General features: G+C 54.1%; 47 protein-coding genes, 1 tRNA gene and 1 pseudogene (1 of these 49 running past the window's edge). 23 read left to right on the forward strand and 26 right to left on the reverse strand.

The window, feature by feature from the left end; translation table 11 throughout:
- Nucleotides 1-174: 174 nt before the first annotated feature.
- The 3 genes from JUK32_RS06460 to psb30 all read right to left on the reverse strand — a co-directional run bounded on the left by JUK32_RS06460 (nucleotide 175) and on the right by psb30 (nucleotide 3828).
- Entirely contained in the window at nucleotides 175-2037 is a 1863-nt protein-coding gene (locus tag JUK32_RS06460; protein ID WP_204138030.1) for a tetratricopeptide repeat protein, read from the reverse strand.
- Between the two features lie 190 nt (nucleotides 2038-2227).
- Nucleotides 2228-3457: a M20 family metallopeptidase gene (locus tag JUK32_RS06465; protein ID WP_204138031.1), complete on the reverse strand. Its 1230-nt coding sequence runs from the start codon at nucleotides 3455-3457 to the stop codon at nucleotides 2228-2230.
- 239 nt (nucleotides 3458-3696) lie between these two features.
- Nucleotides 3697-3828: a photosystem II reaction center protein Ycf12/Psb30 gene (psb30, locus tag JUK32_RS06470; RefSeq protein WP_204138032.1), complete on the reverse strand. Its 132-nt coding sequence runs from the start codon at nucleotides 3826-3828 to the stop codon at nucleotides 3697-3699.
- Nucleotides 3829-3947: 119 nt separating this feature from the next.
- Between psb30 and JUK32_RS06475 the strand changes: the two genes are divergently transcribed.
- The 5 genes from JUK32_RS06475 to JUK32_RS28435 all read left to right on the forward strand — a co-directional run bounded on the left by JUK32_RS06475 (nucleotide 3948) and on the right by JUK32_RS28435 (nucleotide 8860).
- On the forward strand, nucleotides 3948-4310 hold the full coding sequence (locus tag JUK32_RS06475) for a YkgJ family cysteine cluster protein (RefSeq protein WP_204138033.1): 363 nt from the start codon (nucleotides 3948-3950) through the stop codon (nucleotides 4308-4310).
- Nucleotides 4311-4610: 300 nt separating this feature from the next.
- Nucleotides 4611-5387, forward strand: a complete 777-nt coding sequence (locus tag JUK32_RS06480) for a proteasome-type protease (RefSeq protein ID WP_204138034.1) — start codon at nucleotides 4611-4613, stop codon at nucleotides 5385-5387.
- A gap of 200 nt (nucleotides 5388-5587) precedes the next feature.
- A complete protein-coding gene (locus JUK32_RS06485) occupies nucleotides 5588-7033 on the forward strand; it encodes a circularly permuted type 2 ATP-grasp protein (RefSeq protein WP_204138035.1) in 1446 nt (481 codons plus the stop codon).
- Nucleotides 7027-7983, forward strand: a complete 957-nt coding sequence (locus JUK32_RS06490) for an alpha-E domain-containing protein (protein ID WP_204138036.1) — start codon at nucleotides 7027-7029, stop codon at nucleotides 7981-7983. Before JUK32_RS06485 ends, JUK32_RS06490 begins: the two co-directional genes overlap by 7 nt.
- A 13-nt stretch (nucleotides 7984-7996) precedes the next feature.
- Complete coding sequence (locus JUK32_RS28435) at nucleotides 7997-8860, forward strand: transglutaminase family protein (protein ID WP_204138037.1); 864 nt, start codon at nucleotides 7997-7999, stop codon at nucleotides 8858-8860.
- Between the two features lie 49 nt (nucleotides 8861-8909).
- Here JUK32_RS28435 and JUK32_RS06500 read toward each other — a convergent pair whose 3' ends face one another.
- Entirely contained in the window at nucleotides 8910-10022 is a 1113-nt protein-coding gene (locus JUK32_RS06500; RefSeq protein WP_204138038.1) for a metallophosphoesterase, read from the reverse strand.
- Nucleotides 10023-10143: 121 nt separating this feature from the next.
- Here JUK32_RS06500 and JUK32_RS06505 point away from each other — a divergent pair, with 121 nt between their 5' ends.
- The 5 genes from JUK32_RS06505 to JUK32_RS06525 all read left to right on the forward strand — a co-directional run bounded on the left by JUK32_RS06505 (nucleotide 10144) and on the right by JUK32_RS06525 (nucleotide 16438).
- Entirely contained in the window at nucleotides 10144-10554 is a 411-nt protein-coding gene (locus JUK32_RS06505) for a gamma-glutamylcyclotransferase (RefSeq protein ID WP_204138039.1), read from the forward strand.
- Nucleotides 10555-10688: 134 nt separating this feature from the next.
- Nucleotides 10689-12137 (forward strand): cation:proton antiporter, encoded by a 1449-nt coding sequence (locus JUK32_RS06510; RefSeq protein WP_204138040.1) that lies wholly within the window; start codon nucleotides 10689-10691, stop codon nucleotides 12135-12137.
- A 112-nt stretch (nucleotides 12138-12249) separates the two neighbouring features.
- Entirely contained in the window at nucleotides 12250-12390 is a 141-nt protein-coding gene (locus tag JUK32_RS06515) for a hypothetical protein (protein ID WP_204138041.1), read from the forward strand.
- 761 nt (nucleotides 12391-13151) lie between these two features.
- Nucleotides 13152-14612: a hypothetical protein gene (locus JUK32_RS06520; RefSeq protein WP_204138042.1), complete on the forward strand. Its 1461-nt coding sequence runs from the start codon at nucleotides 13152-13154 to the stop codon at nucleotides 14610-14612.
- 758 nt (nucleotides 14613-15370) lie between these two features.
- A complete protein-coding gene (locus tag JUK32_RS06525; RefSeq protein ID WP_204138043.1) occupies nucleotides 15371-16438 on the forward strand; it encodes a PEP-CTERM sorting domain-containing protein in 1068 nt (355 codons plus the stop codon).
- A gap of 146 nt (nucleotides 16439-16584) precedes the next feature.
- On the opposite strand, the gene JUK32_RS06530 is transcribed toward JUK32_RS06525, so the two are convergent.
- Nucleotides 16585-17811, reverse strand: coding sequence for a hypothetical protein (locus JUK32_RS06530; protein WP_204138044.1), 1227 nt, complete (start codon nucleotides 17809-17811; stop codon nucleotides 16585-16587).
- Nucleotides 17812-18433: 622 nt separating this feature from the next.
- Nucleotides 18434-19003 (reverse strand): SRPBCC family protein, encoded by a 570-nt coding sequence (locus JUK32_RS06535; protein WP_204138045.1) that lies wholly within the window; start codon nucleotides 19001-19003, stop codon nucleotides 18434-18436.
- A gap of 292 nt (nucleotides 19004-19295) precedes the next feature.
- On the opposite strand from JUK32_RS06535, the gene JUK32_RS06540 reads away from it, so the two are divergent.
- Together JUK32_RS06540 and JUK32_RS06545 are read left to right on the forward strand one after the other, a co-directional pair.
- Nucleotides 19296-20966, forward strand: coding sequence for an ATP-binding protein (locus JUK32_RS06540; protein ID WP_204138046.1), 1671 nt, complete (start codon nucleotides 19296-19298; stop codon nucleotides 20964-20966).
- Nucleotides 20967-21257: 291 nt separating this feature from the next.
- A tRNA-Ser gene (locus JUK32_RS06545) sits at nucleotides 21258-21346 on the forward strand.
- 16 nt (nucleotides 21347-21362) lie between these two features.
- Here JUK32_RS06545 and JUK32_RS06550 read toward each other — a convergent pair.
- Together JUK32_RS06550 and JUK32_RS06555 are read right to left on the reverse strand one after the other, a co-directional pair.
- On the reverse strand, nucleotides 21363-22922 hold the full coding sequence (locus tag JUK32_RS06550; protein WP_204138047.1) for an HlyD family efflux transporter periplasmic adaptor subunit: 1560 nt from the start codon (nucleotides 22920-22922) through the stop codon (nucleotides 21363-21365).
- Between the two features lie 76 nt (nucleotides 22923-22998).
- The gene (locus tag JUK32_RS06555) at nucleotides 22999-25971 is read right to left on the reverse strand and encodes a peptidase domain-containing ABC transporter (RefSeq protein WP_204138048.1); all 2973 of its coding nucleotides are present in this window, start codon (nucleotides 25969-25971) and stop codon (nucleotides 22999-23001) included.
- A gap of 549 nt (nucleotides 25972-26520) precedes the next feature.
- On the opposite strand from JUK32_RS06555, the gene JUK32_RS28440 reads away from it, so the two are divergent.
- The 3 genes from JUK32_RS28440 to JUK32_RS06570 all read left to right on the forward strand — a co-directional run bounded on the left by JUK32_RS28440 (nucleotide 26521) and on the right by JUK32_RS06570 (nucleotide 28988).
- On the forward strand, nucleotides 26521-27990 hold the full coding sequence (locus tag JUK32_RS28440; protein WP_204138049.1) for a GUN4 domain-containing protein: 1470 nt from the start codon (nucleotides 26521-26523) through the stop codon (nucleotides 27988-27990).
- Nucleotides 27987-28508 (forward strand): GUN4 domain-containing protein, encoded by a 522-nt coding sequence (locus tag JUK32_RS06565; RefSeq protein ID WP_204138050.1) that lies wholly within the window; start codon nucleotides 27987-27989, stop codon nucleotides 28506-28508. The genes JUK32_RS28440 and JUK32_RS06565 overlap by 4 nt, the downstream gene beginning before the upstream one ends.
- Before the next feature lie 75 nt (nucleotides 28509-28583).
- Nucleotides 28584-28988 (forward strand): hypothetical protein, encoded by a 405-nt coding sequence (locus tag JUK32_RS06570; protein ID WP_204138051.1) that lies wholly within the window; start codon nucleotides 28584-28586, stop codon nucleotides 28986-28988.
- Here JUK32_RS06570 and JUK32_RS06575 read toward each other — a convergent pair.
- The 6 genes and pseudogenes from JUK32_RS06575 to JUK32_RS06600 form a co-directional block, all read right to left on the reverse strand.
- On the reverse strand, nucleotides 28985-29650 hold the full coding sequence (locus JUK32_RS06575; protein WP_204138052.1) for a hypothetical protein: 666 nt from the start codon (nucleotides 29648-29650) through the stop codon (nucleotides 28985-28987). The two genes, JUK32_RS06570 and JUK32_RS06575, sit on opposite strands and share 4 nt — an antisense overlap.
- Nucleotides 29647-30783, reverse strand: coding sequence for a GTPase domain-containing protein (locus JUK32_RS06580; protein ID WP_204138053.1), 1137 nt, complete (start codon nucleotides 30781-30783; stop codon nucleotides 29647-29649). The genes JUK32_RS06575 and JUK32_RS06580 overlap by 4 nt, the downstream gene beginning before the upstream one ends.
- A gap of 154 nt (nucleotides 30784-30937) precedes the next feature.
- Nucleotides 30938-31132: pseudogene (locus tag JUK32_RS06585) on the reverse strand (DUF5615 family PIN-like protein); the annotation flags it as partial.
- A gap of 121 nt (nucleotides 31133-31253) precedes the next feature.
- Nucleotides 31254-33071, reverse strand: coding sequence for an ABC transporter ATP-binding protein (locus tag JUK32_RS06590; protein ID WP_204138055.1), 1818 nt, complete (start codon nucleotides 33069-33071; stop codon nucleotides 31254-31256).
- Between the two features lie 242 nt (nucleotides 33072-33313).
- Nucleotides 33314-33664, reverse strand: coding sequence for a hypothetical protein (locus JUK32_RS06595; RefSeq protein WP_204138056.1), 351 nt, complete (start codon nucleotides 33662-33664; stop codon nucleotides 33314-33316).
- Between the two features lie 230 nt (nucleotides 33665-33894).
- Nucleotides 33895-35241, reverse strand: a complete 1347-nt coding sequence (locus JUK32_RS06600; RefSeq protein WP_239112385.1) for a mechanosensitive ion channel family protein — start codon at nucleotides 35239-35241, stop codon at nucleotides 33895-33897.
- A gap of 270 nt (nucleotides 35242-35511) precedes the next feature.
- Here JUK32_RS06600 and JUK32_RS06605 point away from each other — a divergent pair, with 270 nt between their 5' ends.
- The gene (locus JUK32_RS06605) at nucleotides 35512-36015 is read left to right on the forward strand and encodes a hypothetical protein (protein ID WP_204138057.1); all 504 of its coding nucleotides are present in this window, start codon (nucleotides 35512-35514) and stop codon (nucleotides 36013-36015) included.
- A gap of 561 nt (nucleotides 36016-36576) precedes the next feature.
- Here the strand turns inward: JUK32_RS06605 and JUK32_RS06610 are convergent.
- A complete protein-coding gene (locus tag JUK32_RS06610; RefSeq protein ID WP_204138058.1) occupies nucleotides 36577-37518 on the reverse strand; it encodes an alpha/beta fold hydrolase in 942 nt (313 codons plus the stop codon).
- 150 nt (nucleotides 37519-37668) lie between these two features.
- Nucleotides 37669-39153: a signal recognition particle protein gene (ffh, locus tag JUK32_RS06615; RefSeq protein WP_204138059.1), complete on the reverse strand. Its 1485-nt coding sequence runs from the start codon at nucleotides 39151-39153 to the stop codon at nucleotides 37669-37671.
- Between the two features lie 328 nt (nucleotides 39154-39481).
- On the opposite strand from ffh, the gene JUK32_RS06620 reads away from it, so the two are divergent.
- Nucleotides 39482-41707 (forward strand): GAF domain-containing protein, encoded by a 2226-nt coding sequence (locus JUK32_RS06620; RefSeq protein ID WP_204138060.1) that lies wholly within the window; start codon nucleotides 39482-39484, stop codon nucleotides 41705-41707.
- A gap of 289 nt (nucleotides 41708-41996) precedes the next feature.
- Here JUK32_RS06620 and JUK32_RS06625 read toward each other — a convergent pair whose 3' ends face one another.
- The 4 genes from JUK32_RS06625 to JUK32_RS06640 form a co-directional block, all read right to left on the reverse strand.
- The gene (locus tag JUK32_RS06625) at nucleotides 41997-42554 is read right to left on the reverse strand and encodes a phycobiliprotein lyase (protein ID WP_204138061.1); all 558 of its coding nucleotides are present in this window, start codon (nucleotides 42552-42554) and stop codon (nucleotides 41997-41999) included.
- 236 nt (nucleotides 42555-42790) lie between these two features.
- Nucleotides 42791-43414: a glycosyltransferase family 61 protein gene (locus JUK32_RS06630; protein ID WP_309224501.1), complete on the reverse strand. Its 624-nt coding sequence runs from the start codon at nucleotides 43412-43414 to the stop codon at nucleotides 42791-42793.
- A 17-nt stretch (nucleotides 43415-43431) separates the two neighbouring features.
- A complete protein-coding gene (locus tag JUK32_RS06635; RefSeq protein WP_204138063.1) occupies nucleotides 43432-43821 on the reverse strand; it encodes a hypothetical protein in 390 nt (129 codons plus the stop codon).
- Nucleotides 43822-44460: 639 nt separating this feature from the next.
- Complete coding sequence (locus JUK32_RS06640) at nucleotides 44461-45042, reverse strand: DUF3611 family protein (RefSeq protein WP_204138064.1); 582 nt, start codon at nucleotides 45040-45042, stop codon at nucleotides 44461-44463.
- 162 nt (nucleotides 45043-45204) lie between these two features.
- Here JUK32_RS06640 and JUK32_RS06645 point away from each other — a divergent pair, with 162 nt between their 5' ends.
- The 4 genes from JUK32_RS06645 to JUK32_RS06660 all read left to right on the forward strand — a co-directional run bounded on the left by JUK32_RS06645 (nucleotide 45205) and on the right by JUK32_RS06660 (nucleotide 48846).
- The gene (locus tag JUK32_RS06645; RefSeq protein ID WP_204138065.1) at nucleotides 45205-46599 is read left to right on the forward strand and encodes a TldD/PmbA family protein; all 1395 of its coding nucleotides are present in this window, start codon (nucleotides 45205-45207) and stop codon (nucleotides 46597-46599) included.
- 5 nt (nucleotides 46600-46604) lie between these two features.
- Nucleotides 46605-47384, forward strand: a complete 780-nt coding sequence (locus JUK32_RS06650) for a PD-(D/E)XK nuclease family protein (RefSeq protein WP_204138066.1) — start codon at nucleotides 46605-46607, stop codon at nucleotides 47382-47384.
- Between the two features lie 176 nt (nucleotides 47385-47560).
- Nucleotides 47561-48121, forward strand: a complete 561-nt coding sequence (locus JUK32_RS06655) for a DUF3124 domain-containing protein (RefSeq protein WP_204138067.1) — start codon at nucleotides 47561-47563, stop codon at nucleotides 48119-48121.
- 44 nt (nucleotides 48122-48165) lie between these two features.
- The gene (locus JUK32_RS06660) at nucleotides 48166-48846 is read left to right on the forward strand and encodes a TrkA family potassium uptake protein (RefSeq protein WP_204138068.1); all 681 of its coding nucleotides are present in this window, start codon (nucleotides 48166-48168) and stop codon (nucleotides 48844-48846) included.
- Here the strand turns inward: JUK32_RS06660 and JUK32_RS06665 are convergent.
- From JUK32_RS06665 to JUK32_RS06680, 4 genes are all read right to left on the reverse strand, one after another.
- On the reverse strand, nucleotides 48843-50465 hold the full coding sequence (locus JUK32_RS06665) for a sodium:proton antiporter (RefSeq protein ID WP_204138069.1): 1623 nt from the start codon (nucleotides 50463-50465) through the stop codon (nucleotides 48843-48845). The two genes, JUK32_RS06660 and JUK32_RS06665, sit on opposite strands and share 4 nt — an antisense overlap.
- Nucleotides 50466-50701: 236 nt before the next feature.
- Nucleotides 50702-51904 (reverse strand): 8-amino-7-oxononanoate synthase, encoded by a 1203-nt coding sequence (bioF, locus tag JUK32_RS06670; protein ID WP_204138070.1) that lies wholly within the window; start codon nucleotides 51902-51904, stop codon nucleotides 50702-50704.
- Nucleotides 51905-51906: 2 nt separating this feature from the next.
- Nucleotides 51907-52536, reverse strand: coding sequence for a trimeric intracellular cation channel family protein (locus JUK32_RS06675; RefSeq protein ID WP_204138071.1), 630 nt, complete (start codon nucleotides 52534-52536; stop codon nucleotides 51907-51909).
- 27 nt (nucleotides 52537-52563) lie between these two features.
- Nucleotides 52564-56172: a CAAX protease gene (locus JUK32_RS06680; RefSeq protein ID WP_204138072.1), complete on the reverse strand. Its 3609-nt coding sequence runs from the start codon at nucleotides 56170-56172 to the stop codon at nucleotides 52564-52566.
- 285 nt (nucleotides 56173-56457) lie between these two features.
- On the opposite strand from JUK32_RS06680, the gene JUK32_RS06685 reads away from it, so the two are divergent.
- On the forward strand, nucleotides 56458-56793 hold the full coding sequence (locus tag JUK32_RS06685; RefSeq protein ID WP_204138073.1) for a hypothetical protein: 336 nt from the start codon (nucleotides 56458-56460) through the stop codon (nucleotides 56791-56793).
- 30 nt (nucleotides 56794-56823) lie between these two features.
- Here JUK32_RS06685 and JUK32_RS06690 read toward each other — a convergent pair whose 3' ends face one another.
- A complete protein-coding gene (locus JUK32_RS06690; protein ID WP_204138087.1) occupies nucleotides 56824-57117 on the reverse strand; it encodes a hypothetical protein in 294 nt (97 codons plus the stop codon).
- A 68-nt stretch (nucleotides 57118-57185) separates the two neighbouring features.
- Here JUK32_RS06690 and JUK32_RS06695 point away from each other — a divergent pair, with 68 nt between their 5' ends.
- Nucleotides 57186-57323, forward strand: a complete 138-nt coding sequence (locus JUK32_RS06695; RefSeq protein ID WP_204138074.1) for a hypothetical protein — start codon at nucleotides 57186-57188, stop codon at nucleotides 57321-57323.
- A gap of 63 nt (nucleotides 57324-57386) precedes the next feature.
- Here JUK32_RS06695 and hisF read toward each other — a convergent pair whose 3' ends face one another.
- Nucleotides 57387-57671: the end of an imidazole glycerol phosphate synthase subunit HisF gene (gene hisF, locus JUK32_RS06700; RefSeq protein WP_204138075.1), read on the reverse strand. 489 nt of this gene lie beyond the right edge of the window; 285 of the gene's 774 nt are visible here — the last part of the coding sequence; the start codon falls outside the window, past its right edge; the stop codon is at nucleotides 57387-57389.

Here is a 57671-nt window from a genome sequence, read left to right on the forward strand (position 1 = left end):
AGTTCTCGAAAGTGACGACTTTCTCACGATGAGACTACCGATACTTTGCTCCCAAAACTTTTCTGCACCAGTGAGGAGAACCTACATCCAGACGCTCCTTGATACCCGATAAAGAGAACAGAGTTTCATAATGTCTATGGCACTTTAGTCTTTATTCAAGTAGCTTCAACCCGCCTAGCCCAACGACTCGCGGTATTCGGCCAGCAGTTTGGGCAAGTAGTCGTAGCCATCGACGCCAATTTGCTTCAGGAAGGCCGGACGATAGGCTTCCAGCGCAGATTGAAAGGCCTCTGGCCCCAGTTGACCGTAGAGGATGCTCAGCGTACCGGCGGGCTGATGCCACTGCTCAGAGTTGATTTGCCACAGCAGATACATACTCAGCGCCGCGCAGAACACCGACATTTTGGTGTTTTCGAGGTTTTGGTAGGCGATCGCCAGATAGCTGTAGTTCACTCCCTGCAAAAAGACATCGCCGATCGCTTGGGAAATGTGCAGCCCCTTTTCTAACGCGCCCACCGCCTGGTCATAATGTCGCAGCATCACTTGGGCCACGCCGAGACTATTGGCACAAAGCGCTTCGCTGGGGCGGTCTTGCACTTGCTCGCTAAGCTGTAACCCCTGTTCTAAATACGTCAGCACTGACTCGATCTGCTCCGGCTCGACGGCTTGTTCTTGAGCGCGGGAGATTTCGCTGTAGCCAAAGTTAGCCAGGGCATTCGCTTCACCGACACGATCGCCCGCCTGCCGCGCCAAGATCAACGCTCGCTGACTGTGGGCGATCGCCCCCGCAAAATCCTGCTGCATCACACAGGTGCGGCTGAGATGGTTGAGGTTGGCAATTTCGCAGCGCTGATCTTTCACTTCACGCGCACTCTCAATCGCCCGTTCGTGGAACTGTTGCGCCAGGTCATAGCGGCCCAAGGCCCGTTGAGAGTAGCCCAGCAGCGTCAAGATGCGGGCCTTAGTGGCGGTATTGGGCACTTCCCGCAGCGGTTGATCGAGATAGTCCAGCAGCGTCCGCAGCGGTTCGCCAGAGAGAGCAGTGAAGAGACCGCCATATAAGGGAAAGTAGTCTTGTTGAGAAAACTGTCGCAAGACTTGCAGCGCCATCTGAAAGCAGCCTTCAGCGAGTAACGGTTGCCGCAACTCGCTCAGCCGCCGCGAGAGCTGACTCCACACCACGGCAAAGGTGAGGAAGGTGGCGATCGACAAGCGTTTACCCGCTTTAGGGTCGTAGGGCTGCTGGTCAAACCAGGTCACGAGGGAGAGCTGGAGCCGTTGGAGGGCGATCGCCATTTCCACCCAAGTTCTGACTTCGAGGGGAATGGGCAACCCCTGCGCCGTCACCGCCTGATGTTCCGCCAGGTCAGTCAAGATGCGCTGAATGCTGGTGGTTTCCACCTGCTTCGCCCAGTAGGGCCAGGGGCCTTGGGGAGTGTCATTGCCAAAGCCGATCGACTGCTGGCTCTGGTCATAAATCCAACTAACGGTGTGGCCTTCGAGCTGTTGCCAGGTGTTGAGTCCCTGGAGTAATCCGGTGGACAACTCTTGGAGCGTCGGTTCGGCCGTCGGTTCGGTTTCCAGTTGTCGGAGCTGCTGGGCCAGGGTTTTGATTTCGTCACGGCTGAGGTGATGGGGCTGATTGGGATCGATCGCTTGCAGCAGAGCATTGAGTCGATCTTGGTCGGTGGTGCGGATCAGGGTGGCGATCGCACTAGACAAGGCTGCCGTGCTTTGATTGTCCTTTTGCCAATGCTCAAACTCACTTTGCAAGGTGGTGAGAGCCCGCTGGCGACGGGTGGCTTTCGCCTGTTTCAGCTCATCGGTTTCGCTCTCTAAAATCGCGGCCACGGCAGCCACTTCCGCCGTCAAAACTTGCTCAAACACCTCGCCTTCCCCCGGCTCAATATCTGTTTGCAGCAGCTTTAAAACCTGTGCCTTAGAGCGAATTTGCCCTTTCATCGTCATCTTGACAATACGCTCAAGCAATTCCTGAGACCGCGTCTCTGGGCTTGGGGAGAGATTGGCATCAGCCATAACGAATCCTCGAATGAAAGCAGCAATCAGTCGTCAACTAATAATCAGCAACCAGGGGTACCCTTCGCCTTATAGAAATGAACTGGTATGCGCTTCATTGTAATGATCTGTTCTCCCGAACAACTTTTACCTGGGGAGAGTCGTGCGCGGGGGGGCCAGCCGAAGCTCGCCATTGCCAGTCTTAGGATAATTAGGCCGCTTTCGAGTCATGGGCCGTCTGCCCCTGCTCGGGCAAGGAAACTTGGAACGTTTCCCAATATCGCACGATCGCATAAGCCAGAGTGGTCACCCCGGTCGCGATCGCCACCTCGTTGGCCTCAAACTTGGGGTGATGTAAAGGATGGTTCGGCGTGCCTGGCGTACCGATGCCCAAACGAAACATCGTGCCGGGGGCATGTTCCAGATAAACCGAAAAGTCTTCGGCCCCTAACGAGGGTTCACCAATTACCTGCACATGGTCATCACCACAAACGCCTCGGGCGCACTGTTCCAGCAGCTGCGTCAAGGCCGGGTCATTCATGACACCAGGCACGCCGGGCCGATAGCTGACCTCATATTTCGCCCCAAAGGGTTGACAGACCCCAGCGACCACATCGTCAATCCAACCGGGCAGCTCGCGGCGCGTATCGGGATGCAGCGATCGCACCGTGCCCGTCATCCGCACATGATCCGCAATGACATTCGGTGCCCGCCCCCCTTGAATCTGGCCAATGGTCAGCACAACTGGACGCAAAGGATTGTGGGTGCGGCTGATGGCCTGCTGTAACGTCGTGATCACCTGGGCGGCAATCCAAATGGCGTCGATCGCCTCGTGGGGCCGCGCGCCATGCCCCGACTCCCCGACAATATTGATTTCCAGGTCGTCGGCAGCGGCGGTAAGCGCCCCATACCGAATGCCAATGTCTCCCCCCATGACGGAGGGATAAACATGGACGCCAAAAATCGCCGCGACCCCCGCCATCACATCATCCGCCACCATCCAGCGAGCGCCCTGGGCTGTTTCTTCCGCTGGTTGAAAAATGAATCGCAGTGGCCCTGGCAGCGGGACTCCCAGTTCGGCCAACACCATGGCCACCCCCAAACCGACCGTGGTGTGAATATCGTGACCGCAAGCGTGCATAACGCCGGGCTTTTGCGAGGCAAACTCTAGGGGTGCCTTTTCTAAAATGGGCAGGGCATCCATATCGATGCGCAAGGCTAAAAAATCGGCCCGTTCGCCCGTCCCAGGCAGCTCGGCAATGACGCCCGTTTTTCCCACTAATTCTTGCGCTTTCAACCCGCAGGAAGACAGCACCCCAGCCACATAGGCGGCGGTTTGATATTCTTGACCGCTCAGCTCAGGATGGCTGTGGAGGTGACGGCGGATTTCAATCAAACGGGGGGTCAGATGGTCGGCGATCGCGCGAATTCGGTCAAGCATGAACGGCTCACAGTAGCGTATTCACATCTTAGAGCGGCTAGCGGTGGTCCAGTTGCTCAGAGCGCAAATCCTCGGGATGAGGGGAGGCAATTGCCGGGCGCGATCGCAGACAATGTCACAATAAAAACGTGACCGTGCCCAAGGCTGCGATCACGTTTCCTGATCTTGTGAAGCCAGTCGAACCTCGAAGCGACCAAAGGAGTTCCACTGACAAATGGTCACCAAAAAGTTGTCGTCGCCTACAGGTCGCCGCCCCGTGCCGCTAGTAGGAAAACAATGACTGGCCCAGCAATCACAATCATGGCTAGCATAGTGAGCTGTGCAATCAGCTCAAAGTTAATGCCACCGAACAAATTTGAAATGAACTCCATGGATCCTCCCAGACAACAAATTGGCCCTTCCACAGGCCCGACTGCGCTATTTTATCCGGTGTTGGGAACAGACATTTAACTAACTTTACAAAATTCTAAGGGAAGGAACCTGCGCACCGATGGCACATTGGCAATGTATTCAAGGCTGTGGCGCTTGCTGTCAGCTCAACCCGAGCGATCGCCCCGACCTCGACAGCTATCTCAGCCCGGATGAACTCGCTCACTATCTCAGTCTGGTGGGGGAGGACGGCTGGTGCATCAACTACGACCACGACCAGCGGCGCTGCAAAATTTATGAGACCCGCCCCGACTTTTGCCGCGTGCAGCCCGACACCTTCAGTCGCATGTTTGGCATCGACCCCGCCGAACTCGATGAGTTTGCCATTGACTGCTGCGAGCAACAAATTGCCGGGGTCTATGGCAACCAAAGTGAAGAACTGGGTCGGTTTGTCGCGGCGGTAGACCCCGACCCTGAGACGTGAATGGCGACCTCGAAGTGAAGAATACTGCGAAAATTCGCTCACGCGGCAAAAAAATTGCTCTAATACGAATAGAGAACTGCTTTAAGTAGTCGTTATTACAGGCATCTGTGTTTAGCCCGACGCTTCTACCGATCCCCCTGAGCTCTCTCTTTTAAAACGAGACTTCGAGCCGAAATGTTGATCGCCTCCTCGATCAGGGGGCGACCGCCAGGGATCGCATCGACCCGCGAAACAGACCCTGACTGTTGGTCAAAGCGACCGTTACCTGGCCCACCCACTATTTTTAATTCCCCGTTTTCAATGACTTATTGTTTAGGCATTCACGTTCGGCAAGGGGTGTTGCTTGCCGCCGACTCACGCACCAATGCCGGGGTTGATTACATTTCCCGCTATCGCAAGCTATTCGACTTTTCGGTGCCGGGCGATCGCGCCCTCATGCTCTGCACTTCCGGCAATCTTTCCATTACCCAAGCGGTGATGCACACCCTCGATCGCGACCTGGTTACCGACTCCGAGGTGAATCTGTACGCCCTGCCCACGATGTACGACATCGCCCGGTATATCGGCACCTGCATTCGCAACCTGCAAGAAATCGATCGCCCCTGGCTGCAAAAAGACAAAATCGACTTTCAGTGCAGCTTTCTATTGGGCGGACAAGTCAAAGGCGAGGCCCCCCAGCTGTATCAGATTTACAGCCAGGGCAACTGTATTCGTAGCACGCCGGAAACGCCGTTTCTGCAAATTGGCGAAACCAAATACGGCAAGCCGATTCTCGATCGCACCCTCACCTACGAATCAAGCATCGAAGATGTAGCCAAATATGCCTTACTCTCAATCGACTCCACCATGCGCTCAAATCTGTCGGTGGGGCCACCCATCAACCTGATCATGTACCACACCGACAGCTTCCAGATTGGGCATAAGGCACGGTTCATTGCGGGCGACCCTTACCTGTTGAAGATGCGCAAACATTGGGAAGTGGCCCTGCGGGAGGCCGCCGCCAGTATGCCCGAAATTGAATGGAATTCTTCCGCTTTGCCCGATGGCCCCGACCTGAGTGATATCTCAGAACCGTAGGAGATCGCGTGCCCCCATTCCCCCAGGGGACGGTCCCCTCAACAGGGGACCGTCCCCTATTCTGCCTCTATGGCAAAGTGCGTTAAACCGGCTTGTGTCATGCTTGTGTTGGCATTAAGCTTTGCCCGACCGTATCTGCTGTTACGGTACATCGGTCAGGTAACCCAGTATGAGTGATTTGACGGCCTTGGAGGGAATGCATGACCAGCTTGGAGACTTATGATCCCGGCGATTTTTACGATGAGCTGTTTGCGTCACCAGGAACGCCTCGTCCGGCTGCTGCTGAACTGGTAAGGCGCATCCAATCCTTGCCGTTTGCAGAGCTACAGCGTCGGCAAGACGCCGCCCAAAAAATGCTCTTTAAGTTGGGGGTCACGTTCAACGTTTATAACGATAACCAAGGCACCGAGCGGATTTTTCCCTTTGACGTCATTCCCCGGTTTGTGCCCTATAGCGAATGGGAAGGTCTCGAAAAAGGGCTTAAGCAGCGGATTGCCGCGTTGAACTGCTTCATTCATGACATCTACAACGACCAAAAAATCATTCACGATGGCGTGATCTCGCGAGAAGCGATCGAAACCGCTCCTGGTTTTTTGCCCGCTTGCAAGGGGCTGCAGCCCCCCAAAGGCATTTGGTGCCACATCACCGGCACCGACCTCGTCAAAGATCGAGACGGCAGTTGGTATGTGTTGGAAGACAATCTGCGCTGTCCCTCCGGCGTTTCCTATGTGTTAGAAAATCGCCGGGTGATGAAAAGCTCGTTTCCCAGATTTTTTGATGCGCTCGACATTCAACCCGTGGATGACTATGCGAGCCAACTGCTGGAAGCCTTGCTGAATCTCGCGCCGTCAAATGTATCCGACCCCTGTGTGGTCTTGCTGACACCCGGCATCTACAACTCCGCCTATTTTGAACATTCCTTTCTCGCGCAGCAGATGGGCATTGAATTGGTAGAAGGTCGCGATTTAGTCGTGGCTGATGGCTATCTGCAAATGCGCACCACTAAAGGCTTGCGACGGGTGGATGTGATTTATCGACGCATTGACGATGATTTTCTCGATCCGCAAGCTTTCCGAGCCGATTCCATGTTGGGGGTGTCGGGCTTGATGGAGGTCTATCGTCAGGGCCGGGTGGCGATCGCCAACGCCCCCGGTACGGGCATCGCGGACGACAAGATGATTTACGCCTACGTGCCGCAAATGATTCGCTACTACCTGGACGAAGACCAGATTTTGCAAAACGTGCCCACCTATCTCTGTGAAGATGCCAAACAACGCGAGTACGTCCTCACTCACCTCGACGAACTGGTGGTGAAAGCGACGAATGCGTCTGGTGGCTACGGCATGCTGATGGGGCCACACTCCACTGACGAAGAACGCGCTGCCTTTGCGGAAAAAATCAAAGCCGATCCGCGCAACTACATCGCCCAGCCGACCCTTAGCCTGTCTCGCGTGCCCACCTTGATAGACGGCCAGTTTGAGGGGTGCCACGTCGATTTGCGCCCCTTCATTTTGTATGGCAAAGAGGTTTACGTGAATCCGGGCGGGTTGACCCGCGTGGCGCTGCGGCGGGGGTCGCTGGTCGTGAATTCGTCCCAAGGGGGCGGCAGCAAAGATACCTGGGTGGTCAAGGAGAGCACATGTTAAGCCGAGTAGCGGATTCAATTTACTGGCTCAATCGTTATGTCGAGCGGGCGGAAAATGTCGCGCGATTCGTGGAGGTAAATCTCAACTTACTGTTAGATACCTCCGTTGCGGGGATGCCCCAGCAATGGCAACCCCTGGTGACGACGACGGGCGATCGCCAACTGTTTGAAGAGCGGTATGGCGACGCCAGCGCCGAAAACGTCTTAAAGTTTTTGACCTTTGATAGCGCTTATTCCAACTCGATTTTGTCTTGTGTGCAGTCGGCGCGGGAAAATGCGCGGGCCGTGCGCGAAATTATTTCGTCCGAAATGTGGGAGCAGGTCAATACGTTTTATTTGTGGATGAAAGAAGCCGCAGAGAACGACTACTCGCTGGAACAGCTCTACAGCTTTTATCCCGAAGTCAAAATGTCGAGCCATCTCTTTGCCGGGGTGACCGATGCGACGATGGCCCATAACGAAGGGTGGAATTTTGGCCGACTGGGGCGGTTACTCGAACGGGCTGACAAGACGGCGCGCATTTTGGATGTGAAATACTACATCCTGCTGCCCTCCGTTAAGCATGTGGGGACGCCCCTGGATGAGCTGCAATGGATTTCGCTGCTGAAATCGGCCAGTGCTTATGAGATGTATCGCAAGCGGCAGCGGCGGGTGTCGCCTGAGGGCATTACCAAGTTCTTGACTTTAAATTCAGAGTTTCCCCGGTCGATCCTCTTTTGTCTATTGCAGGCCGAGCGATCGCTGCACCAAATCACGGGCACGACCATGGGCAGTTGGTGCAACAACAGCGAGCGCACCCTGGGCCGACTCCGCTCAGAACTGGAATACATGACCCTAGAAGAGGTCTTTGACATCGGGCTGCACGAGTTTCTTGATAAGCTGCAAACGCGGCTCAATACCGTGGGTGAGCACGTCTATGAAGATTTTATGGCGGTGCCGCTGACCTCTTAGTTGAGTATTCTCTGTGCGCTATCACGTTTCTCACACGACCCACTATCTCTATCCCCACCCGGTCAAACTGGGTGCCCACACCGTGAGATTGCGACCGCGCAGCGATGGCAGTCAGCACTTGCAGCGGTTTGCGATCGTGGTTTCTCCCGAGCCGGATAAAAAGTCGGAACTGTTAGATATCGAAGGCAACACTTGTCTGCGGCTGTGGTTTCCCGATGAGGAAATCAAAGAATTACGCATCTACACCCAAGCCGAAGTGGAAACCGTGCGCGATAACCCCTTCGACTATCTCAGCGAACCCTGGGCCATCACGGCTCCGATTGACTATCCGCAGGCGATCGCGGCCCACCTTGCCCCTTACCTACAACCGTCACTATCCACCCGGTTCAGCCCGCCCGTGGTGGACTGGGCCCAAACCTTGCTCCAGGACGTGCAGGGCAATGTCGGTCAGTTTCTCTCGCAGTTAACCCAAGCGATTTACGAAGAGTTCCAATACTTTCATCGGCCCGAGGGCGATGCGCAGCCAGCGGGGGTCACGATGAGCCAAAAAGCTGGTTCCTGCCGGGATTTTGCAGTGCTATTTGTCGAGGCTTGTCAGGCGGTCGGGTTGGCAGCGCGCTTTGTCAGCGGCTACCAAGAAGGCGATGAAGCGCAGCAAAGTCGGGAGCTGCACGCCTGGCCCGAGGTGTACCTGCCCGGTGGCGGTTGGCGCGGTTTTGACCCCACCCATGGGCTGGCGGTGAGCGATCGCCACATTGCCCTAGCGGCGGCAGTCCACCCCCAAAATGCGGCCCCGGTGACGGGTACCCTGCAACCTGGCTATTTCGGACAGTCGACCCTCAAATATCAGATCCAGATTCAGCGATCGTTCCGCTGAGATTCCCCAGCGGCTAGCCCCGCTGATGCGAACCCATGATGATCGCAGCCTATGGCTGGCTCAACTCCAAAATCGCGTGATTATCGATCGGGCGATATCGTCCGGCGTCATCGACGGCCCCAAAGGCTTGGAATAACGGCTGCATTTCAGCCGGAAAATGAGCGTAATCAAAGCGACCATCACCGCTAGAGATATCAGCCCAAAAGTCCTCTAAGTCTGGAGCATAAAACTCAGCCTTGGCTGTCGACAAATTAAACGGTGGACTCATGAGAAAGCGCACCATGAAATTTTGGGAGCGATCGCGCATCCACTGACGCGACGTGACTTGTAAATCGGGCCAGTCGGGCACCGCTTGCACCCGATGACTCTCGACGGCCAACTGCCACTGACTAGACAGTTGCGGCGTTAGCGTCAGCAACCGATAGGGGTGGGGATAGCTGACCAACGACCCCGTGGTAATTTCCCACAAGTCGCCCTCCTGGGCGATGTCTTGCACATGTAGGTGCCCGGTAAACAAGAGGTTGACTTGGCCCTCGCGTAAACGCCGGATCAACTCATTTCGATTTTTCGTGATGTAGCGCCGCCCCATGGGATGCCGGGCCTGACCGGGCAAATGTTCCAACACATTATGGTGAATGGCGACCATCACCCAATCGCCGCGTAACTGTTCCAGCGTGGCCGACAGCCAATCTAGTTGCTCCGCATCGACAAACCCAGAGAATAGCTGTTGCCCTGTCTCGTCAAAGGCAATCGAGTTCAGGCCAATTAAATGTACATTGGGCAGAATTTCTTGATGATAATAGGGGCGATCGCTGCGGTAGCCAAAATCGCGATAAAGCTGGGGAAAGTCCGTCAGCCCAATCGTGTGCTCGTCCCCATCGCGGGTAATAATGTCGTGGTTGCCCGGCACCACATAGGCCGGAAAGGGCAGCTGTTTGAGACGGTTAATCAACCATTCGTGGTTTTCGCGCTCGCCATGCTGAGTGAGATCCCCCGGCAGCAGCAAAAAGTCGAGAGCCTGCGTTTCGAGCGATCGCAAAATCTGCTCAATGGCGGGAATGCTGACTTCCACCAAATGAAATCGCTGAGGCGTGTGGGCGATGGTGTGCGGTAACGCGATGTGAGGGTCGCTGATGATGGCAAAACGCAAAGGACGAACCATAGTGTGTGTATCGCTGGCAAAACACAAAAACTGGCTCCAGCCTAGCCCAAAGCTCTCTGCAACAGCTTCACCAACGCTGGTTCTACCGTACATTTCTGACCAGATCTAGCGCCGTATTTCCATGTGCAAACTCTTCGTCTATGGCACGCTGAAGCCGGATGAGTCCGCTTATGCCAACTATTGTGCGCCCCACGTGATGCGGGCCGAGGTCGCTCTTATGCAGGGGCAGCTATTTCACTTGCCGCAGGGCTATCCGGCCATGACTGTGGGCGATCGCTGGGTGACCGGGGCCTTACTCACCTTGCGAGACGAAGCGGCGATCGCCCACATCGATCAGTTCGAAGACTACGATCCCACCCTTCCCGCCACGAGCAATCTATATCAACGACTCCAGCGTCCAGTTTTCGCCACAACCCAAGCCCCCTTGGGCACCGCTTGGGCTTACCTGATGGCCGCCGAGAGAGTGATCGCCCTCGGCGGTATACCAATTGACGAGGGCATTTGGTCAAGACGCACCTTCCCCTCGATTTGAACCGCCCCTGTCGTGGCGGGCAGCCTTGGGCAAATACCCCCCATGCGCAAATAAGTCCCCAGATCTGATTGGTTTGAACATTGGCTAATTCCTGAACTCATGTAAGGTGGGTAAGATGTGTTTTTTCGAGCCGTATGGTGGATGCACTTTCCTGCTTTAATTTCTTCGGCAGTTTCCTGGGGATCCCCCCCTTCTCAGTAACTTGGCCGCCCTTTTTGGCCGAAGTCAATGAAGCGGAAATTGAACCTTTAGTATTGGCCGGCGTGTTGCTGAGCCTGATCACTGTTTATCTTGCTGCCAAGATCGGTGGCGAATTGTGTGCCCGGGTCAATCTCCCCCCGGTGCTGGGTGAGTTGCTCGGGGGCGTCGTTGTCGGCGTGTCAGCCTTGCATCTCATCGTCTTTCCAGAAGGGGCGGGCGAGTCCGGCTCAGTACTCATGCAGCTGGTCGAAAGCACCAGCAGCGTCGGGCCAGAAGGGTTGCTTTCCGTCTTTCGAGGAGAAAGCGAAGTGGTCTCGGTGCTCGCTGAGTTGGGAGTGATTATCCTGCTATTTGAGATTGGCCTCGAATCGGATTTGAAAGAGTTGATCCGGGTGGGGCCACAAGCCGCAATCGTCGCTGTCATTGGCGTGGTCGTACCGTTCGCGCTAGGTACCGCTGGCCTCATTGCGCTGTTCAATATTGCTACGGTGCCAGCGGTGTTTGCCGGAGCTGCTCTCACGGCAACGAGTATTGGTATTACTGCCAAAGTGCTCGCAGAGATTCAAAAACTGAGCTCTAAAGAAGGGCAAATTATCATTGGTGCTGCCGTCTTGGATGACGTGCTCGGCATCATTGTGCTGGCAGTGGTCGCCAGCCTTGCCAAAACCGGCGAAATTGAAATCAAAAATGTGGCGATTTTGATTGTCAGTGCAGCTGTTTTCTTGGTTGGAGCCATCTTGGTCGGTCGTTTGCTCAGCCCCCTCTTTGTCGGGCTAGTGGACAAAATGGAGACCCGGGGTGAGCTGATTATTAGCTCGCTGGTTTTTGCCTTTGCACTGTCTTATATTGCTGCGACCATTCAGCTAGAGGCGATTCTCGGAGCCTTTGCAGCGGGGCTGATTTTGGCCGAGACGCCTAAACATAAGCAATTGGAAGAGCAGATTATTCCTATTGCGGATATGTTGGTGCCCGTCTTTTTTGTGACGGTGGGGGCTCGCACCGATGTGAGTGTGCTGAATCCACTCGATCCGGCCAACCGCGAAGGGCTCATCATTGCCTCTTTCTTGGTGATAGTCGCCATCGTCGGCAAAGTCGTCACCGGGTTTGCCGTATTTGGTCAACCAGGCGTCAATCGATTGGCGATCGGGGTCGGAATGATCCCCCGAGGCGAGGTGGGCTTGGTCTTTGCGGGTGTCGGCTCGGCGAGTGGTGCCCTCTCAGAATCCTTGGAAGCGGCCATTATTGTGATGGTTATTTTGACCACCTTTGTGGCACCGCCCTTACTGCGCGTGGTCTTTAAAGATTCCGACAGCATTCCTCCAGACGAAGAAGTCCAGGTGGCGGCGAGTACTTCCTCGGAAGAACAGCCTTCAGCCTCCTGAATAGGATCTGAGGTGGGCGATCGCCCCCACCTCATGCCCACATTTCCTCAAGGCATGTGCCATAGTTCGGTGTTGTGCCCTAGTTGTTACCAGCTAGGGCACGTTGATAGCTATGAGCGACTCCATTCAGCACTCACAACTAGACCAAATTCGTCGGTCTGTGTGGTTTCACCTCACCAGCCCCGTGCAGCAATTGGTGGTTAGGCTAGCGCGCGATCGCAACTATCCTTTAGCCATCATTCTCTTTTTTTAACCGCGACCAATAATTTACTCGCTCCTTCATAACGCTTGTGGGGGAGTCCAGTCAGTAGTGTCGAAAAGAATCTTAGGTAAGCCAAAGTAATCAGCATGTCAATCACGGTTCAGAAAAACTTCCAGTGAATCAGAACTAAGTTGACTTCGGCTCATCGCCTTATTCAGCATTGATACTTCCTTGATTGCATGTTTTTACGGAAGCCATTAGTCCGTAAGATATGTAAAGTTTATACAAAGAAAACCGCTGCGTTCAGGTCTTAATGACTAAGAAATTATACGGAAACCGCTTTAGTTTCCTTTAGTAGAATTTCATGATCGCGCAGCGAGTTTTTCGAGGCTCTGATGGTGCAAATCTACCAAATACGGTGATGTCAGGGTCGGAAAAGACAATACTAGCCCGTGAAGATCTATAGGATTTCTAGAATTCCTCGGCGCAACTTAAGGAGCGTACGACTTTCTAGAAGAGAACGAGTTGGCGAGAGTTCAGGGCAAAAAAATTGATTTTAGCTTGATTAAAAACTTAAACTGTCAAGCTTGAGTTTTTAATCCGCATTAGCATTTCTTTCTTCGCTCCCCAAGACCGCAGCAAGATTTTTTCCCTGAGCAAAAAGCCTATTCGGGGTCCTTCAGCGTGCACTTTTGGGACTCTAAATTTCTTGCCAAATTCTCACATCCCAACCATTATCGGTTACTGTTTCAGCGTCTTTTTCGCCCTGGTTTCACCGGTTCATTATCTGAAAACACCTTCAGGGAAAAACCATGAAACTCATTAGTCTGAATGAAAACACGGTCAAGTTTGGGCCAAGTACCTCAGAGGCAAGCTTAAAAGCCAGCGGTGCCGCTAGCATTACGTTTGGCAGCACCACAATTTACATCGGTACCTTCCAAGCATCGAGTAATAATCAAGACCCCATTGTGACCAGTTTCACCAATGGCAGTCGCAACTGGACGCAATACTACGACACCTCTGGGATTGATGGTCGGGGTGTGGGCTTGCTGTGGGACGGGGTATCTCAAAACTTGTACGGGGTATTCACGGCTGATGGCGGCTCCCAGGGCGGCAATACTTTTGGGCAAGCCACTCAAGGCGGTTGGCTGTCGGGCTATGGCTCGGGTGGCGGGCCGAAGGTGAGTGTATTGCTCAAGCTCAACCCCACGACAGGGGCATCGGAGGCGGGAACGTTCATCCGCGCCCAACTTTCCAACGGTAATACCAATACCCTGACGCCTGTCGATTTAGATTTCGTTGACAATCAAGTCGTCTTTTTCGGTGACTCTTTCTTCACCCCTCTGGATGTGAATGGCCAGCGGTTCAACAACCAAAATCCAGCTTTCACCAGTCCATTTGACTATCGGGTGGTTTTTAGCACGGATCTGTCGCGAGCGACCAGCGCTGCAGCCATTGGTTGGAATGGCGTCACGACCTTGGGCGCGGCTGGAGGACATTCGGCAAATCGTTATAGTGGCAGCGGTCTCTTTCTCGCATTGAGCCTGTCTGCCCAAATCGGCGCAGCCGGATTTGGGCAACCCGTTAACACCTTCGGTAACGTGGTGAATGGTATTAACATTGAGCACATTTTTGACGAGGGGTATTATTTAGCCACTAATCCTGATGTTGCTGCTGCTGTCAAAGCCGGATGGGTCAAGTCGGGCTATCGACATTTTCTCGTTGCAGGCTTGGCAGAAGGTCGTGAGCCATTCCAGTTTTATGACGAAGCGTTCTACCTTGCCCAAAATGCCGATGTTGCCGCAGTGGTAGGGTCTGGAGCCTTAACGAGTGGGTTACAGCACTTTCTCTCGTTTGGTCATGAAGAAGAGCGGGATCCTGCCGCTACGTTTGATAGCAGTGACTATTTGCTGAGCAACCCAGATGTCAAGAATGCTGTTGCTCAAGGTGCGATCGCTAGCGCATTTACACACTTCGCAAATTTTGGTCTAGCTGAAGGACGTTTTTCAGATGTCCTCTTATTTGATGAAAAGTACTACCTGGCAAATAATTCTGATGTCGCGCAAGTCGTAAATGCTGGCCTGGTTAGCTCCGGATGGGAGCATTTCCTCGCTTTTGGCCAAACCGAAAAACGTGATCCCAGTGCTGGCTTTAGCCAAGATACCTACTTATCACTTCATCAAGATGTGGCGGTGGCGGTAGCCAACGGGGGTATGCCGAGTGCTTTTTATCACTATGCAGCCTTTGGTATTGCTGAAGGTCGAGTGATTTAGCGCTTGAGCCGAAGAGGCAAGGCTCACTGCTCATAAGGCAGTAAATGCGCATTGCCGCTGCTGAATTGAGCGAAGTTTGAGGCTGTATCCAGGCTGCTGGCTTCATGAAGTCTTGAACAAAGTTGGGACAGTTGTGTAGAAAATACTGAGGCACTAATACCTGTATCATTCAATATTTTCACGGAAGTCAGTAGTCCTCGGTATGTGTGAAGGTCTCATAAAGAAAACCACTGCGTCAGCTTCTCATGATTAGGAAATTATACGGAAACTGCTTTAATTTCCTTTAGGAGAATTTCATGATGACGTAACTGGATTGTCTGTGCTCTGATGGTGCATGTCTACCAGGAACAAAGTGATGTCAGAGTCGGAAAAGACGATAACTTGCCCGCGAATGTCGACAGGATGTCTAGGATTCTTCAGCGTTGTTCTTATGAGTGCATAGTTCTAATGAGCACCCAGTTTCCTAGTGGAAGATGAGTTAGTAACCGTTCGGGTTCAACAAGTTGGTTTTAGGTTTGTCCACAATTTGAGCTCCCAAGCCTGACTTTAAGGTCGGTATCACTGGCGACTACTCGTGTCCCCAGCGGCGGCAGTATTATCTAGCCGTTTTGGCCGGCACTCGACAGATTCATCGTGAGTCTGCTGGCCGTGTTACCGATCTCCGAACGCTTACTGCACCGCGTCTTCGTCCCTTTGAAAGTCTTTTTTGCTCTGGTTTCACTGGTTCATCATCTGAAAACACCTTCAGGGAAAAACCCATGAAATCCATTTTTGCGGCTGCGATCGCGGCTACCTTGGGCTGTTTGAGTGCTCTACCGGCTCACGCTGCGGCGTTGAGTAGCCTGAATAATGGGGTCGTCAAATTTGCCCCTAGTACCTCAGAAGCCGATCTGCTTGACCTTAATGCTGCCAGCATTTCATTTGGCGACACCACAATTTACATCGGCACCTTCCAAAAAGGGAGAAATAACCAAGATCCCATTGTGACCAGTTTCACAAATGGGGTGCGCGACTGGATTCAGTACTACGACACCTCCGGTATTGATGGTCGGGGCGCTGGCTTACTATGGGATGAAACCTCTCAAAACTTGTACGGAGTATTCACAGCTGATGGCGGTTCCCAAGGGACAGAAACCTTTGGGCAGGCGACTCAGGGCGGTTGGCTCTCGGGCTATGGTGCCGGGGGAGGCGCTGCAGTGAGCGTATTACTCAAGCTCAATCCGAACACTGGTGACTCTGAAGCGGGAACCTTTATCCGCTCTGCCCTCTCCAGTGGCAACACCAATACCGTTAGACCAACCGGGCTAGATTTCGTTGACAACCAGGTGGTCTTTTTTGGGGATTCTTTCTTCGCGCCTGTGGATATCAACGGGCAGCGGTTTGATGATCTAGCTCCTGGCTTTAATACTCCATTTGAGTATCGGGTCGTGCTAACAACCGATCTGTCACAGGCGACTCGCGCTGAATCTATCGGGTGGAATGGCGTGACTGAGTTTAGTCCACTAACGACCGCAACAGGTAGCGAGAATTCTGGCTCGGATGACTCTGAGAACCCGACAGATAGCGGGACGACGGGCGCTGAAGGAGGAGGAGCCGGGACGCCAGAGGATAGCGGCGGTGCAACGGCTGGCGACGCCACAGGTCAAGACGATACGCCTGCTACTGGTGGTACGGGTGATAGTGGTAGCGAGATTGTCGATGATATCGAGCCTGGCAAAGAGGCCGAATCAGTTCCAGAACCAGGGGTTTTAGTTGGGTTATTAGCAATTATGGCCGTTGGGGTGTGGCGACAGCGATCGCACACATCCGCTTCCAAGGCCGCCTGATCACCCAGAAGCTATAACTATGCGGACTGCGTACCTTAAATGCGAAGCAGTCCGCTTTTCCATCATCGAAAACAACAGTACGGCTTTGGATTACTCAACCATCTAAGGTCATGCCCATGCTGACGACAGTTACTGTAAAGCCTAGCTTAGGGCAACTTCGCGCCACAGGCTCGGCAGTGCGGCAACAAGCGATAGGTCGAGACGTGACAAGTGGGACATTCCCGCAACTGACCATACCCGCAGTGAGGACAATGGGTTTCGGCATGATGCAGCTTTTTGGCACAGCGAATGCAGCGACCTTTTTGCACTCGCCCCGCTGCCTGCACCTTGGGATTGAAGACAACTTTTTGGAAAAATTTGATCAGGCCAAAGCCCAACAGCGGAATCAGTAAGATATACAGATAGCTCACCAGGAACTGTAGGCCGCCGAGCAAGACGATCGCCAGATCCGTTAGCACCGAAAAGAGTGCCCCCACCTGCAAAATCTGGAAGACTTTCACAATCAGCGGCACAGTGAAAATCACCAACAGATGCCAACTCAGGAGCGCGACTAGGCCGTAGTTGCGGCGTTGAGCAAGTTGATGCACCGCCCAGGCGATCGTCAGCAACGGTATCAAAAACAGTCCCTGAAAGAAGATTTGAATCGTGGGGTGCCAAAAGTTGGCGCGATTATATTGCTGTTCAAGTTGGGCAAATTGTCCGTCATTCATCAGCAGCGAGAGGATAGGTTGACTGCTGGCGTCAGCCACCACCTCCGCCTTGAGTGCATCAATCTCATCCGTCAAGCTTTCGATCTGAGCGGTGTTGCGATCGAGTTCCTGCTTGGCGTTAGCCGCTTCAACCTCGTTGATCGAGAGTTCTTCAGACTGTCCGGCTAATGCTTCTAACAGCGTAGAATCGTATTGCTCACGAATTTGGCGGTTAGCCGCTTCGAGGCTAGCGATTTCACCCTCCCGCTGATTGATGGCGGCCAGGCGCTGCTGATTCGCCGCTGTCTGCACTTGATCGTAGCGGCTGGCATAGGTTTGGCAGATTTCAGAGACTTGTCCTAGGTGTTCGCTGGTAGTGGTTTGGTAGCGCTCTTGAAGGGACTCCTCTGCTGGCGATCGCACCAGTGCTGCTTGCAGAAACTCGAACGACTTATTCTCGTTCGTTTGCTGTCGGTAAGCCACCCACTCGCTGTAGCAAGGATGTTCTTGTTGAGGGCTGATCGGCCAATTGCCAACATCATGCAAGCCCCAGAACACATTTGACAAGATAAACAGGTCAATCAAAATGATGACGACCAAGCTGACTTTGTTGATGGGCTCGTTGTTGACCTGATTGCTTTTGCGAAAGAAACGGCGCAGACTGCGCTTGAGTGGATTCGCCATCTCGTTACCTCAGCTGAGACTCCTGCCCCAAAATAACCTGGAGCAACTGCCCTGAGTATGGCGAGGAACGCGGCAATTACTGAGACCAGACTGACAGATTTTGAGGCGGCGGCACTAGTGCTCTGTCAGTGCTTGATTTTAGGGTGATACACACTCGCCAACATCCTATTGCCTGCGGCAAGGCAAGGCCTACGACAAACTCAGGATGAGCGGGATCTGTGCATTCGGGCTGAGCTGGTCGTTCGCCCAGTGGCTCCCTCCAAGAGCATGCCCTAAGTTTTAGGCTTGACGCTGCATTAGCCTGTTTTCAACTTCTTGACTACAGCAACATGCTCTTAACCTGACACGAATCCCCACTGTGAAAACTCTGTCCTTGCCAAGACGCTCAGAAATTGGCTTAATCATCCATTTCCAGAGACTCAACGCCTGTGTTCTCAGCGCTGGCACCATGCTATCTGTCCAAAGTCAAAGACTACTTAAGCGCAAGAAAGCCGTCAGCATTACGACGCCGATGAGCATACTCCAGGTGAGACTGTTGCAGAAGCGAGATTGCAGTTAACCCATTAACGCAAAAACCCTACTCAGAGGCGTAGGGTACATCATCCGCTAACCGAAGCAACAACTACGCACTGCCGTTAGCCACGATCGCATAATTACGAATCGCCTGTAAATTTTGGGTTAAATCATTTCGTAAATGCCGTTCAATCAGCATGGCGGGAATAGCCCGAGGCGGACAAACCGTAATTTCGTAATTTAAGCGAGTGACTTGATCCGACTCATTGGCTTGCTCCAACTTCCAGACCCCTTCAAAAGATTTGAAGTCGCCCTCAACCATAGAGAAGCCAATACGGTGGGGAAACTGCTCGGCCATATCAAGCACCACCCGGGCGCAAAACTGGATATTGAGGAAGCATTGAGAACCCACTTGCTCCAGCAAAGTACGCGAGTCACCCGTCTCTAGGCGGCGGCTCACCGTCAGGTTAGGAATAAAATTGGACAAATTTTCGTAATCCGTCAAAATACCCCACACTTGCTCAACCGGACAAGGAATGGAAATCGAAGCGAGAATCCGGCGGTGGCGTTGTGGTAATTTTTCTGTCTCAATGCACAAGTTGCCTGCACTAAATAAGTCGTCCAGTGCAGGTTCAACTGGCATATCTTCTAAGGCTTCGAGCGGAGTCGCGTCAGTCATTGTGATGCTTGCCGATACCTACTGCATATTAGACCTAAATTGCCACGATTGATCAAGTCCACCGCATGAATGGATGCCTCAATGGTGACTAATATTGAGTCGTTAATTTATAGAATACTGCGGGGCTTTGCTGTCATATCACCGTGGAATCGCGGCAGTTTTTGCACGGACGGTGTCCGGCTCCGTAAAACCCGTATTTTTGCTGAGCGCCAGAAAATATCGATCTTGCCAGTTGCTGCTGCATCCGAAACATTTGCACTATAGTTTTTCTTAGGAGAATCCGGAATCCGCTATGACCGCAGACATGCTTCAAGTTGTCGGCACTGTTAAAGGCCCCGGCGAAAACGGGAATGAATATTTGTTCATCACCGCCGATAACCGCGAGGTCAAGATTGGCGAATTTGTGGCGTATCAAGTGCAGCAGGGGCATGAAACGCTAAGCATTCTCGGCAAGATTGCCGATCGCCGCTTAATTGATCATCTGCCCGATCGCATTTTTGCGGATACGGGCATCAGTCCTGATGCGATCGCGGCCCTTGTCGGCTTCGCGTACCCGGATCCAGAAATTTACGAAGTCACCGTTGCGGTCATTGGTTATTTCCATCCTGCTTTGGGATTCATCAATCCCCGACTGACACCGGATCCCGGCTCCAAAGTCTATCGGGTTGACGATGCCACGCTGGTCAAGGTGGTTAATAAAAAGCAGCCGGGAGAAATCGGGGGGGCGCATGTTGGTTCCCTACTGCTGAGACCGGGAGAAACGGTGCCCGTCGCGCTGGACGTGAAGGAACTGGTGAGTACCCACATGGCGATTTTGGCGGGGACGGGCTCCGGCAAATCGTACACCGCTGGTGTGCTGATTGAAGAATTGCTACGGCCTAACAATCGCGCCGCCGTTCTCGTCTTTGACCCCCATGGGGAATACGGCACGCTGGGCGATATGCGGGGACATCCTGCTTTTCAAGGCGACGACGGCTACGCCCCTCAAGTCAAAGTGCTGACGCCAGAAGACATTCGCATTCGCATGTCATCGCTTGATTATTACGACGTGATGACCCTGCTGCCGAATATGAGCGATCGCCAGCAGGCGATTCTCAGCAAGGCTTTCAAGATTCTCAAGCGCCATCGCCACGGCGATTATCGGTGGGATGTAGAAGACCTGATCCGTGCCGTGAATGAAGCGGACACTAGCGAAGACGATGACGGCAATCCCAAGATCGGGTCGTCGGCTCCCGCGATCGAATGGAAGCTTGAAAAGCTCGCGAGTTCTGACTACTTCCACCGAGCGGAGCATCTCGCACCGAAGGATCTCTTTGAGCCGGGTCAGGTCACGGTGCTGCAAATGAACGAAATTAGCCAGGAAGAGCAGCAAGTGATTTGTGCTGCCGTGCTACGTCAGACTTACCAGGCGCGCATGGGGACAGAGAAAGAAAATATTTCCGAGGCAGATGAGAATTATCTGCCCTATCCAGTCTTCATTTTGTTGGAAGAGTCGCACCGGTTTGCGCCGGCTCACGAGCCGGCCCGCTGCAAGCAAGTGCTGCGTACCATTCTCAGTGAGGGACGTAAGTTTGGCATGGGGGTAGGGCTGATTACCCAACGCCCTGGCAAACTGGACTCGGATGTGCTGTCGCAATGCATGAGCCAATTTCTGATGCGCATTGTGAATCCGGTGGATCAGGAAAGTTTGAAATACGGCGTGGAAGCGGCGGGTCGGGATCTGCTTAAAGAACTCCCCTCTCTCACCAAGGGACAGGTCATTATTTCCGGGGCCTGTGTGAACACCCCGGTGCTGTGCCAAGTCCGCCAACGCCTAACCCAGCACGGCGGCGAGACGATGGATGCGCCGCAAGACTGGCAAAAGTATTTTCAACAGCACCACGCGCGCAAACGCAAAATTGAGCAGGCCACCGTGGCTCGCCCGAAACCGGCCGAAACCGTCGGCGGAATCAGCATTGAGTAGCGCGATCGCCCCCACGCCCCCTGGCAGAACGTTGCCAAATGTTATGGACATTGCCAGCGATCTACAACAGTTGACGCGTCGATACGGAAAACTGGCGTCAATCACTGGGCATCAATCGACGCAGCTATTCGATAGATTATCTAACAACCGGGTTCATGCATGGGTTTGGATACTCCCCGCCACTCTCCCACGCTTATTTCACCTGGGTTGTCTGCAGTCCTAAAAATCAGGGGTTACGTTGCAGACAATCCAGGGCTATAATATCCAAGCTAGTGTGAATAAACACTCCTTGGAAGCGTGGCTGAGCGGTTGAAAGCGCCTCCCTGCTAAGGAGGTAGGGGGGGTAACCTCCCTCGAGGGTTCGAATCCCTCCGCTTCCGTTCTTGATGTCATCCCCTATCCGCCTGACCGCAGGCTGTCAATTTTCCGTACGAACAGATCACTGAGAATGGTGATGACGCGGCGTTTGCGCAGCTTGATATTGGCTGTTACCGACATCCCTGATTGCAGCGGCAGCGCTTCGCCCAATAGTTGATCTTGTAGTTCAATCTCTGCGGGGAATCGATAGTAGGGATTCACGTCGTCTGGGGGCAAAGCATCGGAACCGATGTGGACGACTTCCCCTTCAACATCACCAAATTCGCTAAAAGGGAATGAATCGATGCGGACATCAACCATTAGCGGCTCTTCGGAATCTTGAAACCGCTGGGTCACAAAACCGATGTCGCGATTCGTGATAAAAACTCGCGCTACTAACGTGTCATTGGGCACGATTTCCAGAATCGGCTCGGTGGCATTCGCCACATAACCCGGCTGGTTAGCCCTGAGGTTAAAGACCTGCCCATCTAGGGGAGCCCGCAGTTCCTGATTCTCTAGGGCAAACTCAAGCTGGCTAATTTGCCCGCCAATTTCCTCTAACTGTTTTTCGTTGTCCACCACGACTTTCGTGATCTGACTATCCAGGTTGGCGATTTGGTTATCATTGGCCGCAATTCGCTCCAGCAGTTCTTCGTCCGACACCACTTGGGTGCGCAGCAACTCTTCTTGGGCCTGGTCGATCGCCAGCAATAGTCGCTGCTGCTCTTCTTGCAGACTATTCACCTCCGTTTGGCGATTGCTCACCTCTTGCTGCTGCCGCAATCCTTGCAGTTCAGAGATGCCGCCCTGCTCAACCAGCGGGGCGATGCGGTCATAAATCTCCTGTTCCACCGATAACGACTGCACCGCGTTAGCCAGTTGGGTGGTGGCTTGGTCAAGCTGTTTATCCAGCTGCTCGACTTCGAGCTGATTGATGGCAATCTGGGAATCCAGTCCCCCGAGAGTGGTGGCGACTCGTTCCCGCTGGCGAGGGGATAAGTTGGCCGCATTCAGGTCGCCGCGCAAAATCGCCCGATACAGTTCGTTCTCTTCCACGAGGGCCACGCGATTGCTGGTCAACCGGGCGATCTCAGGCGAAACCGTGACCGGAGCACCTGCCACTTCCGGCTGCGCACTGAGCTGCGAGCGGTAATACTGGTTTTCTTCGCGCAGACGCGCCCGAATATCCTGCAACGCCCCCAATTGAGCGCGGGTCGCTTTCGGGTCCAGGGTGACCAGCACCGTCCCCCGCTCCACCGTTTCGCCCTCGCTCACATGAATTTCGGCGACGACCCCTCCGACCGGTGCCTGCACGGGCTGGACCACCCCTTCTGGTTCCAGCTTGCCCTGGGCCGGGATCGCCTCCTCAATTTTGGCTAGGCACGCCCAGGCCACCGTCGCCACCGTGACGCCCACAATACCCCAGACCACATACCGCGCCCAGCGGGGCGACTGTCGCAAAATGACTGATCGCTCAAAGCCGGAAGTCGGTGGCGTGGGGGGAACTTGAGGCGGCGTTGGCGGCACCGCGCCGTTGCCGTTGCCATTGTGCCCATTCTGGATAGTGCCGTTTGGAGTCACGTGCGATCCGGAAGTCATGATTCATCCTCGTAGGAATCTGAGCGAAAACAAGAACTGAGGCAGGTGCCGCTAATCAGGCTAGCGCTTTAACCGCCTATTCAGGGGTATGAATCTGTTGTTGATACAAGGTGTAATACCGCCCCCGCAGCGCCATCAGCTCTTCGTGGGTGCCCTGTTCCACCGCCGCCCCGCGATCCATCACCAAAATGGTGTCGGAGTCTTGAATGGTGCTCAGTCGGTGGGTGATGAAAAACACCGTGCGGTCTTGAGCCCAAGTTTTGAGGTTATTACACACTTGCTTTTCGGTGTCATAGTCGAGGGCGCTGGTGGCCTCATCCAAAATCAACAGGCGGGGATTGTGGAGAATGGTGCGGGCGATCGCAATCCGCTGGCGCTGCCCCCCGGACAGTGACGCTCCCCGTTCACCGACGCGGGTGTTGTAGCCCAACGGCAAATCCATCACGAATTCGTGGGCTCCGGCAATCCGGGCGGCCATAATAATGGCGTTATCATCGGCCTCCGGGCGCGTCAGCGAAATATTTTCTTGAATGCTGCCCTCAAACAAGAGGCTGTCTTGCGGCACGATGCCCACCTGCTGCCGCAGGGAATACAACTCCACCTTGCCGATGTCGTACTTGTCGATCAGGATGCGGCCCGATTCGACTTCATACAAGCGCGGCAGCAGCTTCATCAGCGTACTCTTGCCGGAACCGCTCTGGCCCACAATGCCGACAAACTGGCCCGCCGGAAACTCCAAGTTAACGTTGACTAACTGCAATGGGCCAGAAGGGGCAAACCGAAACGCCACATTTTCATAAGTCACTTGGCCCTGAATATCGGGCATCTGAATTTGATTACGGCCCTGCTCTTCGGCCTCGCAAGGATGATCCAAAATGTCGCTCAAGCGTTCCAACGACAGCGCTGTCTCTTGGAAGTTTTGCCAGAGCTGGGCTAAACGCAAAATCGGCGCGGTCACGTAGCCCGAAATAATGCGGAAGGCGATCAGCTGACCCAGGCTCAGTTCCCCTTGCAGCACCAGATAAGCGCCCACCCAGAGCACCAACAGCGCCGACAGCTTATTCAAAAAGTTGCTGGCGGCCCCTGCCGTGGTGGAGGTCAGCACGGTGTTGAAGCCAGCGCTGACGTAGCTGGCGTAGCGCTCTTGCCATTGCCAGCGGGTGCGCAACTCAATGTTTTGGGCCTTCACCGTTTGAATGCCTGACAGCGCTTCCACCAAGAAGGACTGGGTCGAGGCGTTGCGCTCGGCCTTCACCCGCAGTTGCTTGCGCACAATGGGCGCGACCAACACCGTCAAAAAGACAAACAGGGGAATCGTCGCCAGCGCCACCAGGGTCAGCAGCCAGCTGTAAATGAACATGACGACGATGTACAGCACCGAGAACACGGCGTCGAGCACCACGGTGAGGGCAGTGCCGGTCAGAAACTTACGGATATTCTCCAACTCGTTGACCCGGCTCGAGAGTTCTCCCACGGGGCGGTTGTCAAAGTAGCGCAGCGGCAACCGCAACAAGTGATCGATAATCTCGGAGCCCAGTGCCATGTCAATGCGGTTCGTTGTATCCACAAACAGATACGTTCGCAGGGCGGTGAGTATAGCCTCAAAGACGGCAATGACCAGCAGAAAAACGCCGAGCACTTGCAGGGTGTCGGTGCTGTTTTGCACGATCACTTTGTCGATGATGACCTGCACCATCAACGGATTGGCCAGGCCAAACAGCTGCACAAAGAACGACGCAATGAGCACTTCCACAAGTACCCAGCGGTACTTTTTGAGCGAGGGAATAAACCAGCTCAGGCCAAAGCGTTCTTGGGGGGTTTCGCGGGTCTTTTCTAAAAGAACGACTTCGCCTTCATCGCCCCAGGTTTCTTCGAACTCGATGGGCGATCGCTGAATCAGCCCCACGTCGGGCACCGCTAGCACCCGCGCCTTCGCGTTCGTTTCATACAGAATGGCGTAGCCTTCTTCCCAGCTAATCAACGCGGGGGTGGGCAGGCGGCTGATGGCGCTCGCAGGCACCTGCGTCATTTGGGTGCGCAGGCCCATGAATTCGGCCACTTTGCCCGCCAGGGGAAGGGAGAGTTGCCCTAAGCGATCGCGCTGGTTAGTCAAAATCCGACGAATAATGTCGCGGCGAAAGGGCATGCCAAAGTACTGGCTGACCATTTCCATGCAGGCCAACATGCCTTCGATGTCGCCTCGTCCCCGCACAAATGGATAATCCGCTGCGGTGGCCGACGGCTCGGGTTCCGGCTCCGGCAAATGTTCCGGTGCGTAGGGAATCGCCCCTGGTTCGGCCGCCGCCATTGCCCCTGCTGCTGCGGTACCGGGCGGCGGCAAGGCAGGCGACAACGCAGGGATATCGGGCAGTCCCACCAGGCGGGCTCCCTGGGGACTAATCACGTCTAACTCATTGCCCGCCCACTCCAAATTGAGCCGACTGCCCATGGGTTGGTTGATGATCGTGCCGCTGCTCACGAACCAGGTGTAATCATTCTGACTGGGCAGGTGCAAAGGCCGCTTGCCATAGGGTAAATAGTGTACCCGGCCAGCCTGCTGGGCCTGTTTAGCCAACTGCGCCAAATCGCCCGCATCGGCGGCTTGGTCGTTCACCTGCCGCGCCAATAGGTCAAAGACTTCGGCCAGATACAGCTGATCTCGCACTGCCGTCGCAAAGTCGGGATATTGGTCCAATGTTTGCTGAAAGATCGCCATGGAGAACTGGCAGCCCACCACCTCAGAGGAGGCGATCGCGGTTTCACAGGGTTGCCCCCGCAGCAGCCCCACAATGCCCAGCAGCGCCCCCTTATCCAGCAGTTGTAGCGTGATGGGCTTGTCGGTGCGGGGGTCTTCGCCCAAGAGTCGGGCCTGTCCTTCGGTAATCAGCACCAGCTGCGGCAACGCCTCTGGACGCACAATCGGTTGACCAATGCGGTACCGCAATAGTTGACCGCTCTGGGCCAAGTTCGCGATCGCTGTCCCAGGCAATTGGTCAAAGGGCGCAACCCCAGAAAGAATTCGTTGCAGGGATTGAGAAGTTACCGTCATACCCTTGCTATCAATAAATTAAGTTTGCTATCGAACTAAAAGGTCGTCCGCAGTCCAGGCTACCCAGACTACAGCAGATTAATACCGGGCCGAAAAAATTAGGCCTCGATGTCTAATCTCAGAGCAACCTAGCTGCAGAACACTCCCAGCCAGAGAACTCCGTAGCTCAAAAATGAGGCAAAAAGACGTCATACGTCGCTTAGTGTAGGCAAAATTTTCCTCAGTCTAGTGCAAGCTTTTTAATTTCTTCGGTTGAGCCCGCAGAATTTCTCCAAACGTAAACTTTTGCCGCTCAGAGGCGATCGCGCTGCCGCCGCCATCGATAACGACTCATTTGCCGCCCGGTGCCCGGCTCGGGCACCGGTCAAACTAGCCTGACAGAATTAACGGTTGAGATGCGATCGCAAGCATTATCCTTAGTGCAGTCCTGCCATCGGCAAGCATGATCACATAGAGAGGAGTAGCCCCAAGGTGGAGAGCGTCCGACCAGCTCGCATACTTTTACGAGTCATTGACAGCTCACTGAATATCGTTGAGCGCGATCTGGCCGTGCAGGAGTTTTGGCGCGCGTTGCCGCAATATGACATGAGCCCCGGCGAGCGCATCAAACCGTTAAGAACTCCCCCTGAAGGGGACACCCTGTATGGCCTCGATATCCGCTTGCCCGAGCCCGAACGAGTCGCCACCTGGCTAGAGTGCATCAGCGCTTGTCTGGAGGACTTGGGCGTCAGCGACCTACTGCCAGTCGATCACGTTACCATTCGCCTCACTTGCACCATTGAGCACGTCACGACCCAAGTTGAGACCGCCTCCGGTGAGGTCGTCCTGAGCCTGTTACCCGCCGTCAACATTCTGTTGCCGGAGCAGCAACTGTTCCAAGCCCGAGCAGCCCTCTATGCCCAGCATGAGGGGGAGTTTTCGCCCATCGAAGAAGAAAATTTGGAACTTTTGCGGAATCAATTGCAACTTGATGAGGAAACCGCCGAGCAAATCAAAATTCGCGCCCTGGGCCCCTATCAGGATCGGCAAACCAAGCTGGAACGCTATCGCACCTTGCTCAGCCATGAGCTTGACCGCCAAATGCCCTTGAGCGCGCACACGCAGACCGAACTCGCCCGCTTTTGCGAAGCGATCGGCCTGGCCGCCAACGACGAAGAAATTGCCACCATCAGCATCGAAGAAATTGCCCAGCGCCAATCCTCGGAAAACACCCCGGACTCTGAATCAGAAGAGTCTGACGATCGCCCCCCTAAACAACCCGAATCACCGTCGCCCCAACAACTGTTGGCCATGCAGCAACAGCGGGCAGAAGCGTATCGCCAGGAGTTTGCCGGGGCGATCACCCGGTCGCCTTACCCCAGCGAATTTGACCGGGGCCGCCTCGAACAAGCCCGCCGGAACTGGCAGTTGGATCGGGAAATTGTGCGCGCGATCGAACGTGAAGCCACCGATGAGCGGTACGGCCACATTGATTCAGCCTTGGGCCTGGACTACACGCGTCTCCGGCAATTGCTGTGGCTCAACCATTGGGAAGCCGCTGATCAAGAAACTGAGCGCCTGCTCTTATCCGCTCTGAGCCACGACATGCGTCCCCTCGCCACCGATACCTTATTGAGCTTGAGTCAGTACTGTGCCGACGTGCAAACTATCGATCAGCTGTGGGCGCGCTACAGTCAAAACAAGTTTGGGTTTGCCGCGCAGCAGCAGATCTATGCGGAGTGCGATCGCCAGCCCGGCGAGTTTTTGACCGCTGTCGAGTGGATCGAAAACGTCGGCATCGGCAACGTCAGCCTCCTCGTCCGCCGCAAAGCCTATCGCCATCTCCAGTTTCATTTGCAGGCCCCCCCGGGACATTTGCCCACCTGGCGCTGGGCCGCCAATAGCCTTGAAGGCGACTATGTGGTGAGCGAAGACATCATTCCCCAACTATTCCACGATGTCATTGAACACTGCTTGCCCCACCTGAAAAAATCCAGCAGTCCCCCGCCCCCCTCGGCAGGAGATGACGAGCCATCATGATGACCACCGACATCCAAGACGGCCTGCAAGAGCTCGACAGCCTCTTAAGCCACGCCGACTGGCAACTGGCCGATGAGGTCACCCTCCAGATCATGCTGGCCGTCAGCGATCGCCGGGAAGCGGGCTGGCTCGATCAGGCGGCGATCGCCAACTTTCCCTGCGCTACCCTGCATGAACTCGACCAGCGTTGGCTGTTCTACAGCAGCGGCCGATTTGGTTTCAGCACGCAACTCCACATTTATCGTGAAGCCGCTGAGCGCTCCAGTTTTGAGTTTAGCCGTCAGGCTGGGTGGGTGATGAATCTTTGGCAGCCCATCGGGTTTTTCAACTTTTACCACTGGTTAAATTTTTCTCTAGACGCCCCTCAGGGACATTTACCAGCCCTCTGGTTTTGGGAAATGCCCTGGTATCGCTCTTGGCTCATCGGCGGCTTTGGCACCGGGCGGGGCGGGGGCTTTGGCGACCCGAGCCTGTTCGATGCGCTCATGCTGCGATTAGAACGATGCCAATCCATTTAAAGAGCCTCAGCGGCTTCTCCATCATTTTAAGTTCGATACAAAGCCCATCATTCGACCCGTCGGCCGCAGAAACGGATGGAGCAACGAACTCTGCCGGAGGATCGCTCTACTCCCTCAGAGAACGGCATGGGAGAGGCGATCGCCCTCTCACCCAAAACGAGCGATCGCTCACGGTGGCTCGGATGCGATTGGGGCGATCGCTCTCAAATCACTTCGGCAGCGACACGAGAAATGCGATCGCTCCCTTACCCAAAACCAGCGATCGCTCAAAGTGACCCGGATGCGATGGGGCGATCTCACTCAAATCACTTCTGCGTCGGCACGGGAAAGAAGATCGCGGTCTCACCCAAAACCAGAAATCGCTCAAAGTTGCTCGGATGTGATGGGGCGATCGTTCTCAAAATACTTCAGCGATCGGCTCAGAAAAAGCATCTTAGAAAACAAAAACCTCATAAATTTTGTCACTCTAAAAGTCCTTAAGGCTGCAAATCCCCTCCACCCAAATAACTGTATGATTCAGTTTCAATATCACTATTTTGTTCAATTAAAATTTGTGAAGATTCGACTTCCGGCTGTGACGTAAAATACTTGAAGGCAAACACAACTGTAGTCACCAGGACAATAATAACCAGTATCACAGAAATTTTTATTGGTACAGAAATCCGCCTTTTATCATTGCTTTCAGAAAATAAAAAATCAGAATCGACCTGAATGATGAGAGGCGCTTCTCCATCAACCACCACTTTTTTTGAATTCATTTCATTGGCAGGAAGCGGATACAATGTACTGTAAGTATCAGACACCATATTCCAGATTCTATTTTTTAAATTAAAATCGTCAAATTCAACTTCTAAATATTCAGCATCAAAATAAACTAACTCGTGCGGAATAACTCTACCTGAGCGATCTTTTCTGCGTTCAGGATCCGTGAAAATAAAAGCAACATAAAAAAAACTTCGATTTTCGAGCAAGTTAATTTTGCCACGGCAGGTATAATCTGATACCGAAACTTGTTTGTACTTGAAAACTTCCTCATAGATTTCCAGCCAGTTTCTAGAAGCAACATTTATATTAGGGTGAAGTAGAAATCGAAAACCCCAGTCTTCACCACGAGTTGACCAAAGCACATTTTGTAAATTCATTGCTTATCCGAAAAGTAAATCTTTTGAGTATCGTCGGTTCTCAATTTTCCAGCAAAAGCTGCAACTACTGCTGAGGCTGAATCGCCCTTTTTTCTGGCTGAGATTTTTATATCCTTCAACTTGTCCGTAGCTGATTTAGCAGTATCATCTAACAGCATGAAAACATTTCCAACAAGAGGCAAGTACTTCATCCAGTTGGTTGTGAGATTACGGAAAATTTCTAATATCTTATAGATCCCTGCATTGCCTTGCTCACCTACTCTTGCCCAAAGTAAGGCTCTTTTAATTGGCAGAATTATTGATATAGGAGGGATAAGATCAATCCCAATATTTTGCTTTAGGTCAACTATCTTGCCTGTTTCTGGGTTGAATTTTGCAGAAGATAGCAGCAAGAAGTCTTCACCAATTGATTGGTATTGATCACCATTCAAAATTTCTCCCAATACTGACTTTAACTCTATTATCTCGTCGGCAGCAGCTCTATGTACTTCATCTTTAAACCAATAGACGTCCTTGTCAGGAAAAAGATCCGACTTCGAAAGACATATGACCCATATTCGAGGAAACGTTGTTAACTTTTTTTGGTCAGATAGAACCGCATTTTTCTGACGTTCTAATTCATCCCTAAAGCTACCAAATAAACGTCTGATATACTTGCCGCCTTCGTTTTTCAAGGATTGACCATCACATAAGAAAAAAGCAATATCTGATTCTAAGAGCGAACGGAAAGCTTCCAGCTTTCTTCTGGCCTCAACTTCTTTCTTATTCTCTGTCCACCATTCTCCAGGATAATCGTGCCATACAATTGAACCAGCCGGTCTTTCCAGGTCTTTAACGGTGATTGTAAACTTAAACGAATGATATTGATATCTTGTAGTTTCGGGCAGTAAGCTTTCCTTCATTTTGAGATATCCATTGGAAAGTCTTAACCCTTGATTAGCATCTTCTGCGAGTAAACTATAGCCAACATTTTGCTTAAAGGCAGGCTCTTTATGCCATCCATAGAAGGTATTTAGGAGTGTTGTCTTGCCACTGCCAGATTCACCGAATACGGCAATATGTTGCTCAATTTTTTTGCGTGGACGGAATATATTGTCCTTCAGCTTTTGTAACTTTTTTGTTGCTTGGCTCATTATTAGTTCCTTGTGGCGGCTTGCTTGCTCTTATGTATAGTTCCCTGTTGTTAGAGAATTTACCCCTTCCTTATATGAAAACTTTAATGATGGTACAGGTGCTGGTGAAACGCTTGCCGAATGAGGTATTGCCCCATCTGTCATAGGGGGCTTAGAGTCGATCAACCAGATCGACGAAATCCTTGCCTTTAGTTATCACAATCGCCTTTTGAGCTTTTGCCGTTGCGAAAATCTCAGGATATTCGGTATCTCGTAGGCCAAGATCGCGCAATGCGATTGCTGTCACCTCAAAGTCATCGGTTATCCAAGCCGCGATCGCGGGTAAAAGTTGGGCATCAACCCAGATCATTTTCAGAGGGTTGTGATGCCTCTCATCTAGGCTTTTGCGGTTCCGGCTGTTTGCGCCTAAAAAAGGGATGGCCGCTCAGAGCAACCATCTCCTTAAATTAAAAGCATCTAGCGTCCGTTATCTACCCCAACAAGTCTCCGGTTTCTTGGAGCATGTGAAGGCGGTGGTAGAGACCGCCGTGGTTGAGCAGGTCTTCGTGGCTGCCCATCTCCAGAATGCGACCCTGATCGAGCACCACGATCGCATCCGCATCCCGTACCGTGCTCAAGCGGTGAGCGATGATCAACGTCGTGCGGGTGCCAAGGATGCTGCGCATCGCCAGTTGGATGGCCCGCTCCGATTCGTAGTCGAGGCTGGAGGTCGCTTCGTCAAAGATCAGCACATCGGGGTTCATCAGCAGGGCGCGGGCGATGCCGAGCCGCTGACGCTGTCCCCCCGAGAGGCGCACGCCCCGTTCGCCCACCACCGTCGAATAGCCGCCGGGCATCTGGTGAATGAACTCGTCCACGCGAGCGATCGCGCAGGCTTCATCCACTTCCTCCCGCGTGACGCGGGGATTCCCGTAGGTCAGGTTATCCATCAGCGTGCCGTTGAAGACGTCTACTTCCTGGTGCACGATCGCCAATTGTTTGCGATAGCCCGTAATATCCAGCTTGCGAATGTCTTCCCCATCGATCAGGATGCGGCCCTGCTGCGGCTCAAAATAGCGGAACAGCAGCTTCACCAGGGTGGACTTGCCGGAACCGGAACGACCTACCAGCGCGACAGTCTGCTTCGGCTGAATCAGCAAATCGATGTCTTGGAGAACGGGGCGATCGCTGTCATAACCAAAGCTCAGATGCTCGAAATGCACCTTCCCCGTGAACTGGTAGTGGGTGACCGCTTCCGGGGATCCTGCCACGCTCGCCGCTTCGATGCCCGTGGGCTGCTGCAAAAATTCGTGAAAGCGCAGCATCGAGGCATAGCGCCGGGCAAACATTTCCGCCAGGTTGCTGATGGGTTCCAACTCGGAGTAGGCCATGCTGGACACCGTCAGCGTGGTGACGAAGTGCCCCAGGGAGATGGTGCCCCGCAGGGTCGCCACCAGCGTGAGCACGAGGATGCCAAACACACAGGTCTGAATGAACAGTTCCTGCCAGGTCAGCAGCACCACGTAGCCTCGGTGAATAATCTGCTCCACTACCGTCAGCTCTCGCTGCAACCGCTGCCGCTGCCGCGCCAGTTCGTCATGCTCCGTGGCAAAGGCTTTGACGGTTTTGATGTTGGTGATGATTTCGGAAGTGCGGCTCTCGGTCGTTTCCATGTACTTGTCGAGGGTTTGCTCCTTCTTCGTCAGGCGAATCAGGTCGCGGAGACTGAAGGCCAAAATCGCGATGAAGGACAGGGCAAAGAGTCCCGCAATGCGCCAGTCAATGACGGCGATGATACAAAAGATGCCCGCCACCCGAATCAGCTTCGGGAAGAGCTGTCCCGCAATTTCGGGATAAGTCCACGTGTGGTTCGACAAGCCGCGAGCGACCCGTCCGGCAATGCGTCCGGGGTTGTGCTCGTCGTAAAAACCGAGGGGCAGGCTGAGCAGCTTCTTCACCACTTCGCCCGCGTGATCGCGACGGGCTCGGAGGGCCACATCCCAGTGGAACCAAACGCCCAGCCACGGTTCAATCGGTGCCCGGACAACGGTGACGAGAAAAATCATCCCCAGCAGCAGGCCCAGAATGAGGGACTGGGTGACCGCCAATCCGGTAAATCCCGCCAGTCTGCTTGCCAATCCTTGAGCCAGTTTGTCTACGGGCTGGTCAGACAGGACATTCAGCAGTTGACCGATCGCGTAGGGCACCACCAAATCCAGCAGCTCAAACAGACCGCTGGCAAGGATGCTGAAGACCGCGATCGCTTTGTAGTTTTTGTAGTATTTAATGACGTCTGCGAACTTCGCCATAACAAAACCATGAGTTCGATATGAATTGATCCAATATATACTACAAATACTACATAGACTACAGAAGCGATGAAATTTCTCGCAATGTTATTGGCAAATGGGCGATCGCGAGTGCCCCGCCAATGTGCAGTGGCTAAGTTTGCTAGCACGGCTCAATGATGAAGCAGCGCTGTGTTTTGGCTCCAAAAAAAGTCCCAGGAATTTCCTGGGACTCAAAATGATATTCAGTTTTGACGCCCGGTTTACCACCAGGTGCGATCGCCATTTTCATCCGTGCGCGCTTGGCGAATGACATCAGAGATTTCTTCTGCATCATGAACGTGGTGTAGCGCTTTTTGACCTTCCTCCGGATCATTCACGACGAAATAGGTCGGCACAACGACCGGATGTCCGGTGATGTCCGCCACATTCACCGCAACTTTTTTCGCCTTTTCTTCTAAGGTCAATTCACGGTTCACGATGTCACCAGGATTCAAGGTCGGATTCCCTTCCTGCATGGCGGCGGCGTTTGCTTTGGCCTGTTCGGGAGACACCTGTTCCGGCGTCAGCGGTTGGCGAATAGGTTGATTATTGGTTTGAGTTTGAGTATCCATATTTGGGATATCGCCCTCCTTTTCTTACATCTGTTACCAGCATAAGTGGTGAAGACCCGGTGCGACATCACTCAAAAGCGACAAACTGCAAGGGATTCCGGTAAATTTTCTCCCTCATTCTATAGAGATGAGTCTCTAGCTGTGCGGCTGGACTGCTGGGCAAAATTGGGATCAGCAAAGCGGCCATGGCGATCGCCCCAGGGCTCTCTCTCCGGTAAATGTGAGCCAACTCAAGGCTGCTGCACATCGGTTCCGGAGCCAGGGTGGAACGATCCGAATGGCGGTTGATTGCGAAAGTTCAGCGTGTAAATGTCGGTTGGCATTTCGATCCCCGCCGTTTCTAAACGCTCTTTGACGGCTTGGCGCACCTCCGAGGTCACCTGCAAAAATGACTTCCGCCGCGAGTTGACCCAAAAGAGAATTTCGAGATTCACGGTACTGGCAGCCAGCTCTTGTACGAGTACCAAGGGGGCGGGCTCAGCTTCAATGCCATCAATCGAGGCGATCGCGTCCAGAATTTCCCCTTTCGCTTGTTTCAGGTCGGCCTCATAGTCAATGCCCACCAGCATGCTACTGCGCCGGACGGGTGAGGCCGTGTTGTTGGTAATGCTGCTCTGAAACACCTCTTGATTAGGAATGTACACCTGCCGTCCGTCGTAAGTCTGCACCGTGGTGACGCGCAGTTGCACCTGCACCACCCGCCCCTCATATTGATTGATCACGACTTCGTCACCAATGCGAAAGGGTCGAGTTGCCAGCAAAATCAAGCCCGAAAGGTAGTTGCTCACAATATCCTTGAGGCCAAACCCGATCGCCACACTGGTCAGCCCCAAGGTGCCGAGCAAAGCAGCAAAATTCAGCCCTAATACACCCAAGGCAATGACGCTACCGAGCAACCAGACGCCCCCATAACTGAGGCGACTAATCAGGATTTCCGTCGCGCGATCGCCCTCCGTTTTTTCGGCCCAGAGGTAGCTGCCCCGTGACACCCCCATCGCCGCCAGCCAAGTGAATAGCAACACCAAGAGCGCCCCAATCATGGACGAGAGATTGTTGAGAATGCTGCGTCGCAACTGGACCAGGGTTCCTTCTAGTCGCCCCACCACTTCCACTACGAGATTCGGTTGCTCCAAGGCGGCGTTTAGCTTTTGGGACCATTCCTGAGCCAGCACTTCCACCGTAGTGTCAAAGTCGAGCGCATCCTGAGGGGTCACCGTCATGATCACTCGATTGTTGAGTTGCAGCGTCGCCAAGTTACGCGGGTTGTCGTAGCGTACCTGCACTGCATCCAGGGGCTGCGGTTGTTGCACCAAGCCCGCAATGCGGCGGCTAATTTGTTGGGCGCGTTCAGTCGCACTCAGCTCCCCGACGCTACCCACCTGTAGCACCGGCTGCCCCCGCACCAGCACATCCGCAAAAAAGACGGCTTGAGTAGTCGCAGTCGAAGCGGGAGCAGGTTCCGCGATCGCGCCATTGTTCTGAGCTGCCCCCCGGTCAGGCAGCCCCACCGCCAAGAGTATCCCCAGCAGCAATCCCACCATGCATCGGCTGAGCCGCATTGACCATTGCCGCCCCATCCTGCTGTCTCCTCAACGATCGCGATTTCCTTGAGCCTGCCATCCTGCCGGATGCGGCGCAACCACCGACGAGGATATCCCGAAATCCTGGGCCGATTTCGGGAATGCCTGGATGAGTAGCGGCAATCTATACCTTTCAGCGATCGCAACTCTCTCGACTAACGGAGTTAACTGGGACTACTTTTTCGTCAAAGTAAAACTACACGTTTAGCCATAGCGACCGTTGAGTTGCTCAGCTAAACAGAGACGCAGTAACGAGAACAGATCTTTATGACAGCCCAAACAACGCAACAACGGCCCCCGACTCAAACTCAAGAGCTCGCGGTTTTTGATAACCGTCCAGCTGCTGAGGCCGCCCAAAAACTATTGCAAGAGCAAGCGAATCTATCCTTGAGCGATATCCGCATCCAAGGCGACATCAATACTTATGAAGAGGTCGCGGCCATGGGCACAACAGTCGGCCCTGAGGCTGGTTTGCTGATTGGTGCATTCTCTGGCGGAATCGTTGGCGTCGTCTTTGTCGCCATCTATTCCACCCTGGCGTACGGCGATCTAGTCAACACCCCGTTCAATCAACTCTCCATTGTGGCCTTCACACTGGCCGGGGCGATCTTCGGTATCTTTACCGGGAATCGGATTCGCAACGCCCAATTGCCCGCCCAAAAGCAAAAAGGCAATTCAGAGGTGCCTCGCCGTTTTCAACTGATGGTTGAAGGCGATGCCGAAGCGCTGACTCAAGCCCGTGAATGCTTGGGATACCCCACAGCTAGCTAGTCACAGCAGTTAGACTCAACTGGTTTTAATCCCGACGGGAGCGTCACTGGCGCTCCCGTTTTTGATCGGTAATTTAGGTGTTCTTTAGAAATGAATATTCCCTCGTAGGTTGATGTCGAGGAACAAGACCCAACGTCTTAAATCCCTGCTGTTGTTGGGTTTCCTGGCGTCAACCGCAACCTACACTACGCATTTTTCGGATAATTTCTTTTTCAGAGATCTCCTTAAGTGCATACCCGTTTGCCACCCCGCCCCGCTCCCGATAGTTTGTATTCAGCCCTGGGCCTTAGGAAGTTGCTTAAAAATAACGTCCCCGATCGTAGGGGGTTGGCAATGCCTAACCCCTACAGAAAGCGTCGTAATGTTGGGGATGTCATTTAAGCGCAATTCCCTTAGGGGAACGAAGCGGTGGAGACGCGCGTGCAATTAAAGTACTGACTCCAAATACAGAACTGACCCAGCTACCCAGCTACCCAGCTACCCAACCACTGCCGTTACCGGGATGTTATTTTCCCGCCGCTCCATCGGAGCTAAGGGTGATTCGATATGAGGTAAGCGGCTTCATGAGCCGGCAGCCATCGGAGTGGCCTCCGGCTTGGCACCCAACGTATCGCGCATAAATGCCCGCAGCAGTCCCACCACGACAGACGGTGCCTCAACATGGGGCAAAACGCCGACATCGGGCACCACATGCACGGCCTGGATCGCTCGACGATTCATGGCGGCCAGCCGCTTGGTTTTGTCGGGACGATTAAATTGAGACTTTTCCCCCACGACGATGGTGGTGGGGACGGTGAGTTGGCCAATATAGCGGGTCAGGTCAAAGCAGACATTCCCTTTCAGAGAGGCTAATGCTGCATATTCGGCATTGGGTTGCTGGGTGCAGGTGGTGTACGCCTGCACAATTTCAGCGGTGATGCGATCGGGGTGGGCAAACAGAAAGTTGGTGAGAAACTGAGTCACTGCGGTTTCGTTCGCGGCCCCGAATTGGTAAATGAGGCGATCGAGAATGGGGGTACCCGCCAAAATCGCGGGCAGGCTGTAGCCGTAGCCCACCCCAAAATCGTCATTACCCGAGGGCGAGACGAAAAACAAAGCCTGAAATAGCTCTGGCCGCTGAATCGCCAAGCGCACGACGACCCCCGCAGTCAACGAAGTCGCGGCAACGATCGCCGGCGCTCCCGCAACGTGTTCGATTAAATGCGCAATAATGTCGCAGTAATCCTCGGTGCAGTATTCACGCTCAGGATGCGCCGATTGTCCCCACCCCACCAGATCCGGCGCAATGATGCGATAATCTGCCGCCAGGGCACCGTAAACCTTTGACCATTCGTAGGCCGAAGAGCCGCCCCCTAAACTATGCAGACAAACGAGGGTGGCGGACTCAGGGGAAGTAGCCACAGTTGACCACCAGCCATCAGCAGCTTGGGTGTAGTAAGCCATGATGCCCAAGGACGTGGCCGTGACCTTTTGCTCAAAGCCGGAGGGAAGAAATTGCAGCATGAAGGAGCCCACGCGGATTGCTACTGCTAGGGTACCGCCTGAACCGTAGGGATGGGGAAGATCGAACGAGTGTGATCCCCGCCGACTGGCCAGTCGCACCAGCTGCGAGGATCGCGGCCCTGGCCGATGCGATCGCTTTTCAAGCGCTCCTTACAGTTCGCCGAAGCCCTTCTTTTTCTTGTTCTTTTTCTTCTTTTTGCCGCCGCCCATGCCAGGGTAGCCGCGAAAACCAGGTTGTGCGCCGCCCCCCATACCGGGGAAGCCGCCGCCCATGCCAGGAAACCCGCCACCCATGCCGGGGAAGCCACCGCCGCCCATACCGGGCATGCCCATCTGGCCGGAGCCCATTTGCTGCATCATGGTGCGCATTTTTTGGAAGTCGCTGACCAGCTTGCTCACGTCCTTGTCTTGGTAGCCCGCGCCCTGGGCGATGCGTCGCCGCCGACTGGGCGAGCTGGAGAGCAATTCCGGATTTTTGCGCTCTTCCTTGGTCATGGATTTGATCATGGCTTCGACGCGGCGCAGTTGGGTTTCGCCCTGTTGCAGCTGATCGTCAGAAATCTTGCCCGCCATCCCCGGAATCATCTTCATGATGCCGCCCAGGGAGCCCATGTTCTTCATCAGGCGGGTCTGCTTGAGGAAGTCATCGAAGTCGAACTTCGCTTCGAGAATTTTTTCCTGGAGTTTTTCAGCATCGGCAATATCTACCGCTTCCTGGGCTTTTTCCACCAGGGTGAGCACGTCGCCCATGCCCAGAATGCGGGAGGCCATGCGATCGGGATAGAAGGGTTGCAGGGCTTCGACTTTTTCCCCCACGCCGATGAATTTGATGGGCTGCCCAGAAATTTGCCGTACCGACAGCGCCGCGCCGCCGCGCGAGTCGCCGTCCATTTTGGTAAGGATGGCCCCGGTGATGCCAATTTCTTCGTGGAAGCTGCGGGTGAGGTTGGCGGCTTCTTGGCCGGTCATCGCATCGACGACCAGCAAGACCTCATCGGGCTGTACGGCATCCTTGATCTGGGCCAGTTCTGCCATCATTTTGGGGTCAATTTGCAAGCGCCCCGCCGTATCCACAATGACGGTATCCACGCCCTCTTCCCGCGCCTTGGCGACCCCCTGGCGGGCAATTTCGACGGGGTTGGCATCCGTGCCCATATCAAAAACGGGAATGTCGATCTGTTTGCCCAGGGTGATCAGCTGATCGACGGCGGCGGGACGGTACACATCGGTCGCGACCATCATGGCCGATCGCGACTCTTTCCGTAGGTGCAGGGCCAGTTTGGCGGTGGCGGTGGTTTTACCCGTACCCTGCAAGCCCGCCATCAAAATCACGGTGGGGGCGGTGGCGGCTTTCGCCAACGGGGCGTTGGTTTCCCCCATGAGCTTGGTCAGCTCATCATTGACGATCTTGATGAACTGTTGCCCCGGATTGACGCCGGCAACGACTTCGGCACCCTGGGCCTGGGCCTGCACTTCCGCCACAAACGCTTTCACCACTTGCAGATTGACGTCCGCCTCTAGCAGCGCGCGGCGGACATCCCGCAAAGCTTCCTGAATATTGGCTTCGCTGATTTTGTCCTGACCTCGGAGCTTTTTCCAGGCCGAGTCAAATCGTTCAGAAAGGGCTTCAAACATAAGTAAATTTGCTGCAGGTTAGCGGAAACGAACGTTAAAGTAGGCAAAATAGTTCGTAAAAGTATCTTGCCTGGCGGGATTATTTTTCAGAACCTCTATTGTAAAGGGTAGTCGCCTTGGACTATGGCTTCGGTGCCGACGGGTTTCTGGAAAATTGCCTTAACCGATTGAAGGGGTAGGCGTGTTTTAGGCCAATTGGCTAGTAGGCAAGGTGCATCAGAGTCTTCAGCTGAACCGCCGATTCAAATTATTCCGAGACTTGTCGCGGATTGATGACGGGCACGCTGTCTTGGGATCGACCAGTGATGATCAGCCGGGGGACACCGTGATGACAGAGGGTCAAGTAGAGCAGGCGCAGCAATTTGGTCAAGTCACAGTGCCGAGCTGGTGGTCGGTGCTGGAGCACCACAGTCGACTGTTGGTGGCGGCGATCGATATGGCGACCCACCACATTGAGTGGACGAGCGATCGCTTTCGGCAACTGGTTGGCATGGTGGATATCCCCCCATCACTGGGAGATGCAGTGCTGAAGCGGCTGTCGGCGGATGATCAGCTGTGGGTACGGGAGCGCATTCGCCGCCATATTTTGAACGCCATTTTGACGGAGCGCTACGGGCGGCGCGACCTGTTGCCTTCTCGCTGGCTGCACGAGACGTTGATCGTTTCGGTGAGTCCGCTCGCTGGCGATCTCGCGCGGTTTGTGGAATTCACTGTGAGTAGCGACCAGCTCCAGTTATGCACCCTAGAGCCCGCCGTCCGAGCCGCATTGGATCGCTGCTGGCCACAACCCCCGAGTGCCAGTGAGGTCTTACAGCAGCTGCAAGATCCGCATTCGTCCCTCCAGGCGGTGTTGCAATTGCTCAATCCCCAAACCTACACAGCCAGCGGCATTGTGTTGATTGAGGGCATGGATGTGAGCGATCGCGAAGTGACTCAGCGGCTGATCCACCTGCTGCTGGATCGCGAATCCATTTTGCAACCTCGACGATTTTTGCAGGCCAATCTGCTGCTGAAGCGCTTGTTTCGCGCCACCGACAGCTTCATCCTCACCGCTGAAGATAACACCGCTGTCCTGTATCTAGATTTGCATGAACCTGAATGGACGACCCATCCGCTGCCCGCCGATTGCTTACAAGAATCAGCGTTGTCCACAGCCGCCGCTGAGGGGACTGTGCTGAATCTCAAGGATTTGAGCGCGCCTTGTTTGTCGGCGTGTGAGCCGATGCTGCGGCAGCGCGGCGCGAAGTCCTTGTTGATCTTGCCGCTAGTGGTGAAATCAGCCCGTCTGCAAGATTCGCCCAAGTTGCTGGGGGTCGTGGGGGTGATGAGCGACCAACCCGATGCCTTTGATGCGATCGACGAACATAACGGCCAGACTCTGGCTCCGGCCCTGACCATTGCCATGCGCCAAAGCGTCAATGAGCGATTTATTCACATCCATGAATCGGTGCGCTGGCGATTTGAAGAAGAAGCCGAACGCCGGAGTCTGGGGTTGCCGCCCGCGCCTATCACCTTTCGCGACGTCTATCCGCTCTATGGCATTTCCGATATTCGCGGTTCTTCCAACGAACGGAATCGGGCGATTCAGCAAGATTTACTGACGCAGTTTCGGCTGGCTTTGACGATCGCTCAGGCCGTTTGTGAAGCCACCCAGACGGCGTTTGCCGAGCAGTTTCGGCACGATCTGCAAGTCACCATTGAGCAGCTCCAGCGCGGGATTACCGTCGATGCGGAAATCACCCTCTTACGCTATTTGCAAGACAACTTAGAAGCACACTTCGACTTTTTCAATACCTGCGGAAAGCAGGTGCAGGCGGCGATCGCGGCCTACGAAGCAGCCAAAGACGACGAACATGACTGTGTGTACGATGCGCGATCGCTGTACGACCAGACCGTGCAGCACATCAACCTCTCCCTCCGGTCGACTTGGCAACGGTGGCAGCGGACCATGCAGCAGGTCTCGCCCCACTACTGCGACATCGAATCCACCGACGGCATTGACCACATGATTTATGCGGGCCGCGCCATCGATCAGCGATTTTCGCCGTTTCACCTCCGCAGTTTGCGCTATGAGCAACTCCGGGCTGTGTGCGACTGTGCCCGCACGGGCTTTCGGCTCAAGGCGGAACATGCCACCGAGATGGACATTACCCACCTCGTGTTAGTGCAAGACAGCACGGTGGATATTACCCATGACGAAAGCACCGAACGGCTGTTCGACGTGCGCGGCACCCGCGACACCCGCTATGAAATTGTGAAAAAGCGCATCGACAAAGCCCTTGACGCCACCACCCACGATCGCATTACCCAACCCGGTTGCCTCACCCTCGTCTATTCCACCAATGAGGAATGGGAAGAATATCAAGAATACCTGCGCTACTTGCAGCGTGAAGGCTGGGTTGGCACCGACATCGAACAGGGAGTCGTGGAACCCCTGCAAGGCGTTACGGGTCTCAAATTTGCCCGCGTCACCGTCTTGGCCGCCCCAACCCAAAAAGAAGATGCGTCCCCGTCAATAAACGCCTCCCTCAATAACCACAAAGCTGAGGTCTGATGGCGGGCCTCTCCCCAGCTTGGGCTACTACGTACACAAAAGTTATCCGTCATAACTTGCCAGCGATTCAGCCCCCTAAATCCCCCAAGTTTGGGGGACTTTGAATTCTGGTCTCCCCCCAGAATTGGGGGGATGAAGGGGGGCTAATGCAGCATTTTGAGGGAGCCATCGAGATGTGTGTACGTAGTAGCCAGCTTGGGAGAAAGACGAACGCCAACAGTCGGCGGCTCTCGGTTGCATGCGGCGATTCAATTGCCACCGATCGATCGCAAGGGATGCAGCGATGCGCCTAAGTCTGCTTTTGCTCCACTCCGAACCCCGCCAAGCGCACCGTTTCCAGGGGCGCGTGATCGACGGGAGGGCGCTGATAGTTGAGAATGCGGCGAATGCGCAGGGTGGGATTCACCAGGATGATGGAATCGACAGAGACGACCTGGGTGTAGCGGGTTGTCATGAGCAATTCGCGATGGTGCAGCCCAAACCGGAAATGGGAAATGATCGGCTTCGCCTCTTCATAGGCGCGATCGCGCAAATAATCCCCCTCCAAAAAGCCGTCGCCAGTGAGCCTGGGGACAAACAGCATCCGCAGTTCTTGACTCACCTCTTCCCCCGTTTCGGAGACGGTGTGAAAGCCGAGGCGAAAGCCTGGCATGGTGTCGATCTCCTTGACCTCGCCGTACTGGTTATCCGCCAAAACTTTCTCTTTGAGGTCGCGGGTGATGGGGGCGACGGCAAACTCGGTGCGCGATCGCTCCACCTCTTGCTGCGTTAGGTAGTGATAGGTGCGCTCGGTGACCCACTCCCCCACGCAACAGTCAAAAAAATCGTAAAACGGTTGAATATCCATGGTGCGATCGCCCCAGCCAGGTCGTGCTCACTATTGCATAGTAAGCCATTCGCTCAGCGATTCCCTCTACTGTTTTACACTTAGCAGTAAAGTTCGGCTGCCTACAACGTCTCCCACTCCAGCGAAGTACAGTCCAGACCGTGAAGTCATTGTCAAGCCTAAATTTCAGGCCTGAATTTACGCCTCACTCGATTGGGAAAAACTGTAAAACTTTTAAAGCACTCTCCTAGAGCTTTCTACTTTCTAGAGCTTTTCATCAAAATACTTTCAACCAACCTCGAAATATGCTCTACATCGACGCAAAAATTCGAATCCCGATCAACCCCTGACTCAGGAAACCAAGGTATGTAGTTGTGATTCAAGGTTTTCGACAAGTATTCATAATGAGGGCGAGAACATTTCAATGGAAATAACTCCAGGACATTTAAACCATCCGAGAAAATAATATTTGTCAAACCTGCACCGTGTGGCGAAACGACAAAAGATGCATCGTAAAACAGATTGATCTGTTCTTGAACAGACATGTCTTCAAGGTGGTATCTTTGAAATCCATAAGATTCCAGCTTCAATAACAGATCATCTTCATTCAGTACACACCGTTTACTATTCCTCCCCGAGAGCTTTCGGGAAATGTAAACTAGCTTCTCCTTTCTTCTTGGCCGATCTGGCAACACACTGCTACGAAAAAAATCAAGGTAATCAATGGGTAGACCATCAGGATATCTATTTATTATATAATCTGGCAATAAAATATGCTTCAAATGATAAATTCGATCTGCATCAACAGGCACAGCTTCAACATCTTCCGGCAAAATTTTTTCAGTGAAGAACTTTTCTGTTTCAGTCAGACCGCCAGGCACTAACAACTTAATCTTTCCTAGGCTTTGAAAAGTACTCTTGTATTTTTTATGAGGTATAGTCTTGGTAGATGATCAATGACCGTATGGTAGTAGTTTGAATGCCTGAACATTGATCTAAAGACACTGCAGATGCCGTCTATCTCATCTTTTGAAGATAGGTGCAATTTCCTTAAACTATATTTTTCTGGTTTAAAGTGACCTTTAACTGATTCTAGAATCAATCTTCCTTGACTATCGAAAACTGTATTGTACTTGGGATAATAAGTGACATTGTCCAGCATTACGGCATGAGCGTTAGTGCCAGTATAGGTATATTTAGAGGTTTGATCGCCAGGCACTATTTTAGGTCTTTTATGAATGAGTGCTTGACGTATTTTCTTTTGGATTGAAATCTTTAAATCATTCATTTGATGATTTCTCCATTTATGGGAAGCTCAAGGTGCATTTGATAAAAATCATTTTGATTGCCTAGAGTATTGGGGGTTGGCAGAATTATGTTTTAAGAATAGCATCCTCTGATTTTCTCGAGTTTCGGCTGTTTGGCTCCATGTTTCAGTGAATGATTGATTTGAATACTTTATTTTTGATGTTTCTGAAGTTTTCTACGGCATGTTAGTCGACTTAGTAAGACAGTGCTTTACAAGAAGGTGCACTCAAATGTCCTCAGGCAGATACCTTTAAAATTGCGCATCTTTAGTGCAGTGGCAGCCCATTTACAATTAACTGACTTCTAGAAATCTGTGAGACGAAAGCATGGGGTTCGATCAAATACCCGATTGGATGTGTTGTCACATATTCTCGAGATATTCTCCACTTGCTGTCGATACTAACTAAGGAGTCATAAGCAATGAATCCGTGTGGCGAAAATATTTATCTAACCTTCAAACTTCGGGGTGTTTAAAAAAACTTGTTTCACCACGATGCTCTTCACCGATGACTCTTGTATTTGTATCCAACAATACCGATAGCTTAAGTAAAGCAGTTTCTTTGACCAGTGCCCTCCTAAATCAAACACACCAGCCGGAACCGTTTCACCTCGATCAGCTTCAGGTATTATCCACAGAATTCATAATCCACAGCGTAAAGACCAACCCGACGAAATGCGCCAGCAAAATGTTGGTATTCGCCTGGATGATAAAAATATCGAGGGGCTGCACGTACTGACTGATGCCGCCCGGAGCGCCAAACACCGCTGCGCCCTGGGGTTGCGAAAGGGCCTTGGCCAGCAGCGCCCCCACCGTGGCTTCGGCCCCTAGCAGGGTGGCTAGCATGCCCCCTAAGCTAATAAATAGGCCAATCTTCAACGTGCGAATGACATCTTTGGGTTTGGGCCGTTTGGTCTCGTCGCGGCTGCGCAGTTGGCGTCCTAAACGGGTGTAGCGAAAGGCCCAAAAAGCACTGAGAAAGACGGCAATTTGTCCCGCTGAGGTAAAAAACAGTCCCGCCCCTGCTCCTGGGTTGTTGCCGCCGTTACGGGCAGACAAGCTCGCGATCGCGAACAATAATGCCAGACTGGCAATCACGCCCAGCACAATTTGCGCCCAAAAGCTAATCCAGCCAAAGCGACGAAACGCAGTGGAGATGCGGCGAATGGCCGGGGGTAAGGAATACTCTAGCTCTGGGGTCATGGCGGCAAGCTCAGCCGGGATGCTCAATTCACAATGGGATCGCGACAGCCATTTAACTGTCGTTGTGATTCTAGACTACATCCTGAACGGGGCCGTCGATTGGGAAAAAGCGCGGCACAATAGTTAAAGTTCCAATCAGGCCAACCCTTGGAGGCTGCTTGCATGTCGCGGTCGTTTAACCACTACACCGATCAGATTATTGACTTGATGGCCCGCTATCGCGATCGCGTCGATTTTCTCACCATTCGCTTGGAAGCATCGGAAGGCACCGATATTTTGCTGCGGGGCGGCAAGGTGGAAACCCTGAGTGAAGGCATTTCACTAGGCGGGCAGGTGCGGGCCTGCCACAAAGGCGGCTGGGGCTTTGCCAGCTTTAACCAGCTGGAAGATTTAATTGAGCGCCTTGAGGGGGCCATCCATGCGGCGCATTTGGTCGGCGATGACGAAACCCTGCTCGCGGCCATTGATCCCGTGCAAGTGCGATCGCCCCTGGCCATGAGCGGCACCAGTCCCCGCGCCATCTCCCTTACCCAGAAAAAAGCCCTCTGCACTCACTACGACGAGATTTTGCAGAGCGTCGACGCCCGCATTGCCACCACCTCCGTGCGCTATAACGATGTCACCCAACGATTGTTGCTGGTGACTTCGGAAGGCACCCAAATCGAGCAGAGCTGGTCCGATATGGAATTGCGGCTGGCAGCCACGGCCCGCAATGGCGATACCGTGCAAACCGGGCGAGAAACGAATGGGTCTCGCCAAGCCTTTGAAGATTTGAAAAATCTGGATGCGCAAGTACGCAGCGCAGCGGAACGGGCCGTCGCCGCGTTAGAGTTGCCGCCGGTGAAGGGCAATAGCTACGACGTGGTGATCGACCCGGTGCTGTCGGGCTTGTTCGTCCACGAAGCGTTTGGCCATCTGTCCGAAGCGGACATGGCCTACGAAAATCCTGACTTGTTGGAAGTCATGACCCTGGGCCGCCGCTTCGGCCCGCCCGAGTTACAAATTTTTGACGGAGCTGCCTTGGAAGGCCACCGGGGCAGCTATGACTATGACGATGAGGGCTGCCCCGCCACGACGACGCAACTGATTGAAGATGGGGTGCTGGTGGGGCGGCTGCACTCACGCGAGACCGCTGGCAAGCTAGATGAGCAACCCACCGGCAACGCCCGCTGCCTGAGCTATCACTATCCGCCCCTGGTGCGCATGACGAACACCTGGATTGGCCGGGGCCATACCCCCGTTGCCGATCTCTTTTCTGGCATTGAGACGGGGGTCTACGCCAAAAACTGGCTCGGCGGCATGACCAATGGCGAAATGTTCACCTTTACCGCTGGGGAAGCCTGGATGATTCGCAATGGCGAACTGGCGGAGCCGGTGCGGGATGTGACGCTGTCGGGCAACGTGTTTCGTACCCTGGCGGATATTGAGGGCATTGGCGACGACTTTTATTGGGATGAGTCGGGGGGCTGCGGCAAGGGCGGACAAAGTGGGCTACCCGTTGGCTGTGGTGGCCCGAGCTTGCGGATTCGCAATGTGGTGGTGGGGGGAGAGGCTTAGACGCTGTGCTGCGATTGTCTCAAGGTCAACTGAGTCTGCTGGAATATTGTTCCCGACGGTATCAGCACACCATTTTGGAATCGCTGTCAGTGCCGTCGTCACCGGAATTGCTGGCGGCGCAGCAGTGGGGCGATCGCTTTCACCTGCTGATGCAGCAGCGCGAAATGGGTCTGCCTATTGACCCAGTGCTCCAAGCCGATCCAGAACTCCAAACTTGCCTGACCCAGTTGCAGACCCAAGCGCCCGATCTCTTTGCCCCCACGGGAGAGATTTTTCGCCAGAGCGAACACGAGCGATCGCTCTCCTTTTCGCCCTATAGACTGACAGGGGTGTATGACCTGTTGCGGCTATGGCGCGATCGGGCCGAAATTGTCGATTGGAAAACCTACCTCAAGCCCAAACGCCCCGACCATCTCACAAAAGATTGGCAAACTCGTCTGTATCTGTACGTCTTAGCGGAGACGACTGACTATCCACCCGACGCCATTTCCATGACTTACTGGTTTGTGCGCACGGTCGATGCTGAGTCGGGGGAACTCAACCCGCAGCAGGTGCGCATTCCCTATTCGGCGGCACAACATGAACACACTCGACAAGACCTGGAACGATTGACGCAGCAACTCACGGATTTACTGGCCCACGGGATCCCGTTTCCGCAGATTGCGGGTGAATTGGAGAAATGCGATCGCTGCCCGTTCACCATTCGCTGCCAGCGGGCCAAATCAGACAGTGACCCAGCGGCTGAGCTGATGGCATTTGAGGAGATTCCTGAGGTGGTTATTTAGTCAGGGGCAAATATCAGGTGGGAGCTGGAAGGGTAATGAGGGGCAAGACAGCGGGGCAGCGAGCCAAACCTGAACGGCCTTCTCCTAAAGCTCCTTTTTGTCCAATATATAAACGATTTATACTGCGACAGCTTACGTATGGTCGATTATCCGACCGGTTTGAGGAAATTAAACTGATGCCCCAACTACCCGGTTGCGTTGCTTTCGCGAGTATTTTGTTCGGGTTGCTCACAGGGTGCGCTGCCCAAAATCTCACCACGGCTACCGACAGTCTCTCTCAACAGTCCCTGGGCAACCGACCTGGCTTGAACGCGATCGCACCCGCAGCGCTCCCGCCCTTGCGCCAGGGGCAGGTCATTTACGTGCCCATCTATTCTGAGGTTTACGACTTTAATCAAGAGCAAACCTTCCAGATTACGGCTACCCTCAGTTTGCGCAATACCGATTTAGCTCACCCCATTGTGATCGAGACAGTAGATTACTACGATTCTGCGGGCGAAAAAATTAGAACCTATTTGGAACAGCCCCTAGAGTTAGCGCCCCTCGCCTCGTTTGAAGTGGTCGTACCCAAGGATGATCAGACAGGGGGAGTGGGGGCAAATTTTATTGTGGTTTGGCGCGCCGCTGATGCGGTGAGTAACCCTGTCGTGGAAGCGGTTATGATCAGCACGATTTCACAGCAGGGAATTTCGTTTGTCAGTCCCGGTCGGGTCATTCAAGAACGCTCTGGCGAATAGGGGCTGACTAACAAGTCAGCTTTATTGAGAGGAAGTAAGGCACAATGTACGTTCTCATTGGTGGGGCTGGCATGATGGGTTTGGAACTGGCGAAGACGTTGTCGCAAATAGAGCACACTGTGGCGGTGGTCGATACCGATTCATTGGCCTGTCAGCATGCCCGCGAAAAAGTGGGTGTGATGGCGTTCGAAGGAAGCGCTGTCAATACGACGACGTTGTTGGAAGCGGGGATTCGTAAGGCCAATATCGTCGTCGGTACCCTGCGGGAAGATGCCCTCAATCTGGCGTTGGTCACCCTTTCCAAGCATTACCAGGTGCCGCAAATTGTTGTCCGGATGCGCGATCGCGACTTTGCGGAACCTTACCAGCTAGCGGGGGCCACCCACATTATTAGCACCACGGAACTCGCCATTAACCGCGTCGTGAACGCGATCGAATATCCTCAAATCGATGCCATGATGCACTTTGAGCAAGGCCAGGTAGAAGTCCTGAAACTCTCGATTCCGCAAGGCTGCACCATTGTGAACCGCAGCGTGGCCGAGGTGGCCCAGGACCCTCGCTTTCCGGCGGGTACGTTGATCATCGGCTACCAAGCTCACCCCCACGAAGATCTGGTCATTCCCAATGGCCGCACCCTCCTAGAGAGTGGCTCGACGATTCTGGCCGTGACCAAGCCTGAACTCGTCCGGCAAATGCTAGATTTTATGGGCTTGTGTTCTCCCTAATCTTTTAGAGACAAAAGTTTCTCATCCAACGTTTGCAGATAGGTTTGGGCTGCCGCATCAGCCAACAATCCTTGACGGACGGCGTCATTGATCGCCCCTTTTTCTGCCAGGTAAAGGCGTCGCCAGGTACCATCGAGATGGTTGTGCTTTTCCTGGTTACTGATGCCATCGGTAATGCGCTGGTTGTACAGGTCACGCAGTTCTCGTTCGGACGCCGCAATCCGGGACTGGTAGGTCGCAAACAGTTCTTCATACAACGCCTTTGGTAAACTGCCAAACTCCAGTAGATGTTTGAGTTCTGCTTGGGCCGCTTTCGCCGCAATCATATTGAGCTGTAAGGTTTCCAGTCGCTCCCGCATGGCCGAGGGCACTGATAAGCGCAGTCGCTTGACCAGCCACGGGAGGCTCAGACCCTGTCCGATTAATGAGACCAGTACCGTACTAAAGACCAGGGTGATGACCTCCGGGCGACCCGGTAGGGTAAATGGCAGACTAAGGGCTAGCGCCATCGATAATGATCCTTTCACATTGCCAGCAATCAGGACATGCTGCCAGCGTAACGGCAGGGGGCGATCGAAAAATCGTAGCAAAAACAGCAAGGGATAAATCGCTAGAATGCGCCCAATCTGATACGCCAACACGGCTAATAGGGCCGCCGGAATGGTTTGGATGAGAATCAGCGGTTCGACTTCAATCCCCACTAGCAAGAAGATGAAGGTGTTCACCCCAAATCCAGCATATTCCCAGAAGTTCAAGAGGGTCACGCGGGTCGAAGCCGAGGTGCGGCGAAACCCCAAGTTGCCGATCACTAGACCCGCCACCACCACTGCGATCGCGCTGGATACGCCCAACGCCTGTCCAATTTGAAAGGTACCCAACGACACTGCTACGGTCAGCAGAATGTTGCTCAGCGCATCATCCAACTGACGAAACAGACCGATGCACAGATATCCCAGCCCGACCCCTAACAAGCCCCCGCCCACACAAGCGATCGCCATTTGCTGAATGCCTTCACTCAAACTGAAAGACCCTTGCAGATGAATCGTGGTGATCAAGCTCAGCAACACCAGCGCAATGCCATCGTTAAATAGGCTTTCCCCTTCCACAATGGTGGTGAGCCTTGCGGGCACCTGGACGCTTCTGAAAGCCACAATTACCGAAACCGTGTCCGTAATCGTGAGAATGACTCCCACTGCGGCTGCCGTAATCCAGGCTAAATTGAGCCAGGTCTGTAACAAAACTGATGTGATTACCGCTGACAGGATCACCCCCGGTCCTGCCAAGAGGGCAATGGGCTTGAGTGTGCTACGCAAACGACTAATGTCTGTGTTGATCGCCGCCTCAAAGATCAGAATCGGCAGAAACAGATTCAAAATCACATTGGGGTTGAGGCCAACAGATTCGGGTAAGGCTTGTTTGGTAATGGCTAACCCGGCCAGCACCAAGCCTACTACATATGGGATGCGTAGCCGCCGGGTGACGAGGGCCACCCCAGTGGCCACCAGCAGCAGCACGATCAGGGTGTTGACTAATCCGGTGAAATCTCCGTCGATCGGCGCTGAAAGCGACTGGTTTAAAGTCGGAGATTCAAATCCACTTGCTAATACAGAGTTGACCACAGGTGTCCCAGCCGAGAGAAAGCTTGTAACATCCTAAGGGTCTTTATTTAGATATGAAGAGAAAATGCTTCTTCAGAAGAATGGTTGCCCAAATGGGGGGAGCGATAACTCAGGCGTTGCAAACCATCACTCTGAGGCGAGTTAGTTTCAAAGGAGTCCGTGGGCTGCTTTGAAAGCTTGATGACCAATATTGTCCGCTGCTCAAACTCAGTCTGCTGAGAATTTTGCCGGGATTATTAGGCCGGAAGCTCAACGATCGCGATTTCGCTGAGTGCCCCCACCAGTTGTTGAATGTGCGACGGCTCATGGGTAGCCATGACGGTTAGGCGCAGGCGACTGGTGGGCACCGTGGGGGGGCGCACCGCTGAGACGAGGAATCCGGCGGTGGTCAAGCGCTGCCCTAGAGCCATGACCGTCGCCGCATCGGGCACTTCGATACAGAGAATTGGGGAGTCGGAGGGGAGCAGTGAGGTGAGGGCGGTGGTGGTGGATTCGGCGATGAGGGACTGGAGAGATCGCTGGAGGTGCTGCACGTTTTGCCACAGGCGATCGCGCCGTTGCGGCTCCGTCTGCACAATGTCGATGGCGGCAAGGGCGGCAGCGGTGTCGGCAGGGGTGAGTCCGGTAGTGTAAATCCAACTGGGGGCGCGGTTGCGCAGGTAGTCAATCAGAGTTGCCGAGCCGGTGACATAGCCGCCGAGGCTGCCCAGGGCTTTGCTCAACGTGCCCATCTGGATCAGGGGGCGATCGCGGCAGCCCAACAGTTCCACCGCCCCTGACCCCGTCGCCCCTAAAATCCCCGTGCCATGGGCTTCATCCACCATCACCATACAGGTGTAGCGGTCAGCCAAATCAAGGATTTCTGACAAGGGACACAGGTCGCCATCCATGCTGAACACGCTATCGGTGACGATGAGGCTGCGCCGATGGTGCGATCGCTGCTGCTCTAACTGCTGCTGCAAATCAGCCACATCACAGTGCTGGTAAGTTTGCACCGTGGCCCCGCTGAGATTGGCCCCGCTGATCAGGCTGGAGTGGTTGTATTGGTCGGCCACAATCAGGTCGCGACTGCCGACGAGGGCGCTGATCGTGCCGATGTTAGCGAGGTAGCCCGAGCTAAAGACGATCGCATCTTCCGTCCCTTTCCAATTCGCGATCGCCCGCTCTAGCTGGCGATGCAGGTCGCGATGACCACTGAGCAACCGCGAGCCCGTGCTGCCCGTGCCGTAGGTCTGAATGGCCGCGATCGCCGCCGCCGCCAGTCTGAGATCACCCGCCAGTCCGAGATAGTCATTGCTGGCAAAATTGATGACGGGTTGGCCCTCACAAGTCATCACTGGGGCAGCTTTGCCGGCGAGCGATCGCACCGACCGATGCCAGTGCGCTTTGTGAATGGTGTTGAGTGACTGATGGAGCCAATCGTAGGCGGCGTTAGACATGGTTATGGCTGATCGGTTAAACGATATACCGGCAGCGCCAATCCCCAGATGATCGCCGCCAGCCGCAAACCCATGATGGTGCCCATGCCCACTAGGGTGGCTGGGGCCGCTGCCAAGCCGACGGTTTTGAGCCCGAGGTAGAGGGCAATGCCCAGGATAGCCGCCGTCGCATAAATATTGCTGCGGCGCAAAATGATCGGAATTTCGACCAGCAGCACATCACGAATCACGCCGCCCACCACGCCCGTACAGGTGCCCATCAGGATCACCACCAGCGCATGCAGTTGGGCGGCTTCAGCGATTTGCGCGCCGCTAATGCTCACCAGCGCTAACCCGCCCGCATCGGCCACCAGCAACGCCCGCTGCGGCGGTTTGAGGAAGTGGGTGTATAACACCGTGAGTAAGCCCGCAGCCAAGGCCACCAATAAATAATCGGGCTGCTGAATCCAAAAGACGGGGGCGCGATCGAGCAGCAGATCACGCAGGGTGCCGCCTCCCAAAGCCGTCACCAGGGCAATCACCAACACCCCGAGTAAATCGAGTTGCTTGCGGCCAGCGGCCAGCGCGCCACTGACGGCAAACACCGCGACGCCAAACATATCCAGTAGGTAGAGAATGAGTTCAGTTGTCATAGCGCAATGAGAGTGGGTGACGGATGCTTAGAGACGGATTTTGTTCACCCGCTTGATTTTAGGGACGGTGACGCTGAAGTCGGTGGGGGCAATGGGTTCAATGTCAGGATCATGACCCCCGACTTGATAAGCCTGGGTGATCCAAACGGTTGCCCCCAGCTGCAAAAAAACCATCGTAATAATGTCGTTGGCCAAGCGGGGCAACAGCGATCGCCAACTCGCCAACGCCTTCATCACCGTTTTCCCCGGCGTCTCCCCCGCAAAACGCCCCAGGGTCAGTTCTCCGGTGCGCCAGTCAGCGCGGGCAAACCCCAGCGGTTGCAATGCGGATTCGAGGGACTTGAGTAAATCAAACAGCAGCCGGATGCGGTAGGTTTGTTCGTGGTCAGGATGTTCGCGCAGCCATTTCAGCATCAGGGGATTGAGCTGAAACTCCGCCACCAGGCGATTTAACGCGGTGATGAGCGCCTGAGTCGAGTCTTGCACGCAGGAATTGATTGGACTCACCATGGTGGTGCCGGTGCCGTCGCCAATGCGATATCGAGCGGACATCACATCCAGTTCATGAATGAGGCGGTTCATCGGCGAAAACTTGACCCCATCAAAGTCATAGTCTTCGGTGAAGGGCGGGAACTTGATGATGACATCAGCCACGGGGCGCAAGCCGACGCGACCAAATTGGCGATCGCCCATAAACCGCGTCCAATGATTACTCCCCGCCACGACACCTTCGGAACTGTGGGTAAAAATCTGGCGATATTCAATGTCAAACCGGAGAAGATCGGTCAGCGGCTCACGGATGACGGGGGCCACACCAAAGGAAAAATGACCAAAGTACACACCACCGGGGGCAAACTCTTTTTTGTGGCCGCCAATGCCGCCGTAGACCTCCATCAGTAAAGCGCGATCGCCCTCTCGCCAAATGTCCTCAATCGCCAGGGGCGAGTCGGTAGCCGGGGCCGGGGGCAGCAGTAAGGAATTCACCACCTGCCCTTTGCGCTGACGGGTGTCTTGCCAATATTCGTGGTTGATGTAGCGTACGGTGGCTTTGGGGTCGGTGAGGACGATATCGGGCGTCAGGTCAAAGAGATGGCAGGGCGCGATCGCTTGCACCACAAATTCATCTTGGTCATTGAGAGCGCCATAGATATACCAGCCGGTTTCATTCAGGGGCGACTGCTCAATGTCGCGGGTCGTGGATTGGTAGCGGTCATCACGGCTGGGCAGCACCGACGGCATGTAGACAATTTCTTCTGGGCCGTTAAAGTCATGACTGACGCGGCTGTAGTGCCGCACGCGAAAGCGATCGTCCCCAACGGCGGCCAAAATTTGGACAACCCCGTAAAACCGCCCCGTCACATGCACCGGGTCACTTTTGATTCGCAGCTGCGTTGCTTGCGCCGAAGTCACCACCACCTCAACAGGGTCAGGCAATATAACCGCAACGTCGTCAATGGGATGAGCGCCCGCGATCGACTCCAGCGGATCGACCTTAGACCAGTGATTGAGGCGATCGGGATGCACCGTGCCCTGGCGGCTACTGACCACCACCTGCTCAGCAAAATAGACATCCATTGTCACCAACTGCACATAGGCTTGGGTGGCGGCATCGTCGCTCCACCGCAAGGTCACCGTTTGCCCGATTAAATGAGCGTGGGGCAGCGGTGCACACCACACTTCAAACCTGACCTGCCGCACTGTCTGCCGTTCCTCGACAGTGGGCAGAATGAGTCGTCCCATCCAGTCGCCCAGCGGTCGATAGAGTTCAAGATTGGGAACCTTACCCAGCGGGTAATATTCCACCTGATTAAACGGTGCAGCTTGGTAGAGTTCGTAGTTGCTGGGGCGCATAAAATCGGCTTTATTGAGGCCCGATCGCACCCAATCTTTGAGCAAAATGCCCGTCACAATATCGACGGTTTGTTGCAACGGCGTGCGCCCATCCGGCAACTGTCGATTGATGCTCATGGGGCCATTGCCGCCACTGTGTCCAAGCTCTCCTAACGAGATAAAAACGATGCGTCCCCGGCGCTTGGCCTTGTTCCAGTTGGAGAGTAGAGCGATCGGCCAGCGCGCCGGAAAAAGTTTGACGCCCAGCCTTTCCACCGGGTCGCGATCGCCCGCCAGGTGATACAGCTTGTCCACGGTCATGGCCCCAGTGTTGCCGCTAATCACCCCCGCAATGGAAATGACTTCGATCGGCGCATCGGTAACCTGCTGCAAATACCGCACGCAGCCCATCGACATCTGTCCCCCGCCGCTAAAGCCAATCAAGCTAATGGGGGTGCCGCTGCCCGGTTGATACCCGTGAAAAATCAGACTGTCATACAGCACCTGAGCCAGCCCGCGATTTTGAATCGGGCCATAGCGGGCATCGGCGGACATCATCACCGCAAAAATGTTGCGGATATTCACCACAAAGCCAATAGGCACGACAGGCACAGTGGCTTTAAACGCATCGACCCAACGCCAGACCCAAGCAAAGGCATTATCAGCGGTGAGCTGCGTATTGCTGACGGAGTAGGGAATGATGCCCTTCACCAGCAGGATGTTTGGCGGTAACGCCGCCGCCAGTTGAGCCAAAAAGCGTTCGACTTCTGGCAGGTAGCCGTAGGTGCCCTGGTTAATACCGTCTAAATAGGTAACATAGCGGGCCACCTCCTCGTCGGGTTGGTCAGGATCTCGCACCGCCACACCGGGATTGAGCGGGCGATCGCCCTGCCATCCTGCCCACCAACTTAAGGACTCCAACGGGGTCAAGAGAATCGCCACACCCACCGCCAGCAACCCCAAGATCGTCACATTCGTAAACAGCCGCACCGTCTCATCTAACGCCTGAAACCAGAGTTGAAAGCCACGTTGTGAAGTGGTGATGACCCCCGCGAGGAGAAAACTGACAAACGCGATCGCTAGATATCGGTAAAGCCGTCGGCTAGTGGGTGACTGGCCGGGGGCAACTTGAGTGCCGACTTCATCAATCACATCGGCTTGGTAACGGGGAGGGCTCTGGGGCGCTCGTTGTTCCAGTAAAGTGTCCAGATTAGTAGGGCGGGTCGTGACCTGGTGCCCCGCTGAGAGACTGGTCAACCACTGCTCTAACCGTGCTAACGGCTGACCAATGGTGCGTTGCCCAAGTTGTAACAGCAGCCAGCCGAAACCAACTGCCAGAATCGCCTGCCAGGAGGCTAAAGTCGTGGTTGATGCAATCCCGACGAATATGGCTAACAACGTCCAAATTGAGAGCAGTACGGCGATCGGCATCCCGAAGTAAGGTGCAGCCACGAGAAAACCGAGCAGTTGCGGGGCGTAACTCACGGCCAAACCGCGAAAGACATTCTCAACTGTGAAGCCACTACGCCAAAGAAAATGCACACTCAGCCAAATACAGAGCACCCAGACCGTAAAAGTGACGAAGTAGACCAGAGCTGATATGCACAGACTTAAAACGAATCGCAAGGGCTTGATGCGGTTGGCAAAGAGCACAATACTTTGGCCGATCGCCTGCGAAAGTCCCGCCAGCAATACCACCGTGGCCGCCACCCAGCGATCTTGCAGACTGTCCCCCACCTTGACGAAGACATCGGGATCCAGGCTTAACCCGCCAACGACTAGTTCCCAAAACTGTTGCCAAAACATGCCGTTATGCCTGCGATACACCTTGCTTCATCACGATACCGCGACCCCATGGGAGACAAAGCTCCTCCAGACCGGCTGCCCGATCGCCCGATGACGGCAAGATGCTGCAGCGGCCTGCTGGGCGATCGGGCATTCCCAAAACAGTCCCGGTCACAAGCTGCTTGCACCCTCCTGGTTGGGAAATTCGCTCATCGTATTGTACGGGGCAATTGCCGACAGCATTGGCGTGATCAAAACGGTGCTGACGTTAGCCCGCCCTTTTCCATCCTTCTAAGAATGCCGACGATGGGCGGTGCGCAGGGTGCCCTGCATCCACGGAACCGCGATCGCCCGAGAGTTGGGGCGGAATCGCAAAGCATCGTCGAAGTGTCAGAAAACTCCGTGCGCAAAACGCATTTGGAGTTTGGCGATCGCTGTCAGGCTGACGCAATGTTCAGTCTGCAACCAGAAGACGGCAAAACTCATATCATTTGGTCACCTGATGCAGATATGCGAGACGGCGTCAGCACCCTTCAGCAACCGATCAGTACCTATGGTGGGTTTTTCATGGACGCTAGGATAGACCGGGAATATGAGACGGGACTCAAAAAACTTAAAGCATTGATAAAAGAGACAACGTGAGGGAGTGCTGCAGCAATAATTTCAATCTGCTTAATATTGGCCCTGAACCGGTTCGCCCTCGCGAGACATCAGATCTCGGTAAGCAAAGCTGTCGCCTTCATACATCATGGAAGCGCTCTGTAGCGGCGCACCATCAAACACCTGATCCAGGTACAGCACGTAATTGCTCATCAAAAAATAAACTGACATCATCGCCACTGCCGAGGAAGCGACCAAAAAACCTGCCAGCATGAAGGAGAACTCCTGACTTTTCACCGCTTGTTCCATCAGACGCAGTGCCCAAGCGACCAAGGCGATAACGACAATAACAGTGAGGAGGAGCATACAGGTGCCTGGTAGGTCTCTTACCTTTACATTAAACAGTTTATGTTAAGCAGTGTAACAGGAATTTAATGAAGTTGTTAGCTTTTGGGCGATCGCTCTTGTTACCGTGCCACGGCGCATTGACGGATTCCAAGCCAGTTCAGCATCTGCACAATGAGGCTCCGACGGGCTCCGATGATGGAGATGTCGCCCTGCGGCCCTCATAGAAGATAGGCTCAGTCACAGAATCTTGGGAATCTGACCCTACTGCGCCTAACTGGCAACGGCAGCTAGGCGGCAGGTCGAGTAGGGATCTGATGCTCCGCTAGGTAAGTTTTAATTTCATCGACGGTGAGCTGCCCGTAGTGGAGCAGCGAGGCGAGTAGGGCGGCTTCGGCTTGGCCCGTGGTCAAGGCTTCATAAATATGTTGGCAATTGCCTGCCCCACCAGAGGCAATCACAGGCACATCCACTTGTGTCGCGATCGCTTGGGTCAGGGGCAGGTCATAGCCCGCTTGGGTGCCATCGGCATCCATGCTAGTGATTAGCAGCTCTCCAGCGCCACGCCGCACGAC

It is taken from the genome of Halomicronema sp. CCY15110 (genome assembly GCF_016888165.1).
In the GTDB taxonomy this organism is placed as follows: Bacteria; Cyanobacteriota; Cyanobacteriia; order Phormidesmidales; family Phormidesmidaceae; genus Halomicronema.

Bases quoted from the DNA above. Each gene is read 5' to 3' on its own strand.
- JUK32_RS06680 (WP_204138072.1), bottom strand. From the start codon at position 56,172: ATGTTTTGGCAACAGTTTTGGGAACTAGTCGTTGGCGGGTTAAGCCTG.
- JUK32_RS06485 (WP_204138035.1), top strand. From the start codon at position 5,588: ATGACCAGCTTGGAGACTTATGATCCCGGCGATTTTTACGATGAGCTG.
- JUK32_RS06475 (WP_204138033.1), top strand. From the start codon at position 3,948: ATGGCACATTGGCAATGTATTCAAGGCTGTGGCGCTTGCTGTCAGCTC.
- JUK32_RS06600 (WP_239112385.1), bottom strand. From the start codon at position 35,241: ATGGGGCGGCAATGGTCAATGCGGCTCAGCCGATGCATGGTGGGATTG.
- JUK32_RS06515 (WP_204138041.1), top strand. From the start codon at position 12,250: ATGAGCGACTCCATTCAGCACTCACAACTAGACCAAATTCGTCGGTCT.
- JUK32_RS06525 (WP_204138043.1), top strand. From the start codon at position 15,371: ATGAAATCCATTTTTGCGGCTGCGATCGCGGCTACCTTGGGCTGTTTG.
- JUK32_RS06550 (WP_204138047.1), bottom strand. From the start codon at position 22,922: ATGACTTCCGGATCGCACGTGACTCCAAACGGCACTATCCAGAATGGG.
- JUK32_RS06580 (WP_204138053.1), bottom strand. From the start codon at position 30,783: ATGAGCCAAGCAACAAAAAAGTTACAAAAGCTGAAGGACAATATATTC.
- JUK32_RS06685 (WP_204138073.1), top strand. From the start codon at position 56,458: ATGGGCGGTGCGCAGGGTGCCCTGCATCCACGGAACCGCGATCGCCCG.
- JUK32_RS06465 (WP_204138031.1), bottom strand. From the start codon at position 3,457: ATGCTTGACCGAATTCGCGCGATCGCCGACCATCTGACCCCCCGTTTG.
- JUK32_RS06480 (WP_204138034.1), top strand. From the start codon at position 4,611: ATGACTTATTGTTTAGGCATTCACGTTCGGCAAGGGGTGTTGCTTGCC.
- JUK32_RS06535 (WP_204138045.1), bottom strand. From the start codon at position 19,003: ATGACTGACGCGACTCCGCTCGAAGCCTTAGAAGATATGCCAGTTGAA.
- JUK32_RS06675 (WP_204138071.1), bottom strand. From the start codon at position 52,536: ATGACAACTGAACTCATTCTCTACCTACTGGATATGTTTGGCGTCGCG.
- JUK32_RS06505 (WP_204138039.1), top strand. From the start codon at position 10,144: ATGTGCAAACTCTTCGTCTATGGCACGCTGAAGCCGGATGAGTCCGCT.
- JUK32_RS06460 (WP_204138030.1), bottom strand. From the start codon at position 2,037: ATGGCTGATGCCAATCTCTCCCCAAGCCCAGAGACGCGGTCTCAGGAA.
- JUK32_RS06645 (WP_204138065.1), top strand. From the start codon at position 45,205: ATGTCGCGGTCGTTTAACCACTACACCGATCAGATTATTGACTTGATG.
- JUK32_RS06625 (WP_204138061.1), bottom strand. From the start codon at position 42,554: ATGGATATTCAACCGTTTTACGATTTTTTTGACTGTTGCGTGGGGGAG.
- JUK32_RS06555 (WP_204138048.1), bottom strand. From the start codon at position 25,971: ATGACGGTAACTTCTCAATCCCTGCAACGAATTCTTTCTGGGGTTGCG.
- JUK32_RS06575 (WP_204138052.1), bottom strand. From the start codon at position 29,650: ATGAATTTACAAAATGTGCTTTGGTCAACTCGTGGTGAAGACTGGGGT.
- psb30 (WP_204138032.1), bottom strand. From the start codon at position 3,828: ATGGAGTTCATTTCAAATTTGTTCGGTGGCATTAACTTTGAGCTGATT.
- JUK32_RS06655 (WP_204138067.1), top strand. From the start codon at position 47,561: ATGCCCCAACTACCCGGTTGCGTTGCTTTCGCGAGTATTTTGTTCGGG.
- JUK32_RS06695 (WP_204138074.1), top strand. From the start codon at position 57,186: ATGAAGTTGTTAGCTTTTGGGCGATCGCTCTTGTTACCGTGCCACGGC.
- JUK32_RS06610 (WP_204138058.1), bottom strand. From the start codon at position 37,518: ATGCTGCAATTTCTTCCCTCCGGCTTTGAGCAAAAGGTCACGGCCACG.
- JUK32_RS06595 (WP_204138056.1), bottom strand. From the start codon at position 33,664: ATGGATACTCAAACTCAAACCAATAATCAACCTATTCGCCAACCGCTG.
- JUK32_RS06500 (WP_204138038.1), bottom strand. From the start codon at position 10,022: ATGGTTCGTCCTTTGCGTTTTGCCATCATCAGCGACCCTCACATCGCG.
- JUK32_RS06540 (WP_204138046.1), top strand. From the start codon at position 19,296: ATGACCGCAGACATGCTTCAAGTTGTCGGCACTGTTAAAGGCCCCGGC.
- JUK32_RS06635 (WP_204138063.1), bottom strand. From the start codon at position 43,821: ATGAATGATTTAAAGATTTCAATCCAAAAGAAAATACGTCAAGCACTC.
- JUK32_RS06590 (WP_204138055.1), bottom strand. From the start codon at position 33,071: ATGGCGAAGTTCGCAGACGTCATTAAATACTACAAAAACTACAAAGCG.
- JUK32_RS06605 (WP_204138057.1), top strand. From the start codon at position 35,512: ATGACAGCCCAAACAACGCAACAACGGCCCCCGACTCAAACTCAAGAG.
- bioF (WP_204138070.1), bottom strand. From the start codon at position 51,904: ATGTCTAACGCCGCCTACGATTGGCTCCATCAGTCACTCAACACCATT.
- JUK32_RS06570 (WP_204138051.1), top strand. From the start codon at position 28,584: ATGGAGCAACGAACTCTGCCGGAGGATCGCTCTACTCCCTCAGAGAAC.
- JUK32_RS06565 (WP_204138050.1), top strand. From the start codon at position 27,987: ATGATGACCACCGACATCCAAGACGGCCTGCAAGAGCTCGACAGCCTC.
- JUK32_RS06690 (WP_204138087.1), bottom strand. From the start codon at position 57,117: ATGCTCCTCCTCACTGTTATTGTCGTTATCGCCTTGGTCGCTTGGGCA.
- JUK32_RS06490 (WP_204138036.1), top strand. From the start codon at position 7,027: ATGTTAAGCCGAGTAGCGGATTCAATTTACTGGCTCAATCGTTATGTC.
- JUK32_RS06640 (WP_204138064.1), bottom strand. From the start codon at position 45,042: ATGACCCCAGAGCTAGAGTATTCCTTACCCCCGGCCATTCGCCGCATC.
- JUK32_RS06660 (WP_204138068.1), top strand. From the start codon at position 48,166: ATGTACGTTCTCATTGGTGGGGCTGGCATGATGGGTTTGGAACTGGCG.
- JUK32_RS06530 (WP_204138044.1), bottom strand. From the start codon at position 17,811: ATGGCGAATCCACTCAAGCGCAGTCTGCGCCGTTTCTTTCGCAAAAGC.
- ffh (WP_204138059.1), bottom strand. From the start codon at position 39,153: ATGTTTGAAGCCCTTTCTGAACGATTTGACTCGGCCTGGAAAAAGCTC.
- JUK32_RS06510 (WP_204138040.1), top strand. From the start codon at position 10,689: ATGGTGGATGCACTTTCCTGCTTTAATTTCTTCGGCAGTTTCCTGGGG.
- JUK32_RS06620 (WP_204138060.1), top strand. From the start codon at position 39,482: ATGACAGAGGGTCAAGTAGAGCAGGCGCAGCAATTTGGTCAAGTCACA.
- JUK32_RS06520 (WP_204138042.1), top strand. From the start codon at position 13,152: ATGAAACTCATTAGTCTGAATGAAAACACGGTCAAGTTTGGGCCAAGT.